Here is a 57,671-nt window from a genome sequence, read left to right on the forward strand (position 1 = left end):
GAACCTACGACACTTCGGGTATGAACCGAATGCTCTAGCCAGCTGAGCTATTCCGCCATGTTGGTTGCGGGGACAGGACTTGAACCTGTGACCTTCGGGTTATGAGCCCGACGAGCTACCAGCTGCTCCACCCCGCGACATTGGTGCTTAAGACTGAAATCAAACCAGTACGGTGTTTAACCACCTTAGAACGTTAAATTCTGTACACTTGCCTGTTCCAACACTCAAACATTTTGTTGCTTTGTTGCATTTTTTGTCATCACTGCCTGACGACAATATTTATTATAGTGTAATATCAAACTATTGTCAACAGTTTTTTTATAACATGCAAATTTCCTTTAGAGCTAGTATTTTCAACGTTTAGTAAACTTTGGTTTTTTGTCAGAATTTTTAAACTTATTTTTTTCTGAATTACTTTATATAATTTTATTCATTTTCACTATGAATCTTATAGGTTTCAAAGCCAAATTTGCATTTTATATTTTTTAACATTCTTATTTTAAACCCTAATACATAATTAGAAATTATATACTTATAATATGCAAAAATTCAAAATTTAAACTATCAGTTAAAAAAAAGAGTGATTAACACTCTTTTATTTTATATTAATAACTTTTTTTATTGTAGCCACGACCTTTATTATCTTGGCTTCTTTTTAAATCTTGAAATCTTTCTTCACTGTCCTTTAGAAATTTAGACATTCTATCCTCAAATGAAGAAGATCCGCTTTTCGATTTTTCCTTATCCCAATCTATTTCCATAGGTTTGCAAGTTTTTTTAGGTACTCCCGCTTGCTTTATAGATAAACTCATCTTTCCATTGTCGTCAACTGAAATTACTTTCACTTTAACAACATCATTTTCTTTTAGATGTTCTCTAACATCCTTTACAAATACATCTGATACTTCCGAAATGTGGACAAGACCTGTTTTTCCTTCCACTTCAACAAAAGCACCAAAATTAGTTATGTTCACTACTTTACCTTCTACTATACTTCCAGCCTTTAAGGTCATATTAAAAAGACTCCTCCTTAAATAATGTTTTAATTTATATATTATGTCATCTACAGTATATTACGCTATAAACAACATAAAGTCTATTTTTCACTTACACTGTTGTCTATTACAGGAGTCTCACCGTCTTTAATAAGTCCTAGTTTTTCTCTAGCCAATTTTTCAATATACTTATCTGTTTTGGATAGCTCAACTTCATCCTGCAATTTTTTATTTTCTTTTTTTAATCTGTCATGTTCCACAGTGTAGTTTGTTAGTTCTTTATTCTGTCTATGCATTATAACCTGTTGTTGAATTAAAACGTAAGATATATATATACCTAAACATCCTAAAATTATATATTTACATTTTTTATTTTTAAACACAATACTCACCACCCATAGACAAATAAAAAATAAGTACTAAGAATATATTTGCAATTATAAAAAATTAAAATATACTTATCATTAACATATAAGTATATTTTAATTTGTATTGTTCATTTGTTCAAGATGTTTTATGTTAATTTTTTATTTTTCCTTTTACTCTATTCAAACAAATTCTTACAGGATAAGACAAAATGTAAAAAATTCTTCTTATAAACGTTGATATTCCACACATCACCTGTCTTAACATGTCTATAAACGTTCTACTAATAAATTTTATATAAACAAATAAACCTAGTGCAATATATATAAAAATATTAAAATCCATATATGCATAATTAGTGTACATCATAAATAAGAACACTATAGATCCTGTAGCTATCCAAAATAACACATCCTGAATAGTCGTTATTATTTTACCAACATCTTCAAATCCACGAATTATTCTATAAATATCGAAAAGTACTCCTATTAGCATACCACTTAAAATGCTAAAAATTAAGAGTGATACTTGTCTCTCCATTGTAAATAACATAAGTGCTACCTAAAAAGCTTTGATAAAGCCCCTTTTCCCTTTCTTGGTTTTTTTTCATCGCTGGTATATACAATATATGTTATTTTGCCACTAATCATAACATCTCCATTTTGCACGTCTAGTTTATTCATTTTTAAATTTTCACCTCTTATGTCCATAGCACCCAAAACAGTGTTTAAAAGTATTTGATCTTCATCAAAACTTATAATTTCTTCAACACCATCTATGGTCATTCTTTTTCGTGAGTCTAAGGTTAAGTAACTTTTTTTATCTTCAATTTTATTATTTTTATTTTCCATATAATCCTCCCTGAATACTTACTCCCTATTAATAAATATTGTATTCATTCAAAATATATGCAAACAAATATAATTTTTTAATATAATTTACTACTCTTTGTCTTCTTCACCAGATATAATTTCATACATATTTTTAGCATCTTCTTTTGTAACATGACTTGCTATGTTTATAATTCTTGCTTTTAACACTTGTGTTGCAAACTGTATTTCGATTATATCTCCTTCTTTAACTACTGTTCCTGGCTTTGCTACTTTTCCATTTATTAAAACTCTTTGATTTTCACAAACTTCTTTTGCAACTGTTCTTCTTTTTATTATTCTAGAAACTTTTAAATATTTATCTAATCTCATTCTTCCCACCTCAAAATTTATTTTATATATAATATTATGATTAAATTCTATATTTATTATAATTGCTTTTATATATAAAAAAAACCTAGAACTAAATCCAGGTTTTTTCTTTTAAATTTATAATAAATTATTTATTTACTATATCTTTAAATTCTTTTCCAGCTTTAAATACTGGTGCTTTTGATGCTGGTATATCTATTTCTTCTTTAGTTCTTGGGTTTCTTCCTTTTCTAGCTGCTCTTTCTCTAGTTTCGAAAGTTCCGAATCCTACTAATTGAACCTTTTCTCCCTTTGATAATGCCTCTTCAACACTCTCTATGAATGCTTTTAAAGCAGTCTCTGCATCCTTCTTTGTTAAACCTGATTTTTCTGCCATATTTGTAACTAATTCTAATTTGTTCACGATTGTACCTCCTTAATATTAAAACGCTTCTTCATTCAAAACTTCATTTATCGTTGAATATAAGATAGCATATTATAAACATGTTTTGCAAATAATTTCTGCTTTTTTATTTATTGTAAAAGTATTTAATATTTACATACGTTTAGCTTCTTCCCACAACTCATCCATTTCTTCAAGAGTCATATCTAAAAGATCTAAACCTTTTTTTATTGCACACTCTTCTATAAACTTAAAGCGATTTATAAATTTATCTATAGTATAATTTAATGCAATTTCTGGGTCTATGTCAAGAAGTCTAGCAACATTTACCGCAGCAAATATTAAATCACCTACTTCTTCTAGTATTCTTGACCTATTTTCGCCATTATATACATCTTTTACTTCATTTAACTCTTCAATTACCTTATCCATAGCCGGTTTTACATCTGCCCAATCAAAACCTACTTTTGCAGCCTTGCATTGAACTTTATCAGCTCTTAAAAGTGCTGGTAAAACCTTAGGTACGCTTATAAGTTCATCAGTGTAGCTTTTATACTTCTTCTCTTCTTTTTTTATTTCATCCCAATTTTTTAAAACTTCTTCACTATTTTTAACATTTACATTACTGAATATATGTGGATGTCTATTTATCATTTTATTACAAATACTTTCAATAACATCATTTATGTTAAAATAACCATCTTCTTTTCCGATTTGGCTATGGAATACTACCTGGAGTAATACATCACCAAGTTCTTCTGTAAGTTTTATATCATCCTCTTCATCTATAGCTTCTATAACTTCATAAGTTTCTTCTATTAAGCATCTTTTTAACGATTTATGATTTTGCTCTAAATCCCATGGACATCCATCTTCGCTTCTTAGGGTATCCATTATGTTTAATAAATCATAAAAATCTTTTACTTCATCTAGTTTTTTAGGTATATAAATTGATGTTAAATAATCTATATCTTCCTGTCTATCAAGCTCATATAACTTTATCTTTCTTATGCTTTCTAAGCCTTTAACTCCAGCTGCTCTTACAAAATATATTTCTGTTTCATCCTTGTAGTATTCTAGCAATGCAAGCTTTGTTTCTGATGCTATAAATTTATTATATACCTGTGTTATTATAAGTCCTACTCTTTTATCTAAAATTTGATTTTTTATATCAAATGCGTCTATTATTTTTATTCCATTTATAGGATCTAATTTTAAACTTTCCATAACAGCATCAACAAAACTAACTGCTGGTAATATCTCATAGTCTATCTTTAATTCTTCACATTTTTCTATTAGTAATGTTACAGAGTTCTCTGCAACTAATGGATGCCCTGGTACTGCATAAACTATATCTTTTAAACTATTATGTTTATTTATTATGTCATCAGCTATAGATTTGTAAACCTCATCAAAACTTTCACTGTTTTCATATGCACTATCATAGCTATTAAAATTTACACCTAATGATTTTAAATATTCTACATTAGGGTGTTTTTCTGTTCTAAAAAATACATTTTCACTATCTTTTAAAAGCTCTAGCGTTCCAATGGTAAGCGCTTCTTTCGCTCCTGGTCCTAATCCTACTATTTTTATCAATTGTTTCACGCTCCTGTCTAAGTCATACTCAAATAAATAATAGACCAAATATGCTTTGAATCTTTAGTTTATTATTTCTTTTCATATACCTAACTTTTTATAAATTTGCCTTTAATATCTTCAATTTCAAACACTTTTAATGTTATAATTGCCACTAAATATATTATTACTCCTGCAAAAATAGAAAATAAACATGCTATTGTATTACTTATTGTATACTTATAGACAGTATTATAGACAAAAACAACTGAAAAAGCCATAAGCAATGTACCAATTGCTGGTTTTAACAAAGTTTCCACTAAATCTATTTTTGTATTAAAAATTTTTCTAATTTGAATCATATTTAATACAACTGTGATTATATAGCCAACCATTGTTCCTATTACTGCACCATATATGTTTAAAACAGTTATAGAAACTAGCATATAGCTAATTGCCACTTTAATTATACATCCTATAGCTAAATTATATACTGGTCTTAAATAGGCTCCTACGCTTTGCAATAGCGCTGTTGTTGTTTGAGTTATTATTACAAAAGGAATCGTTAGTGATACAAATTTAAGAATATTATATCCTGCAACATCCTTTAAAAATATTAAATGCATTATAGGCGCTGCTAGTGTATATAACCCAACAGTACAAGGAAGTGCTATTACAAAGGAAAGTTTAAAGGACATTTCCACTCTACGTTCTAGCTCAAATCTTCTTCCTGTTGAATATGCCTCTGATATTATAGGTACCAAAGTTGCACATAATGCCATTGATAGAGCTAGCGGTACGTTAGATAGTGTTAATGCTTTCCCTGTCATTTGGCCATAAAGGATTGCACTTTCTTCTAAAGTAAAACCTGCTACTAATAAACGCTCAGGAACTATTATTGAATCAATAAGTGACATAACAGTACCTACTGCTGCACCTATAGAAATAGGTAATGCAGCCTTTGCAATTTCACTTATCATACTTTTAGTTTTAAAATTTTTATTTACTCTTTTTATAGGTCTTTGTCTTATATATGCAATAACCAAATATATACTACCTAAAATCCCTCCAATTACCGTTCCTAGTGCTGCACCACCGGCTGCAAAAGCTATTCCTTTAGGTAATAATAAATAGGCAAATAAAACTCCTCCTATAACTCTTCCTAACTGTTCAACTATTTGAGATATACCTGTATATGTCATATTCTGCATTCCTTGAAAAAATCCTCTAAATGTACACATAATACAAACAAATATTGGTGCTATTGATATTGCAAGAAAAGCTATATATGAATTTTGATGCCATTTTAGCCCTGTTATTATTGGTTTTGCAAAGCTAAACATAATAGCTGAAGCAACTATTCCTATTGGAATCATGAACATTAGTGTATCTTTTAAAATTCTTTTAGTTCCTTCATAATCATTTTTCGCATTAATTTCAGCTATAATTTTAGACATAGCTATTGGTATACCTGATGCTAAAGCTACAAATGTCATATATAAAGGATATGACATTTGGTAGTAACCCATACCTTCATCACCTATTAATCCTTGAATAGGTATTCTAAAAAACAGCCCTAAAAACCTTGCAAATATACTTGCAAATCCTAGTATTACAGTACCCTTTACCAATGATTGTTTCTTCATAATATCCCCCCCGAAATTAATATTAACTATTACTCTAAATTAGCCGATTTCAAACTTTAATCTTATTAGAATTTCTTTCAAATTTTCACAGACTAGCATTTTAAGTTTATTCATCAAATTTTTGTTATCAGTTGAGAAAAATAAGTGCAAATATATTTAGTTAAGAATTATGAATTATGAATTAAGAATTTAGGATGAAAGTGACAACCACTTTCTGAAAATGATTTTAAAAAATCTATCAATATAATTTGCTTTGCAAATTTATAAAAAGTACGTTCAGAATTACTAGGAACGAAGTGAGTAGTAATAACTTCAACTGTTCACTATTCACTCTTAACTTTTAACTAAAATAATCTGTTAGTTATTGATAAAATATTAATTTGAATTTTCTCATTTGATAAATGAATAAGTTTAAGATTTGATTTGGAACCCTATATTTCTATACAAGCAATAAGGTTGTCCTTATTTTTAATTTATTTACTATTCAGTGTGTTTATTACTTTAAGTGAAATATTAATGTATTTTTTTTGTTTTATTTAACTTATATGTTTAATACAGTAATTTTTAGTCAATAGTAATAGATGTAGTTGGAAGGCAAAAAAATAATGGCATATAAATGCCATTATTGTTCCATTTGTTTTCCTAAGAAGGCGGATGCTGTTTCAGCTAATTTTAACTCTAAATCTCCAAATTTTACATTTTCCTCTTTAGAAACTATTATTACTGCTCCAATAGCGTCGCCTTCTGCTATTATAGGGCTAATAACTTGAGATTTATATACATTTTCATCTTCGTTTTCATATAGTGGTATAACTTTTTCTGATCCTTCGCCTAAAATTATAGCTCTACGACCTTCCATTAATGTTTCCACTTCATTAGCAACTTTCTTATCCATATAATCTTTTTTAGAACATCCACTTACAGATATTATACTGTCCTTATCTGCAACAATTACTATATTACCTATTGTTTGTTGAAGTGCTTCTGCATATTCTTTTGAGAATTCACTTAATTCTTCTATTGGAGAATATTTTTTTAATATAACTCCACCTTCTCTATCTGTAAATATTTCTAATGGATCTCCTTCTCTTATTCTAAGAGTTCTTCTTATTTCTTTAGGGATAACTACACGACCTAAATCATCTATTCTTCTTACTATTCCTGTTGCCTTCATCAATGATTCCTCCTCTTTTGAAGTTAATTGTTTTATATTATGCTATTATTATCCTTCTAAATTTGAAATTTTATACACATTTATAAAAATTTCATTTTAAATGAAAAAAAGAAGCTATAACTACAGTTATAACCTCTTTTTATTTATACTATTTTAAATTTTTTTCATATGTTTTTATATTAGCTTCTTTTTGCCACTTTTCTGCTGTTTCATTCCAAGTAGTTTCTTGTTTTTGTTTTTGAAGCTCTGTTTTTATTTCTTCTTTTACTTTATCAAATGCTTTTACTGGATATTCTTGCTTGTCATAACATTTAATAATGTGATATCCCCATTGAGTATGAACTGGTGCTGTAGTGTAATTTCCTTTTGTTAATGGTTTTGCAAATTGCATAAACGTAGCATCAAATCCAGAGTTTTCAAACTCAACCCAACCTAAATCTTCAAATCTATTACCAGAAGTTTGTGCGTCTTCTTTTTTACTATCATCTGTTTTTGCTGCATCTTTTTCTGCTTGTTTGGCTTTAATATCTTCTCCTACTGCATCAAAATCTTCACCTTTTTTTAATCTCTCTATTACAGCATTAGCTTCTTCTTCTGTTCCAACTAATATATGTTTAAGATTAGTTTTGTTTGGTTGCTCTGTGTATTTATCCATATTAGAATCATAATGAGCCTTAATTTCTTCATCAGTTACCTTAACATCTTTAACTACCGCATCATGAACTTTATCATATATCAATTTATTTCTTATATTATTTTTTAAACTTTCTTCTGTTTCTCCAGTTTGTTGTAAAGCAGCTTTAAATTTATCTTCACTATCAAAAGAATCAGTTATAGTTTTATATTCTTTATCTATTTCAGTTTTAAATTCTTCTTCTGTTGGCATAACTTTTAGTTCTGTAGCCTTATTTTGTAATATTTTTTCTCCTACAATTTGGTTTAACATCTGAGTTCTGTATTGAGTTAAAAGAGTTTTTCCTTCTTCAGATTTTAGGTAATCTTCACCTTTTTCTGCAGTTATTTGAGATTGTATAGATTTCATTCTAGCATCTACTTCGGACCTTTTTATTTTCTCCCCATTAATTTTTGCAACAGTTGACTTAGCAACACCTTCTGGAGTTCTTTCTATTAAATTACATCCTACTAAAGAAGTTGTCATTGCAGCTATCAAGCATGTAGCTACTATTTTTTTAACACTTTTCACAATTAATCCTCCATTCAAAATCATCTAGTCATTATATAAACATCTATTTAAATAAAATTCCTCTGATTATTTTAATTTATTTTTATTTCATATGTGTGACATTTGATTTTATTTTAGCATAAAACTTTATATTTTAAAACATTTACCATTTATACAATTTTATGTTTTGTAGCTTTACTATTTTTTTTCATTTAAACTTTGCATAAATTTTACAAGTTCTATTAAGTTATCTAGAAGTTTTTCTTTTTTATCTTCTATTATTTTATACGACATACCAGGTGTCTCACCTATTTTGAAGTTAATTTTCTTAATATATTTATCCAAAATACCATTTAATATATTTTGAGTTAAATATTTTTTATTTTCAAAAGTTAGTACAACCTCTTTTTTGATTTCTTTTATCTCAATTATTCCAACTTCTTTAGCTAAAAATTTAAGATATGCTATATTCATTAAGTTATAAACTGTTGGTGGTATGTCAGAGAACCTATCTTCTATTTCCTCTTGCAGTTCCATCATATAGTCATAACTATCAATTGATGCAATTTTTTTGTATACTTCAATCTTTTGTGTTTCATCTACTATATAGTTAGATGGTATAAATGCATCAATTTTTAAATCTACAGTAGTTTCTATCGGTTCGTTTTCTATATCACCTTTTATTAGTTTTATAGAATCCTCAAGCATTCTACAATACAGATCATAACCTACTACTGCCATATGTCCATGTTGTGATGAACCCATTATATTTCCAGCACCTCTTATTTCTAAGTCCCTCATGGCTATTTTAAATCCAGACCCTAACTCTGTAAAATCTTTTATAGCTTTTAGTCTCTTTTCTGCAACTTCTGTTAAGACTTTATCTTTGGTATAAGTAAAGTAAGCATAAGCTATTCTATTACTTCTTCCAACCCTTCCTCTTAACTGATAAAGCTGAGAAAGTCCCATTCTATCTGCATCATATATAATCATAGTGTTGGCATTTTGAATGTCTATTCCTGTTTCTATTATAGTTGTACAAACAAGCATATCATATTTATAATCAGTAAAATCTAATATGACTTTCTCTAGTTCTTTTTCTGTCATCTGACCATGACCTATTCCAATTCTAGCTTCTGGAACTAATTTTTGCAGATAAGCTGCCATATCTTTTATTGTTTCTACTCGATTATAAACAAAAAGTATTTGTCCATCTCTATTTAATTCTCTCATTATAGCATCTCTAATTAACTGCTCATTAAACTCTACTACATATGTTTGTACTGGATATCTATCCTCTGGTGGAGTTTCTATTACGCTTATATCCCTTACTCCTGTTAAGGACATATGGAGAGTTCTTGGTATAGGTGTAGCTGATAGTGTTAATACCTCTACATTCTTTTTAAGATTTTTTATTTTCTCCTTATGAGTAACTCCAAATCTTTGTTCCTCATCAACTACTAAAAGACCTAAATCTTTAAATTGAACATCCTTTTGTAGCAATCTATGTGTACCTACTAAAATATCAACATTACCTTCTTTTAATTTTTTCAATGTTTCCTTTATTTGTCCTGAAGTTCTAAATCTACTTACCATATCTACTTTTAAAGGAAAATCTGAAAATCTTTTAACCATGTTTTTATAGTGTTGCTGTGCAAGAATTGTTGTTGGCACTAAAAATGCAACTTGTTTTCCTTCCATAACACACTTAAATGCAGCTCTTAGCGCAACTTCTGTTTTACCATAACCAACATCACCACATAAAAGTCTATCCATTGGCTTATCGCTTTCCATATCCATTTTAATATCGTCTATTGATGTTAACTGGTCTGGCGTTTCTTGGAATGGAAATTCATCTTCAAATTGTTTTTGCCAAACTGTATCTTTTCCAAATTTATGACCTTTTATTTGTGCTCTTGTAGCATAAAGTTTAACTAAATCTTCAGCTATATCTTCTATAGATTTCTTAACTTTAGTTTTAGCTTTTATCCATTCGCTACCGCCTAATTTATTAACCTTAGGTGGACTACCCTCTGAACCTATATATTTTTGAACTAAATCTAACTGCTCTGCTGGAACATATAAGGTATCTCCATTATTATAGCTAAGCTCTAAAAAGTCCTTTTTATGCCCTTGTACTTCTAATTGCTTTATCCCCTTATATACACCTACACCATGATTTGCATGTACTACATAATCACCTAATTTAAGCTCTGTAAAACTTTTAATTTTACTTGCACCTTTAACATTTTTACGTTTAACAGATGATTTTCTTTTTGATTGTCCAAAAACTTCTTTATCAGATATAACGCAAACTTTTAAATCTGGACATTCAAACCCTTTTAAAAGATTTCCAAAAGTCACTACAACCTGACCAAGTTCTATATTATCTACAATATCTTTGTAAACTGCTTCTATTTCTCTATCTCTAAGAGTTTGAATCAGTCTTTCTCCTCTTGTTCTTGTTCCTGATAATATTAAAATTCTATAACCATTTTTCTTTTTTTCTCTAATATCATCTATAAGCAAATCTAATTGCCCATGATAATCACTTATTGTAATTTGAGAAAAAGAAGATATGGTTCTTGGTTTTAATATTTTATGTGATTTAGCAATAGCATCTAATGTTATAACCTTTTCATTTTCTAATATATCTATTGCTTCTTCTTTAGACATTAAAAGTTGTGCTTGTTTTGGAAGTATATTTCCTCTTTTTAAGAAAGTTTCATAATTTTGCTCAAATTCAAAATAAACACTTTCCAATTTACCATTACATCTTTGAACATCATCAACTAAAATAAAGCAATTACCAATGTAATCTAAAAGTGTTGACATTGTTTTATAAAAATACGGCGTATAACTATCTATAGTTTCAAAAGTCCATGTCTCCTTTAATGCTTCTAAATTGCCAGAAATTATAGCATTTAAACGCTCACTAGCATCAAAATTCTTATTTTTCTCAAAGTTTTTCATGGATTCCGTAAAATCTTTTTCTATTTGCTCATATGCAAATTTTATACTTTCTTCATCTGTTATTATTTCTTTTGCTGGAAATATATTAACAGTTTTAACTTTTTCAATACTTCTTTGGCTATCAACGTTAAATGTTCTTATAGAATCTATTTCATCATCAAACCATTCTATCCTGTAAGGGTATGCCCCTACTGGTGGAAATACGTCTAATATACCACCCCTTATTGAAAATTGACCTTTAGACTCAACCATATCACATCTTTCATATCCACATTGAATAAGTTTTTCAGTAAGTTCAGTCATATCAACTACTTTTCCAACCCTTAGTGAAAAGATATATTTTTTAAACATATCTACTGGAGTGTATAAACCTATTATTGCGTCTATAGGTGCTACAATTACTTGGGATTTATTTTTTATTATATTACTTAATATTTTAAGTCTTTCCCACCTAACATCTCCAGATATAGCATCTGCATTATAAAAAACAACCTCTTTAGATGGAAAATAGAAAACTTTATCTATATATAAATTTAAATCTTCATAGATATTTTTAGCTTCTACATCACTATGAGTTAATATTAATATTTTTTCATTTACATTTTCGTATACAGCGTTTATCAAATAGCTTTTTGAAGATTCAGAAAGTCCATAAACTCCTATTGGAAATCTATTATTTTCTATGCTTTTTGATATTTCTTTAAATTCTTTACTATTCCTTAATGGCGACATAATTCCATTTAATCTCAAAAGTATCACCTCTACTTTAAAAACTTTAGCCTCGCCTTATATATAATTTTAGGCTAAAATTTTAAATTATATTATGTTTACAGTAATCTTTTAAATAACTAAGCTAATATTTTTTCATAAAAACCTTTGTTAATTAAATTACCACTTATTTAAATTTTAAATAAGGCATATAAAAAAATAACAATTCAACTATATATTCTTCAATACAACAAACTTAAAGCCATTTATAGTACACTATATATGACTTTTAACTATTAGGTATTATGTAAAATAAACAATAGTTCAAACTTATTATCTTTTGAATATGCCTAAGTATAGGCCTATAATAATGGCTAGGCCTTAAATCCATTAAATTTATTCATAGCCTCTGCAGTATTTTGAGATATTATTGTTTCTACTGCATCTATTGCTGGTTTAAAGGTTTTTTCTAATAATTCTCTTTCTTCTTTTGAAAACTTACCTAATACATGGTTCACTAAATCCCCTGCTGGTCCTCCAACACCTATTTTTATTCTTGGAAAAATATCTGTACCTAAATGAGCTATTATATTTTTAATTCCGTTGTGTCCACCAGCACTTCCCTTAGGTCTTATTCTAATATTACCAACTTCTAAACTTATATCATCATAAATTACTATTACATTATCATTTGGTATTTTATAAAAATCACAAACCTCTCTAACACTTTCACCACTTAAGTTCATAAATGTCTGAGGTTTTAAAAGAATTACCTTCTCACCATTTATATTTGTCTCTCCATACATACCTTTAAATTTTTGCCTATTAACATCAATATTATACTCATTTGCAAACAAATCTATAATATCAAAACCTACGTTATGTCTTGTTTTATCATACTTATCTCCTGGGTTTCCAAGTCCAACTACTAAATACATTTTTACCTCCAATTTTTCTGCCGTTAATCTATATATTTTATACTAATTCTCATTTATTAAATTCTAAAGTTATTCATTTATCAAGTAAGAAATTTTAAAATTAACATAACTAATAGTTATAGATTTTAACTTTTAACTCTTAACTTGCTATATATATAATTTAACCTATTTTATCATAAGTTATATTATATAACAAAAAAACAACAATACACACTAAAACCTATAAAATAATATTAAAGACCACAAAAATATTGATTTTAATTTAAATACAAAAAACGGCCTATAGCCGCTCTTTATAAATATAATATAATATATTTCAAACCCTGTACTTATTATATCATCCTATAATATCCTAATTTCACATTTATAAGTTCGTACTGACCATTTTTAAATACTTTACAAACTACAATGTCTCCTTCTTTGCAATTTTTTATACTTCTATTCAAATCTTCAATTTCTTTTAACTCAAAATTATTTATGGACATAATAATATCTGTAGGCCTTATACCAACTTTATAGGCATCACTATCTTGTATTACATCTTTAACATATATGCCCATAATTCCATCATCCTTGTCTTTGGCAATAGCTTTTTCTCCGCTAACACCTAATCCTAATTTTAATGGATCTCCTTTTTTCATAAGCACATCAATTATTGCCTTTGATTCTTTTATAGATATAGCTAAACTCTCATTAGTACCTTTTTCTGAGTAATTTAAAAGATTATTATTTATTCCTATAAGTTCTCCTTTTAGATTGCAAAGTGGAGCTCCACTATCCTCTACAGAAATTATAGCACTGCTTTTTATAGCTGTATAACCTATAGGTTTATTTGTTTGTCTATCCATAACAGATACTCTTTGATTAGCATTTTTAATATCACCAAAGGAATAATTACCTTTAAAAGAGGTTGCAATAGGATTTCCTATTGCTATAACCTCATCACCATTATTTACTTTTGAAAAATCTCCAAAGGCTATAGGTGTCAATCCCTCTGCTGATATCTTTATAACAGCTAAATCTAAAACAGCATCTACACCTATAACATCAGCATAATAAATCTTATTATTATATAATTTTACTTTTATATCATCTGCTTTGTTTATTATGTGTTGATTTGTAACAATATACCCATCGGAACTTATAATTGTTCCTGCACCACTATTTATTTCTGCGTTTTCATCATTACTCACTTTACTTATAGAAACCACAGATTTTTCTAGCATATCTGCAAGTTCCTGTAGTGCCTGTTTTTTATCCGATGATATAAGGGCCTCTTCATTTAAAGAGTTTTCATTCATAAAATTTTCAAATTTATAGTCAAATACCATTTTCGAAGTAATCGCTCCTGAAAGTGAAGCTATCAAAACATATATAATTATATTAGTAATTTTTTTATATATATGTTTTTTTCTATTTTTAGCCTTTTGAAATCTAATATCACTACTTGTATATATCTGTGAATCAAATCCCAATTTGTTATTATCCATATAGCTCCACCTCCTTTAAGCCATTTAAACTAATGTTAATGTAAATGTGAACATTACTCCATTTTCTGTATTCTCTACCCAAACATCTTCATCTAACATATTTATTATTTTCTTTACAATAGATAATCCAAGACCAGAACTAACTCTATTAGTTCTTGACTTGTCCCCCTTATAGAATCTTTCCCAGATATTTTTAAGTTCTTCTTCATCTATATGGCTTGCTGAATTTTCTATTGATATATAAGCTTTTCCGCTTTTAGTTGTACAAGATAGATTTATATGAGTACCCTCTTTTGAATGTTTTATTGCATTATCTAATAAATTTAAGATAACTTGAAATATTCTATCTTGATCCCCGTAAACTAAAAGTTCATCCGATTCAAAAATCACATCGACACTTATTTTTTTCTCTTTTATTTTACCTTCATTTTTTAATATACTAAGTCTTATTATTTCATTAATATCTATTTTTCTTAACGCAAGCTTTATTCGTCCTTCTTCTATAGCAGACATATCTAAAAGGTCATTTACAAGCCTTGCCAGTCTTTGAGTTTCTTCATAAGCAATTGTTAAATACTGATTTTCCTTTTCTTTTGGAACCACTCCATCTAGTATGCCCCTTATGAATCCGTTTATAGATGTAATTGGCGACCTAATATCATGTGAAACATTACAAATAAACTCTCTTCTGTTTCTATCAACTTTTTCTAGGGAATCTGCCATAGAATTAAAAGCCTTTGCAAATTGTCCAATTTCATCGTTACTATTTATCTCTACTCTTTTTTCTACATCCCCATTGGCAATTTTCCTTGCAACGGCACTCATATTTTGTAATGGCTTAATTACAATTTTATCAGTGAAAAAATATATTATTACTATCGATAAAACCATAACAATTCCTGTTGATAACCAAATTATTTTATATATGTGACTTAAAGAATCTTTTAGATAATCCATAGATATATCGACAAGTATAAATGATGATATATCATCATTTTTGTCTTTTATATCTTTCATTAAAACATAATCACCTTTTGAAAATAGTTGATTATCCTTTTTTACTTCTTTTAGAGTATTCTTTTCCCCAAAATCATTTAATATAACTTCTGTATCTGAAAATATTTGCTTTCCAACTAAATCTTTACCTTTTTCATCTGTTGAGACGAATATATACCCATTCCTATCTATAAGATATACATTTTCGTAAAAATATTTACCTATAAACTCTAATGATGAATTTAAATCTTCATAGCTTAAATTTCCATTCCCCTCAACATAACTTAATGATAAATCTTCAACTATTTTTATATGTTCTAATACTTCTTGCTGTTTTCTTTGTATATAATAATCATTAAACCAAATCGACAAAACAGTAGCTATTAAAGATAAGCTCAAAAATATTATAACAGTATATATAAATACCATTTTGGAGAATAGGTTTTTTTTTATCATTATTTCACCTCAAATTTATATCCTACACCCCAAACAGTTTCTATTTGCCAGTTAACCCCACCTGATATTTTTTCTCTTAGTCTTTTAATGTGAACATCTACTGTTCTTGAGTCTCCAGGGTAGTCATATCCCCAAACTTCACATAATAATTGTTCTCTTGTAAACACTCTATTTTTATTGCTTGCAAGATAGTAAAGCAATTCAAATTCCTTAGGTGGCATTTTAACTTCTTCATTTTTATATACAACACTATAGGAATTAGCATCTACAATTAAACTATCATATGTTATTGTTTCTTTACTTTCTGATTCCATTGTATACCTTCTTAAAACAGCCTTAACTCTAGCTATTAATTCTTTAGGCTCAAATGGTTTTACTATATAGTCATCTGCTCCAAGTTCTAAGCCTAAAACTTTATCAAAAGTTTCCCCTTTAGCTGTTACCATTATAACTGGTGTTTCACTATCTTTTCTTATCCATTTTAAAACATCCATTCCGTCTACGTACGGTAACATAACATCTAATATTACCAAATCCGGTTTAAAATTTAAAAAACTTTCCTGAGCTTCTTTACCATCATGTGCAGTCTTTATACAGTAACCTGCACTCTCTAAATACATTTTTATTACCTCGCAGATGTTTTTATCATCATCTACTACTAACACTTTTGCAATTGAGCCTTCCATCACACATACCTCCTAAGCTAACATACTTAAATGCGCATTATTTATTCTTATTTTTTCTATTACTTGTATAAAAATCCAATTAAAAATTATATTTTATTTTTAAAATTGAATATAGAAAATCTATCATCTCTGAGTAAAAGTACTTATTTAATATAATATGGTTTATTACATATTTTAAGTCTCTATTCCTATTATACTTGGTACAAGCTATAAAATTAAGATTTGTTACAAAATATTCAAAAATTGTTCGTAAATTAAGCTTATTACTTAAAAAATACATAATTTATTGGTTATAATTTTATCTTTTTTATGATCTAAACTATAATTTTATAATTTCAACTGTTATTTTTAGATTTTTCTGTAAATTGTTTTTATTATTATATACTTTTTGTTGTTTAAAATAGAGGCACAAAATACCAAAAAGATAATTCTATTAGATATTTGTGCCTCTACCTTTGTATCCATTATAATATATACTTACATTTTAATAAATTATAATATTATTTTTTATTATTAATCAAATAATTTACTTACAGATACATCTTCATATATTCTTTTAACTGCTTCTGCAAATATAGGTGCAACTGATATTGTTTTTATCTTATCAATTTGCTTTTCTTCTTTTAATTCAATTGTTCCTAAAACAATAAGTTCTTTTATTGAAGATTTTTCAATTCTTTCTATTGCTGGGCCAGATAAAACACCATGTGAACAGCATGCATAAACTTCTTTAGCACCTCTTTCAACTAGTGCATTTGCTCCATTACATATAGTTCCTGCAGTGTCTATCATATCGTCTATAAGTATAACTCTTTTACCTTTTATTTCCCCTATTATGTTCATTACTTCACATACATTAGCTTTTGGTCTTCTTTTATCAATTATTGCTATTGGTGCATTTAATCTATCTGCAAAGTTTCTTGCACGAGTTACACTTCCTAAGTCTGGAGAAACTACCACAACGTCATCTTGATCTTTAAAACCATTTTCGATGAAGTGTTTAGCTAGTATTGGTGCACCTGTTAAGTTATCAACTGGTATGTCAAAATAACCTTGAATTTGAGCAGCATGTAGGTCCATTGTTAATACTCTATCTGCACCTGCTGCTGTTATTAAATCTGCAACTAACTTAGCTGTGATTGGATCTCTTGCCTTAGCTTTTCTGTCTTGTCTTGCATATCCATAATAAGGCATAACTGCAGTTATTCTTCCTGCTGATGCTCTTTTTAAAGCATCAATCATTATTAAAAGTTCCATTAAATTGTCATTTACTGGTGAGTTTGTTGGTTGAACAACAAAAACATCAAGCCCTCTAACTGTTTCTGCTATATTAACAGATATTTCACCATCACTGAAGTGCCCAACTTTTGACTCCCCAACTTTTAGTCCTAGAATATTGGCTATGTCCTCTGCTAACTTTGGATAAGAATTTCCTGTAAAAATCTTAATGTTTTTACCATGCGATATCATATGTAGTCCTCCCATTTTATTACTTATTATTTTTTTTAACCCAATTTTCTTTATTTATTTGCCTTGCTCTTGCTATTGCTAAAGCGTTTTCAGGCACTTTTTCTGTAATAGTTGATCCTGCTGCAATGTAAGTGTTGCTTTCTACTTCAACTGGAGAAACTAAGTTTGTATTACAACCAATAAATGAATTGTCTCCAACTATAGTTTTATGTTTATTTACTCCATCATAGTTCACTACCACTGTACCACAACCAAAATTACAGTTTTTACCTACTTCTGCATCACCTATATAAGTTAGATGAGATATTTTTGTTCCATCACCTATTTGGGATTTCTTAACTTCAACAAAATCTCCTATTTTAACTTTATTTCCTATAACACTTTGTGGACGTATATATGCAAATGGTCCTACTGTTGTTTCTTTTCCTACTGTACTTTCCATTATTACTGAACTTTGAATTGTTACATTTTCTTCTATGACACTATCTTTTATTCTACATCCTGGATAAATTGTACAATTATCTTCTATTACAGTTTTTCCTTCTATAACGTTATTTGGATAAATAATTGTATCTTTTCCTATTTCAACATCACAATTTATATAAACATTATTAGGATCTATTAATATAACTCCATTTTCCATGTGTTTTTTATTAATTCTTTTTCTCATTATCTCTTCTGCAACTGCAAGTTCTACTTTAGAATTTACTGCTGTAATTTCATCAACTGGAACATCTACAGCTCCTACTTTTTTTCCTTCTTTTTTTAGTATTTCTATTACATCTGTTAAATAGTATTCTCCTTGATTGTTATTATTATTTAATTTTGATAATGTAGATAATAATGATTCTATATCAAAGCAATACATACCAGAATTTATTTCTTTTACCTTAACTTCTTCTTCATTACAGTCTTTAAATTCTACAATTTTTTCAACTTGATTTTCTTCATTTCTAATAATTCTTCCATATTTAGCTGGGTTTTCCATTATTGAAGTTAATATAGTTGCACTATACTGATTTTCTTCATGATAGCTAAATAATTTTTCAACTGTAGTTTTTGTAATTAATGGGCCATCTCCTACAAATATAGCTACTGTTCCTTTTTTACCTTTTAAAAAGTCTTCAGCACACATTACTGCATGGCCTGTTCCTAATTGTTCCTTTTGAACAGAATATTGAACTTTTCTACTTTCAGTACCTGCTTTTACTTTTTCAGCACCGTTTCCTATTACTACATCAATATCCTCTATATCACACTTTCTTAAAGTATCTATAACGTGATTTATCATTTCCTTACCGCAAACTTTATGTAACATTTTTGGAATGTCTGATTTCATTCTCGATCCTTGTCCAGCGGCTAATATAATGGTACATTTATACACTTAAAACACCTCTTTAAATAATCTATTTCTTACTATGAATAAGTTTTTATTAAATATGTATTAAATATTCATTACGTTATATATTTAAAATAAAATTAATGACATATCATTAATAATTATACTTCTCTTTTATTTAATTTTTTTATATATAATTTTCAACTATTTAATTTTCTATTAATTTTGTATAAAATTTTTTTACGCAATAAATTGCTTTTAAATAAATTTATAAAATATTATTTATATCCTTATTAATTATATTTTATATACTAATGTTTTGCAAATAAAAGTGAATATTTTTATACTTTTATGTGAAAAAGTACACCTTTTTTTGCTAATTAATCCTCTTTTTTAACATAATTTGTTACACTTTTTTCTTTTTTTTGAATAAATTATACATTTAAAAGCATAAAAAAATAAAAAGGAGTGTACTCCTTTTTATTTTAAACTTCACTCTATTCTGAATCTGGTTCTACTTTAGGTTCTTCTTGTATAACCCTTTCATACTCAGTAAGAATAGCTGTTTGTATTTTTTCTCTTGTTTCTGTATTAATTGGGTGAGCTATATCCTTAAACTCTCCATCTGGAGTTTTTCTACTAGGCATAGCAATGAAATAACCATTTTGTCCCTCTATAACTTTAATGTCGTGTATAACAAATTCATTATCGAAAGTTATAGAAACTATTGCTTTCATTTTTCCCTCTGTGGCAATTTTTCTTATTCTAACATCTGTAATTTGCATGAATTCCACCTCCAAGCTGTACTATAAGAGTATTATTCTCCATATTTTTCAAATTTCCTTCTTTTTGTTGAATAATTTTTTATTTTCTGTATTTTCTATCTCTTATTCGAATTCTACTTATCTATATGTGAAAATTATCATTCATTCAATTACAATTAATTTATAAATCTACATTTACCACTACAATAAAATTCTTTTAAAAACTTAATTTGATATAGTGTTCCAAGTTAACCTTTAAAACTATTCATTTACCAATGAGAACATCAAAAATAATATTTTATTGATAGTTAACAGATTATTTCATTTAAGAGTTAAAAGTTGCAACGCTTCGCTAGTTAAAAGTTAATAGTGAATAGTTAAGAGTTACGGTTATTATTACTCTCTTCGTTCCTAATAATGCTAAACGTATTTTTTTATATAAATTTGCAATGCAAATTATATTTATAGATTTAAAAGAAAGTGGTTGCCACTTTCATCCTGAACCCTTAACTCTTAATTCTTAACTCTTAACTACCTAAAGCTGTGCTTGTTTTTTTAATACAACAAAAATTTGTATTCCTATAAAGTACGCTTATCAGAAGGGTTAACCATAGCTCTTCCCTCTTGGTTTATTCCATTAAACTCAATTATTGATATGTAATTATCCATTAGCTTTTCTTGTCCTTCTGAATTATTATCTACTAACACTCCACAAGCTAAAAGTTCACTATCAAACTCTGAAAGCAGCTCCTTTATACCTTTTGCAGTTCCGCCACCTCTCATAAAATCATCTATAAACACGCATTTACTATTCTTTTTCATTGCTTTTCTTGAAAGGGACATTGTTTGTATTCTCTTATTTGTTCCTGATATGTAATTTACATAAACACTTGCACCTTCTGTAACTTTATTTCTATTTCTTACTGTTACTAATTGAACCCCTAAATTTTTAGCAACTTCATATGCTAGTGGAATTCCTTTAGTTTCTATTGTTACAACATAATCAACGTCTAAATCTTTAAATATTGATGATAATATTTTTGCTGCTGGAACTATTATATTTGGATTAAATATTAAATCAGTAACATATAAAAAGTCCCCAACCATTACTCTATCTTCTTCACTTGCTATTTCACAAAGTTTTTTTTCAAATTTTTCTTTTTCTTCTTCTGATATATCTACAGTAAACTTTATTCCTCCAGCTGCTCCTGAAACAGTTTCAACTTTACCTACTGATAATTTTTCTAACGTCTCTCTAACAATAACTACGTCTTCACTAACTGTTGACTTTGCAGCATTAAACATTTCTGTAAATGTATTTAAGTTCACCACTTTATTTGGTGTTTCAGTTAAAACTTTAGTTATTCCTACTATTCTTTGGTTTCTACTAAACTTATCACAATCTCTTCCCATATTTAACTACCTTTCTGAATAAGAATTTTAATAAATTTATATAAAAATCTATACTACATCTCGAATAAAACTGATATGATTTCTTTCACCTTATCATTGCATATATAATAATTAACTTCAAGACCATCTCTGTTGCCTTTTATTATACCTGCGGATCTTAATTTTTGTAAATGTTGAGAAACTGTAGATTGTGGCAAATCTAAACAATTTTGCATACACGTTACATTTCTTTCACCTTGCTCTAATAATCCTTTAACTATACATAATCTAACTGGATGTGCTAGTGCTTTTAATATATCTGCATACTCTACATACAATTCTTTTATATCCTTATTCATAACATCAACAACCTTTCTACCTAAATATAAACCTTTAAATAATATCTATATATTATAATCTTTAAATATAACCATCATGCTATATCGATTTATAAATTCTAACCTAATATAGTAAAATATTTTTATATATATTTGTATAATTAATTTACCTTTAAACGTAAATTTTAAGATTAAAATCTTTTATATAATACAATATTATCATATTTCCCTGTGTTTAGTCAGTATTTATATATTTTTATCATCTTTTACTGAAAATAAACCTACTTTAATAAGATAAAATCTTAAACTTAAATATGAATTTGTTTCCCAATCTGTTTATTTAAGCAAGAACTTTTTAGATTAAATAAAAACATGTGAAATATTTTAGGATGTTTATTATTTTTGAATATTTGAGAAAACATTTGGAATAATAAATATAACATTTATTTCTTTAAGAGGTGATAACATGAAAAAAATTTTTACTGAAGAAGATTTGAAAAATGCTTATAATCTTGGAAAACAACAAGGTGCATTAGAATCTAATAATTTAAATAATAGTTCTAGAACAGACGAGTTTTCTTCTCAACTACCAATGGATAACTCAATTGTAAAATCCGTTGAAACAGACTCTCTTATTAGATTAAGATAAATAAAAGGCTTAGAATTATCTAAGCCTTTTATTTATGTATTTATAACGCTTTGCTAGTTAAGAGTTGTAACGCTTTGCTAATTAAGAGTTAAGAGTGAATAGTTAACAGTTGTGGTTATTACTACTCACTTCGTTCCTAGTAATGCTAAACGTATCTTTAAAAATCATTTTCAGAAAGTGGTTACCACTTTCATCCTGAATTCTTAATTCATAATCCTTAATTTTTTTAATTATCCTTTGTCCATTGTCAATTTTCTAAAAATCTCTACCTCAACTAAGTATGCAATCGTTCAAAGTTTTACCTCCATCACAAGAGGGACAGGTTCATTTGTGGCTATTTTCTTCGCTTAATTGTAGATTCCACAATTACTGTATTCCCATAATAAAATAAAAAAAGAACCAGTACCCTTATTTGGGTTTTAGTGAAGCCTTTAAATAAGCAATTACTTCTAGTGTTGCCTCCATCACAAATGGGACTTTATCAGTTAATAGTTAAGAGTTAATAATTAATAGTTGTGGTTATTACTACTCACTTCGTTCCTAGTAATTCTAAACGTACTTTTATATAAATTTGCAAAGCAAATTATATGATTAGATTAAAAAGAAAGTGGCCTCCACTTTCATCCTGAACTATTAACTATTACGTCTTAACTCTTAACTCTTTTAAGGGGGACTGGCTAACTTTTTTACTTATGATAACTAACTTTAAAGAGCTACTCTCTATTTTATGTAATTAAACCATTCGTGCCTGTCCCATTTGTTACGGCTATAAACTCTGAGTATAACTTTTGTTAGTTTAATCTCTCAAATTTAGAATTTATGCCTTTCAATTAAAAAGAAACTGGTAATCCAGTTTCCTCCATCATTGTCAATTGTCCTTTGTCAAATGTCAATTATATAATGTTCTTAATCCTTAATTTTTTTAATTGTTAAATGTAAATTGTCAATTATATAACTTGGAAAATAAAGAATTTTAAGTAGTAAGATTCTTCATCTGCTGTCCATAATATAGGATGGTCTGGGGCTTGTGTTTTAAATTCAACTTGTCTTAATAATCTACCTGCATCCCTTGCAGCTTCATATATAGCTTCTTTGAACGATTGTGGATCCATAAAATGAGAACAAGAAGCTGTTACTAAATATCCACCTTTTTTAACAAGTTTTATACCTCTAAAGTTTATTTTTTTATATCCTTTTTTAGCATTTCTTATAGTTTCTCTTGCCTTTGTAAATGCTGGCGGATCAAGTATAACTACATCATATTCTTTTTTCTCATAGTTAAGTTCTTTTAAAATTTCAAAAGCATCATGACATTCAAATTTAACTGTATCTTCAAGGTTGTTAAGTTCTGCATTTTTTCTGCAAAAATCTACTGCATGCTGAGATATATCTATTCCTAAAACACTTTTAGCTCCTGCAATTCCTGCATTTAATGCAAAAGACCCTGTATGTGTAAATACATCTATTACATCTGCATCTTTACATATTTTATGTATTGCTTTTCTATTTTCCTTTTGGTCTAAGAAAAATCCTGTTTTTTGACCATTTTCTATATCAACATTATATTTAACACCATTTTCTTCTATAGTTATCATAGTTTCAAAAGGCTCAGTTAAAAAACCTTTTTTAAGTTCCATACCCTCTTTTAATCTTACCTGTGCATCACTTCTCTCATAAACACCTCTTGCACCATACTCTTCTACAAGTACATCTACAATAATTTGTTTATATTGATCAATACCTAATGCTAAAGATTGTATAACATATACATCTTCAAATTTATCTATTACTATACCTGGAAGAAAATCAGCCTCTCCGAATATAAATCTACAAGAAGATGTATCAACAACCTTTTTTCTATATTCCCATGCATCTTTTAATCTTTTTCTAAAAAACTCTTTATCAATCTCTTCATTTATATCTCTTGTCATTATTCTTATAGATATTTGAGATGCATCATTTATGTATCCTTTACCTATAAACTTATCTTCCGCTGTATAAACTTCAACTATATCACCGTTTGTATATTCACCATCATAACCGTGTATTTCTGTTGAAAAAACCCATGGATGACCACTTAATGTTCTTTTTCCTCTACCCTTGTCTAAATAAAACTTACAAGCCATTCTATTGATTGTCACCAAAAATTATAAGAATTAAATTCTTTAGTATTTTATAATTTAATCTTTGCAATGTTCTTTGTTTCTGGCAACATCCTCCCTTTTTTAGTTTATTTTTTGAACACTGTCTTTAGTTTCTTACATATTTTATTGTTTATTTTTTTACATTATGATTATATTGTACAGCACAGTTTCATGCAAGAATACTGGTCTATTATTTATTTGATTATGCCTAAATTAAGATAGATTTTAAAATTTATTTTAAAATTTCTTCTATGCTGTACCCTTTATCTTTTAAGTATTTGCTTTTTTTAGGAGTCTCTATTACTTGTGCTCCATAAATACTATTATGTTCGCCTATATAGTAACTTATTAGTACACTTATAATATAGTATGGTATTGCCCTATCACCAAACATTTCAATTCCAAGCATTATTGTTGCTATTGGTGTATTAGTTGCACTACCAAAAACACAGATTAAACCAAGTGCCGCTAATAATGATGGTTCTATATGAGCTATTTGTCCAATTGCACCACCTAAAGATGCCCCTATATCAAATAAAGGAGTTACTTCTCCCCCCTGAAATCCAGATGCTAATGTTAGTACAGTAAGTATAAATTTCTTAACAGAATCACCTATTGAACTGGTACCATTAAAGCCTGCATCTATTAACCAAGTACTTAATCCTCCATATTCATAAAAATTAAATATTACTATTATAATAAGAACAATAAAAGATGATATTAATGCTCTAAGTAAATAATTCTTTATTTTACTAGAGTAAATTTTCTTTAAAAATTTTATACTTCTAGAGAATAGCTTACCTACAATTCCAAAAATGCAAGCTGAAATTATAGTTATAACTAGTGTATATATAGTTATATTGGGAACTGAAATTATAGAGTGTATAGAGTGTTTTATTCCAAAAAAGTTTGTTACATAATCTGCAACATATGCTCCTATAAAACAAGGAAATATAGACTCATAACTTAATTTACCAATAAAACAAACTTCAACTCCAAAGAATGTCCCAGCAAGTGGAGTTCCAAATACAGAACCAAAAGCAGAACTGATTCCTACCATTATTAAGGTTTTTTTATCTTTTCCCTCTAGTTTAAATATATTAGCTAATTTATTAGTTACGGTCCCTCCTATTTGAACTGCTGTTCCCTCTCTTCCTGCAGAACCACCTACAAGATGTGTTAAAACTGTAAATATAAATGTTAAAAATGCCATTCTTAATGGTACTTTAGTTTCCTTATGAGTGCTTTCAATAATAAGGTTGTTTCCTCTTTGAGAACCTTTGCCATAATTATTATATATAAATGCTGTTGCTACACCAATGAGTGGAATTAAATAAAATAATTGATAATGACTCATACGAAAATTAGTAACATACTCTAAAGACTGTAGAAAAATAGCAGACGCACACCCCATAATTACTGCTGTTAAAATTATAAGGGTAAATAGTTTTATATGTCTTTTAAATTCCATGAAAATTTTATCTCCTTTCTATATTTATGTTTTCCAAAGTTATAAATAAACAAACTGCTATTTAACTTTATTCAAAAACTTTAAAGTTTTTGAAAGTAAAAAAGACTAATGAATCTACGACAAAAAAATCATAGAAGTCATTAGTCTGTAAAGACGGTTTAGAATATTCATGGGAGAACTTCATTCCCAGTTAATAAGGCATAATCAAAGGAATACTAGGTTAGTATTCTTGCCTATTTAATTTCTTATTTATTTTTACATTCATAAATATATCATAACAGCACCTATTTTTCAATTATGCATAACCCTATTTTGTTTATATTCCACAAAATTCTTTTGACATAATATAATATAATCATTTAAACTATAAGTCGTATGAAATAAAATAGTAGACTAAAATTATAACATAATTTGAAATTAATTATAAATTATATATACATATTAAAGGAGATTTAGGATGAGTATTCTTACGGTAAAAAATATGAATCACGGATTCGGCGATAGAGCTATATTTGAAGATGTTTCTTTTAGACTTTTAAAAGGTGAACACGTTGGACTTATTGGTGCTAACGGTGAAGGTAAATCTACTTTCATGAACATAATTACAGGTAAATTAATGCCTGATGAAGGAAAAATTGAATGGTCAAACAGAGTGAGAGTTGGTTACATGGATCAACATGCACAACTTCAAAAGGGCGAAAGCATAAGAGACGTTTTAAGAGGCGCTTTTAAATATCTATTTGATTTAGAAACTGAAATGTTAGCAATAACTGATAAAATGGCAGAGGCTACCCCTGAAGAACTTGAAAAATTACTTGAAGATATGGGAACTATTCAAGACCTATTAGATAACAATGGTTTCTATGTTATAGATGCTAAAGTTGAAGAAGTGGCAAGAGGATTAGGTCTTAATGATGTAGGCCTTGATAAAGATGTTACTGATTTAAGTGGTGGTCAAAGAACTAAAGTTTTACTTGCAAAACTGCTTCTTGAAAACCCAGACATATTGCTTCTTGATGAGCCTACTAACTATTTAGATGAAGTACATATAGAATGGCTTAAGCGTTATCTACAAAACTATGAAAATGCATTTATATTAATATCACATGATATTTCATTCTTAAATTCAGTAATAAACCTTGTTTATCATGTTGATAATAGACAGTTAAATAGATATGTTGGAAGTTATGATGATTTCCAAAGAATATATGAAGCTAGAAAGAAACAATTAGAGCAAGCTTATGAAAGACAACAAGCTGAAATTGCTAAACTAGAAGATTTCGTTGCAAGAAATAAAGCTAACGTTGCTACAACTGGTATGGCTAAAGCAAGACAAAAGAAACTTGATAAAATAGATAGAATTGAACTTGCACAAGAAAAACCAAAACCAACATTCAATTTTAAAGAAGCTAGAACTTCTGGAAAAATGATATTTGAAACTAAAGATTTAGTTATAGGTTATGGTTCACCTCTATCTAAACCACTAAATTTATATTTAGAAAGAGGTAAAAAAGTTGCTCTTGTTGGCGCTAATGGACTTGGAAAAACTACACTTTTAAAAAGCCTTATGGGTGAAATAAGAGCATTAAGTGGAGAAGTTGAACTTGGTGACTATCAATATATAGGCTACTTTGAACAAGAAATAAAAGATGCAAATTACAACACTTGTATAGAAGAATTTTGGCAAGACTTCCCTGGATATACTCAGTATGAAGTTCGTTCTGCCCTTGCAAAATGTGGACTTACAACAAAACACATAGAAAGCAAGATAATGGTTCTATCAGGAGGAGAAGCATCAAAAGTTAGACTTTGTAAAATACTAAACAGAGAAACTAACATACTAATCCTTGACGAGCCTACAAACCACTTAGATGTAGATGCTAAAGAAGAATTAAAAAGAGCATTAAAAGCATACAAAGGAACAATCCTAATGGTATGCCACGAACCAGAATTCTACCAAGACATAGTAACAGATATCTGGAATTGTGAAGAATGGACAACTAAAATAGTATAATAAAATTAAGGAGCTATTGCAAAACCAACTAAAGGTTAGATGAGCGATAGCTCTTTTTTTACGTATAAGTTGCTTAATATATGATTAATAGTGAAAAATATTCTTATAAAGAAGTTGAAGAGATAACAAATATATCTAAGAGCACATTAATAAGAGAAATGAGAAAAAGAAAAGAGCAGTAAGAAGTTCTAATAGGGTGAGCATAAGCAAAATGCTTAATTTTAATTTCAAAATATGTGAAACCACAATAATAACTTCCAAAGCTTAATAGACTTGGACAAGCGAAATATGTATAATTAAGGAGAATGGAATTATATATATTTAGTAGGAGGAAATTTTAATGGGTAAAATGATACAATGTAAAACTTGTTCTAAAGAAATAGCATCGAGCGCAAAGTTTTGTCCAAGTTGTGGAGCAAAAAACAAAAAACCATTTTATAAAAAAGTGTGGTTTTGGATATTTGCGGTAATTATTATTGGAGCTATGGGTAATGCAATTTCAAATGATTCAAAATTAGATACTGAAAATAAACAGGAAGTTAGTCAGAATCAAAAAACAGAAGAAAATGCTCCAGTAAAAGAAAAAGCAGAAGATATTCCAACAGAATATAAGTCTGCATTAAAAAAGGCCAAAGTATATAGCGATACTATGAGTATGTCCAAAGCTGGATTGTATGACCAGCTAACATCAGAATATGGAGAAAAATTTACAGCAGAGGCAGCTCAGTATGCTATAGATAATATAAATGCAGATTGGAATAAAAATGCACTAAATAAAGCAAAAACATATCAGAAAGATATGGCAATGTCACCAAGTGCAATTTATGATCAATTAATATCAGAATATGGTGAGAAATTTACACCAGAAGAAGCACAATATGCTATAGACAATTTGGAATAATATATTCCTTATAAATATAAAAAAGCTAACTTAAGCATCTAGTATAAAAACTAGGTGCTTTTTCTTTGTCTTCTACTCTTTATACCGCCTATTATATATTGAGATTGTATTCATTTTCTTATAGAATTTTATTAAGAAAGAATTGAAAAGAGCATTAAAAACCAATCTTAATAGTATTCCATCAACCAAAATTCTACCAAGATGTAGTAACAGATATCTGGAATTGTGAAGAATGACCCTAAAAATAACATAATGCATATATAAAAATGAACGGAGCTATGTAAGTAATTGTGATATGCTCCCCTTGTGGTAGACAGACAAAGTAATAAAACTGTTTATCATGAGAGGAGCACATAAGATTTTTTATCTACTAATGCGATAGCTCCTTTTCTATTGATACTATTTAAAAGTCTCATTTTTGTGTGTTTTATACATAATTTCTATTCCAAATTTAACCCCATCTATCAAAATATAAATTAGTTGTTATTATATTAATCTTCTTCCACTTCTAATTGATAAATTGCAATGTACCATAACCCCTACATATTTATATGGAACAGAATAATATCAATAATCTATCATAATGGTAGAATCTTGCTTACTCTAAAATCTGCTATTTCTTATGTTTCAAACATAGGCATTTTAAGTAATAGCTATTCTTTTTCGCCATCTAAAGAATTAAAAATTATATCCTTTGAAAAAGGGTATAGGAAATCATAAACAATCATATTTTTTTAATTTTTCTTCAAATTTATCACAAAAACCTAAAAAAACATCTGAAGTAATAACTGAAGTAATAAAATGATCATCTTTAGAGAAATAATTTTGAGTAAATTCTTTCATTTTAGAAATAAAAGGCAAAAAAGAAGATGTTTCTTGATCATAATTATCTAAATTAAAATCAGGGACATTTATTCCGCGGTCTTGTATTTCAGAACATATTCGTCCATACGCAATTGTTAAATGTCCAAGTTCTTTTAATGATAGATTCATATCATCACAAGCTTCATTAAATGCTTTAGATGCATTAATCTTATTTATAATATTCTTTCTGTTAGGATCTAATTGGATTGAGTCATTTGTAAAATTTATAGTAGAATTTATTTCCTTTTTAAAATTTTCATTTGCTATTTTATTATTAGAATTAATATTTAAATTAGTAGCATAGTTTAAATGATTATTCATAGGTTTATTATTATTTAATTCGTTCATAAAAACACTCCTTAATAATATAAATTTTTCTATTATATCAATATTGTCGTTTATTGAAAAAAAGCTTTATATGGAATATTATGTAAATAGGTGTATAATTTAGGATAAAAAAAAGAAACAGAGGATTTCTAATGAAAGAGAATCAGCAATAAAGGAAATAATAAATGGACAAGGAAAATTAAGTGATTATCAAATTATAGGAATAACGAGTGTGAAAGATGTAAACTGGTATTTGAAGGAGAAGGTAACAACAAATGAATCTGAAATTAAGAGCAATGTAAGTACTGTAATAACTGCTTTAAATTATGTAAATAGTGGGACAATAACTTTAAAATATTATCAAACATTAGGAATAACAACAGTAACATCAAGTAATGCAATCAATGTAAAAACTGCAATACTAGCAGCAAAAAAAGAAAAAGGATCTAAATTAACAAGAGCAGAGATAATGAAAGTTGTATCTTTAAATATTAAAAAATAGTTAAAAAGGGGCTATTGCTAGCTGATATGCTCCCCTTGTAGTAGACAGATAAAATAATAAAACTGTTTATCATGAGGGGAGTATTTTTATGAGTAAAAAACATAGAATTAGTGCTGATGATAAAGTTAAATATGTTCAAGATTATCTTGATGAGAAAGATAGTATAAGACATATCTCTTCTACTCTTTATACCGTCTATTCATATATTGAGATTGTACTCATTTTCTTGTAGAATTTTAAGCACTTTAGAGCCTAACCAATATTTTATGTATCCAAATTTTTGTAAATAAGCTCGAATAAAGTTGAAAGGAAGATTACATAAAGGTATAATTTTGAATTAGACATATGAAAAAAATAATTAGTCAAAGATTCGAAGGATATTTGTCACGAGACAAGGAGATAAAATCCGGTCATAGTGAAGCTATGTATGTATTTTGTTGACAAAGTATTCGTGGCAAATAGGTTAGAATACTGACTTATTATTTATTTGATTATGCATTCTATGGTTAGGGGTGACAGTGTATGATACAATGCGAATTATGCGAAGACTATTTTCATGAAGAGAATATAAAAGAATGTCCAGAATGTTTAAAGGAAATGTGTGAAAGTTGCTATGAAATGCATGTTCCTATTTGTTTTTATGTTTCTCAGCATGGTGATATAAATACTTATGATGAATAAATTATACTTATGAGTGGTATGAACAAGGGATACTAAAAATATGCAGTAATATTATTGTAGAATAATTTGTGAATAATGAATAACTAAAATAGTTCAATAATATTTGATATTTAGGGCGGTAGGGAAAATACTATCTCTCTTTTTATATGCGTTTGTTCCTAAAGATATAGGGAAACAAGCTCCAGTTTAAATTTATTCAATACCTTTACAATATTTTAATCCAAGATGCAGTGTTGAATTCTAAGTGATTCGCAACTTGTCTAACTGCTCTAGGTATCCAAATTTTGGAATGGATAATTTTGAAAGTTAACTTGGAACCCTATAGTTTGATAAAAATTATCATGTTTTAGGCGCATTATCAATATTATTACATATTATGGAAATGAAATCGATTCTATATTCTACTAAAAATTTATATTGTCTTATTTTTTATAATAATGTAGGGGGGTAATTATTATGAAAATATTTAAAAGTAAACATAAAAAACTTGCGATAGGTACTTCTATTACTTTGGGAAGCTTGCTTATCATATATTTAGGTATATCAATATATTTCACCAACCATTTTTCTTTTGGAACCTCAATTAACTGTATTAATGTTGGGGGCAAAACGGTAGATGAAGTGAATAAAGAAATAACTTCTAACATTAAGAGCTATACCCTGGTATTAGAAGAGAGAGATGACATTAAAGAAAAGCTCATCTGGAAGGATATTGGTTTAAAATATAATGGTGATGATAAGGTTCAAAGCTTAAAAAAGAATGAAAATTCTTTTTACTGGATTATTGGATTATTTAATAAGAAAAAATTCAATATGCCTGAAATAATTTCTTTTGATGAAGAATTATTAAAAAAAGCTGTTAATAATCTTTCTTGCTTTAATGATAGTAATTTAATTGAACCACAAAATGCTAGCCTTAAATATACAGAAAATGGTTATGAAATAGTGGAAAGCATTAGTGGTAATAAAGTAAATAAAGATGTTTTATATAATCATATAAAACAAGCTATTTCCACAGGAGAAACTATAATAAATCTAGAATCAATTGATTGTTATGAAAAACCACAGTATACTTCAAACTCTAAGGAAATTATTGATGCTAAGGATATACTTAATAAGTATATATCTTCAAAAATTACTTACACCTTTGGAGAACATAAAGAAGTGTTAGATGGCTCTAAAATTAATGATTGGCTTAAGGTTGATAAAGATTTTAAAGTTGCAGTTGATGAAGAAGCAGTAAAAAATTATATGAACGCATTATCTCGTACCTATGATACTTATGGAGGCACAAGAAATTTTACTGCCTCATCAGGAACAGCAATAGCAGTTAGTGGTGGAAACTATGGATGGTTAATTGATAGCGATAAAGAATCGGAATATTTAATTGGAGCTATAAAAAAAGGAACTGTCACAACTAAGGAACCAGCATATGCACAAATTGCCTTATATAGAGGAGATAATGATATCGGTAATACTTATGTGGAAATAAATCTTACAAAGCAACATTTATGGTTCTACAAAAATGGTAATCTTATTGTAGACGGAGATATAGTTACAGGCAATGCAAATAGTAAGTATTCAACACCACCAGGTACGTATCAGTTAGTTTATAAAGAAAGGAATGCCACATTGACAGGTCCTAACTATGCAACACCGGTTGCCTTCTGGATGCCTTTTAATGGAGATATTGGAATTCACGATGCAACCTGGAGAGCAACCTTTGGCGGAAATATTTATCAATCAGACGGTTCTCATGGTTGTGTAAACGCACCGTATAATTTAGCAGAATCAATATTTTCTAACATTGACGCTGGAGCACCTGTTATTTGTTATTTTTAATCAGTATAATAAATAAATTCAGAAATATGAATTTTATTTATTGTTATTCTAACTTAAATAAATGCTTTAATTAGCTAATAATATTAATAAGGATTATCATAAAAAAGATGATAAAAATCATTTCACTATACAATATTAAATATGATATAGACTATATGACTTTTTTGTATTATTAAAACTTATGAGCTTGAATTTCAAGCTCTTTTTTTATGGAATAATATCTTAATTATAGAGAATGATATATGTTATAACACATTGAATTAAGAACAAATATAAGAAAAATTTCACTATACATGAAAGGCGTGAAAATGGATGAATAAAGTAGAAAATGAAAAAAGAAGAGCAGAGCATTTATTAAAATCAAAATTACTTTATGAGGCATATTTGGATGAAAGTAATAACATTGATGAATATAATTATCTTGCAGAAGATTTAAAGCTAACGATTGATTACAAGTTAGGTAGTGATGCTAATGCTGCTGATATTGAGATGTTAACTGTATATCAAAAAGATATGTTAAAAGAAAAATTCATATTAGATGATAAATTTTTAAATAATCTTATACCTCCTGATGAATATGCTGAAAAAGTAAACCATTTAATGTCTCAATTCATAAATAAAAGTGCTAATCAATTAGGTGAAAAGAAGTTTAAAATGTTATTCGATTTTAGTCCAATGGATGATATTAAAATAATTGATCCTAATATCCTAAAGAATGGAGTGATGTAATATGAATTTTTTATTTGCCTATGCTCTTACAATGGGTGGTACTGGTTTAGAACACACTTATGTATCCAGCTCCGATGGTAAGGTATGGCGTTGCTTTGGAAGAAATAGTGGCGGAAGAATGATAGCAAACCATATAGGGAGCTCAAAACAAGCAGATATTATGTCAAAACCTAGTGAAACAAATGAGACTGGAATAAGATATGGTATAGATGGTGTATGTCATCAAGCAGCAAATAGAATACTTTATTTTACAAGTGAGGTTGTAGACAAAGCAGGCGGATATTCCGCTTCTAGAGCAATGTATGGAATCTATGGAACAAATTATAAATATTCTAGTGATATATTTGTAACTAATAGGGATATAGCGATAAATATAGTAGATTGGAAAGATTGGGTAAAGCTTGGCGGTAAGTTAACATCTGCACCTGCAGCGTATTTTTATGATTTTGGTAGATTGGATGTTTTCTATAGAGGAGAAGATAATTCTCTTAGATATAGATACTGGAAAGATTCATGGAGTAGTGAGACAAATTTAGGAGGTAAACTAGCCTCAGACCCAGCCGTAGTTTCATGGGGAGTAAACAGACTTGACTTATTTTATAAAGGTGAAGATAACGCTCTAAAACATAGATGGTGGAATGGTTCTTCCTGGAGTAATGAAGAAAATCTTGGTGGAAACTTAACTTCTGCACCTACAGTATCATCATGGGATATTGGCCGATTAGATGTGTTTTATAAAGGCTCTGATAATGGGCTTATGCATAAATTTTGGAATGGTTCTTCTTGGAGTAATGAAGAAAACCTTGGTGGGAATTTAACATCAGATCCTTCAGCAGTTTCTTGGGATAGAAATAGAATAGATGTATTTTATAGAAATCAAAATAATTTACTTATACATAAATTTTGGAATGGTTCTTCTTGGAGTAATGAAGAAAATCTTGGGATAAGAATATCATCTTCACCATCAGCAGCATCATGGAAACAAAAGAATTTATGCGTCTTTTATAAAGGTGATGATAATGCACTTTATTATATGCAATGGGCTGGAATTTGGACCAATAGCATAAAAATAGGAGGAGAACTAAAGTTTAAACCTTCAGCTGTTTGTAGTGAAAAAAATAGAAGTAGAATAGATGTATTTGTTTGTGGCACTGATGATAATCTATATCAAATATCCACTTATTATAAATAAAAAGAACCCTAAAATATTTATTAAATAAAAGTTTAAAGCACTAATTTTTATAAGATTAGTGCTTTTTCTTTGCCTTAAAATTTTATATCCAAATCAAAAATATACTCTCGATAGATATGATTTTATATAAATTAGTTAAGTTCTTCAGATAAATTTTTAAGAGCTTCCCCTTGTACTCTATATACTGTCCATTCATCCATTGGTATTGCACCCATTTTCTTATAGAATTTTATTGATGATTCATTCCAATCAAGACACCACCAATCTAATCTTCCACAGTTACGTTCTACAGCAATTCTACCTAATGCTGAAAGTAGGCATTTTCCTAATCCTAATCCCCTCATTTCTGGTCTTATGTATAAGTCTTCTAGATATAAATTAGCTCTGCCTAAGAAAGTAGAAAAATTGTGGAAAAATAGCGCAAATCCAACTGGCTCATTATTATATTCCCCGATAATAACTTCAGCCTGTTTTCTTACAAACAAAGATTCATGTAAAATCTCTTCTGTTGCAACTACTTCATGTAGTAATTTTTCATAATCTGCTAATTCTTTTATAAAATCAAGAATTAACTTATTATCCTTTTCTGTTGCAAACCTTATTTTAAAATTAGGTATTTTAGTTTCTAAATACTTGTCCATAACGTACCCCCATTTTTTTAGTCTATATAATAAACATTAGTTTGTTTTATATAATTTTACAAGTACTTCCTACTAATTATTGATGTTAAAACATTAATTTTATATTATTGAACTGAAAATGATAATATAATTATATAAATTATTCATATTAGGAGGTTTTTATGGCACAATGTCCAAATTGCAAAAATAAAATACCCTTTAAAAGAATATTGTTTTTGACATCTTTTACTAGGATTCAATGTAAATCTTGTGGAAAATATCTTGTTTGCAACCAATTACGTGGTAGTTTAATTGGAGGAATTGGTGGTGGAGTTGGAGCTTTAATACTTTTATATGCACTTAAAAGTTTCCTAAGTAAAACATTTGGAATTAAAAATATTGTTTTAATAATACTTTGGATAGTTTCATTAATTATTGTATCTTATTATTTTACAAAACTTGAATTAGATGAATATAATTTTCTCTAATTTATATATCTATCACAAAAGGGAGTTTACTAGTTAAGAGTTAAGAGTGAATAGTTGTGGATATTATTAAATCTGAAAAAATAAAACTTCTAAGTAATTGATTATCCAAAGTTCTAGTCCCATAACAAGAGGGACAGACGCGTTTTGAGCTATTTTATTATACTTTAGTTTTGATACTTTTATTGATTTTTGTTTTTCTACAATAGTACTCAAAGTCGGTCCCAACACCTTAGTTTTAGCAAAACACCTAAACAATCAAGACCTTACAGTATTAGCTCCATCACAAGAGGGACAGGCTCACTTATGGCTATTTTCTTCGCTTAAACTGTAGATTCCACAATTGCTCTATTTCCACAATAAAATAAGCAAAGAACCAGTACCACTATTTTAGTTTTAGTAAAACTTTTAAACACGTAATTTACTAAAGTTCCACTTCCATCACAAATGGGACTTTATCAATTAAGAGTTAAGAGTTAATAATTAATAGTTATGGTTATTACTAATCACTTTGTTCCTAGTAATACTAAACGTATTTTTTAAATCTAACTAAGTAATAAATTATGGTCTTGGCTCCATAACAAATGGGACAGGCACGGTAAGTTTATTTTCTTCGTTAACACTTGATACTCTTCTAACTTTATACTTATATCTAAAAATTCAAAGCCAGTCCCGAACAACTACGCTACATAGTAGCTACCTGGGGACTGGCTAACTTTTTTTATTTATAGCAATTAAATTTAAAGAGCTACTATCTATTTTATAGAACTACATTAGTCGTGCCTGTCCCATTTGTTACGGCTGTACATTTTGAATATAGTTTTAGTTTGTTTTGTCTCTAAACCTCAATTTTTACTCCCTTAAGTTGAAAGAAACTGGACTAATCCAGTTTCCTCATTAACTTTTAACTATTAATTTTTAACTATTTAAATCGTATTCACGTAACAAGACAAGTAAAGAACCAGTACCTACTACATTAACTTTAGCAAAGTACCTAAACAATCAAGTCCTTACAGTATTAGCTCCATCATAAGAGGGACAGGTTCACTTACGGCTATTTTCTTCGCTTAAACTGTAGATTCCACAATTGCTCTATTTCCACAATAAAATAAGTAAAGAACCAGTACCTGATAGAAACGCCGCTTTGCAGCTCAAGTACTGGTTCTTTGCTCGGTAATTTATTTTATCTAACCTTTTTATTGAGTACTAAAGATTTTTATGGTGGTACAACTAAATGAACCTGTCCTTTTTGTTACGGCTGCACATTTTGAGTTTAGCTTTAGTTATATTTATATCAACTCAAAATTTATTATATCTGATTCATATTATTCTTAAATATATCACCTAATTTTACACATGGTAAGTGGAAATTTAAATTAGTCTTTTATTAAAAATTGAATTAGAAAGTCTTATGAAGTTATATTTTATTTTCATGACCTGACCCCAAGGACGGGGTCAGCGACTGCCTAGACAGGACGTCGATTCAGCCGTTTAGTCTTGAAAATTAAATAATAAATTCATTAGAATTTCTTTTCCATTTTTCTAAATAGCGCTTTAAATTTTCACTTACCCTAAACCAATATTTTTAAATTACAAATAAACTTATCAACAATTTAAATTAAAATTTCAATAAATTGTTGATAAGTTTGTGTTTTTATATTTTATTTGTGTATAACTTTTATTTTTTCCACAGAAAAAACAGAGCAATTTTGCTCTGTTTTAATTTACGCATATAAATATTTATTAATTTATTTGATTATGCTTTATATGGATATATATTATTTTCAACTACTTGTAAGGTTTTTATATCTTTTTCTTTTATAAACCCTTTAGTATTCTTATTTTCTCCTGGGATTATAACTTTTACTTCATACCATATTATATTATAAACTTCACAGCAATCTAATATCTCTAAATTAGTATCTTTTTCTAAATCTCTTAATTTAGGCATATTTATAATTGGAGCAATGTATAGCTCTGTTTTGTTTATAGTTTTTCCATGATATGAGCTTATAGGAATATATGATATTTCAACACTACCACTTTCCTTTTCAAACGCCTTTAGTTTACCTTTAAGTTCGTTATTTATTTTAGCTAAAACCCTTAATCTAGTACTTTCTTTATTTAGCTTTAACGTAAGATTATATGAATAAATTATTAGTCCCCCAAATAAAATTAAAGCTAACAATAAAATAAATCTCAATATTACTGCCCCCTAATAAATATTACTATAATATGTAATTTATTATATGTATACTTATTAAGGTTTATGCTTTTGCTATTTTATTTTTTCTATAAGCTCGTTATATTCAGCTATAAATATATCAACTAGCTTTTTCATTTCTTCATGATCTTTTAAAGAATGTTCATCATGAACACCTACAACTTTCATATTAGCAGCTTTTGCACCTTTTACTGCTGGAAGTATATCTTCAAATACTAAACATTCCTCAGGTTTTACTCCTAATCTTTCTGCAGTTAAAAGATATACGTCCGGGAAGTCTTTTCCTCTACTAACCTCATTTGTTGTAGTTATAACATCAAAATATTCATAAATACCATTGGCTTTTAAGCAAGCTTCTAGAAGGCTTGTACTATTGCTAGTGGCCAATGCTATCTTTATATTATTTTTCTTTAATATCTTAAAAAATTCCTCTACTCCACACTTAAGCTTTACGTTTGTTTCATACTCTGTATAAGCCATATCATTCCAGTGTTTTTTTATTTCTTCTACTGTATAAGGAAGTTCAAATTTATCTTTAAAGTATATAGCTACTTCATTATAGCTTAAATGTGCTATATCATCTTTTAAGTTTTCTGGTTTCTCTAATTTATGGTCTCCTAAGTAATCTATATCAATTTTATCCCATACCCACATAGAATCTACAATAGTTCCATCCATATCAAATATTGCCGCTTTTATATTAGTTAACATAACGCTCACCTCTTTAGTTTATAAATTATTTTTATCTATTAATGATTAATTTATTAATATACATATATTCAGTATATCAGAAAAGAAGAGAGTCTTGAAATAGTTTTTATCCTTAAGACTCTCTTTACTCTTTAAAGGGCAATATGATTATTTATTAAAACTTCTATGAAATATATTGGTTTTATCATGATTTAAAAAGTCTTTTAGAACCTTTATATCTAAATCCTTTAATATCTCTTGCATTTTTTCACTTTGAGTTGCTACTTTAAACTCTGCATCTTCCGCACATTCGTTTACCATTTTTGTTCCTTCTTCCATTTTTAAAATGGCTTTTGGTCCACCTACACATCCCCCAACGCAACCCATACCTTCTATAAAGTTACCATGTATTTCTCCACTGATTACCTTATTTAATAGAGCTTTACATTCCTTGACCCCATTACCCTGTACTTCTGTAAGATTTTCATATTTGTTAGGGAATAATAGCTCTACTGCCTCTTTTATAGCAATAGATACACCACCAGTTCTTGCATAAAGCCTTCCACCTCTTGAAGCATATTCTATCGTTGGAGTTTCAGAAAGTTTAGATGGGTCCACATCTAAAGCATCAAAAATTTCTTGTACTTCTTGGAATGTTAACACAAAATCGATATCTCCCAATAAATCTGGTTCTTTTGCTTCAGATTTTTTTGCTATACATGGCCCTACAAAAACTACTTTAACATCTGGATTCAATTTTTTCATTACTCTTCCTGCTGCTATCATTGGAGACACCGATGGAGAAACATGTTTTATCAAATCTCCATATACTTTTTTAATCATTGCTACCCACATAGGACAACAACAAGATGTTATCATAAAGTCATCTTCATTTTTTACCATTGCATCAAACTCTACTGCTTCTTTTAAGGTCAGCATATCTGCAAAAAATGCTACTTCTACCATGTCTGTAAATCCTATATTTTTAAAAGCAGTTCTCATCTTATTTAAATTAGCACCATTAAATTGATTTGCTATAGCTGGTGCAACTGCTGCTATAACAGGTTTATCACTATTTATAAGTTCAAATAATGGTAAGAACTGAACTTTATCAACTATATTACCACTTTTACAAGCATCAACACACTTACCACAATCAGTACAACGCTCTACATCAATATATCTTCCTGTGTTTTCTTCATTCATCAAAATTGCATCAAATGGACAAGAAGCTTCACAAGCACCTTCCCCCTGCGCACAACTTTCACAGGTACTGTTTATCTTAGTTACTATCTTTTCTTTACCTGTATATTTTTTTATTTCATCCTTTAATTTTGCTGCAAAGTCCTCACTATATCCTAAATCAACACTACATAAACTTGATAATTGTCTACATAATTTTTCTTTATCTTCATTTTCATTTTCTAATAGTTCGTTTATTTTTGTCTCAAAAACACCATTTTTATAAGCTAATATTAAATCCTTAAAATATTCACTATAATTCCTATTCATAACAGTTCTCAACCCCTTTTATTTCTTATTTATCTTTAAATATAACATAAATTATTTTTTATTTAATCACTATTTAGTTTTTACATTTACTGACCTTTTATACCTAGATGTATATAACACATATTTATATATTTAATTATATAGGGAAATAAGTTCCAATTTAACTTTATTTAATAACTTTAAAATATTTTTATATAAAATGTAGTGCTAAATTTTAAGTGATTTAGGGTATGTCTCACTATTTTGAGTATCCAAATTTTGAAATGAATAAGTTTAAAAATCAATTTTGAACCCTATAAATAAAAAAAACCTTAACAAAAAGTGACCAAAATTGTGATCACTTCCTGTTAAGGTTAATTATTCATTTATTATTTATTTTATAAATAAAAAGAGAGTTGCCTATGCAACTCTCTTGGTCGGGGTGACAGGGATTGAACCTGCGACCTCATGGTCCCAAACCACGCGCGCTCCCATCTGCGCCACACCCCGGCGACAAGATTTATTATAGTACAAACCTTTTTTTGTGTCAACATCTTTTTTAAATTTTTTTCATTTTTTTAATGTTATTTTGAAAATCTTATAAAAAACTAGCTTTATCCATTATTACTAAAGCCCCACCCCATAAAACTAAAACTAAAGATAATATATTAATAGTTAAATAAACTTTGCTTTTAATGGTTTTAATTTCCTCATTAATATATTTAGTTATACTTTCAATTAATTCAATAACTCCAATTGTCATAAGAATAGCTAACACTATGCAATATATATAAATTAATAATCTATTGCTATTATAAGCATCAATTCTACCACCTACAATATTAATAATTAAAATCAAAATCATTGTTGCCATTGGTTTTATATTACTATTTTTATTACATATCTTCTCCATAATAACTCCCCCAGTATTTTCTTATATATTATCAATTGCTAAGCAAAGAACTATCCCAAAGTTCTAGCACCATCACAAATGGAACTTTGCTAGTTAAAAGTTAAGAGTGAATGGTTAACAGTTGAGGATATTACTACTCACTTCGTTCCTAGTAATTCTCAACGTATCTTTTTTAGGACCGGCTTTGATTACTTTAAATTTTATTGATAACCTTATGATTTTACTTTGAAAATAACTTATGGAAAATATATTTTGCTACGCCTGTCCTTCTTGTTATGGCTGCACATTTTGAATTTAGCTTTTATTAGATTTATATCTTTAACCAAAATTTATTCTTTTCAATTAAAAAGGAACTGTTAGTCTAATTTCTACATCAATTCATAATGTCTTAACTATTATTTTTTTAATTGTCCTTTGTTCATTGTCAATTTTTCAAAACTTTCTACCTTAACTGAACAAGCCACTATCCCGCGTTATGCCTCCATCACAAGAGGGACAGACGCGTTTTGGGCTATTTTATTATACTTTAGTTTTGATGCTTTTATTGATTTTTGTTTTTCTACAATAGTACTCAAAGTCGGTCCCAACACCTTAGTTTTAGCAAAATACCTAAACAATCAAGTCCTTACAGTATTAGCTCCATCACAAGAGGAACTTTATCAATTAAGAGTTAAAAGTTAATAATTAATAGTTATGGTTATTACTAATCACTTCGTTCCTAGTAATTCTCAACGTATTTTTTTAAATCATTTTTAGAAAGTGGTTACCACTTTCATCCTGAATTCTTAATTCATAATTCTTAACCCTTAATTTTTTTTAATTGTCCATTGTCAAATGTCAATTTTTCAAACTATTAATTTTCTAATGCTCTTAATTAAATTTCTATTTTATATCAATTCGCCTTACCCCTTTTTAAATCCTTTTTTAAATCAAATATGTAACTAAAAGTAAATTTTCATCATCTAAGTTTATTGGTTATGTTACTATATTATTCATGTTTTACCGTTTTTAACATATTTGCTGTAAACTTAGTAATCCCAACTAGTTTACTAGGATTATTCAAATTTCTGTTTTTTCTGTTTATTTGTAAAGTTATCCATCATTGCCTTTTCATACGTTTACGTGAAATAGTTCCCTGTGTACAGGCTTTCCTTTTTATTCTATACTTTACTCATTAAATAGGACTCACAACATAATGTGAATAAAATCCAAAAATAAATATCATATTGTCCTATTAGTCACAGGGGGAGTGAACAACATGAAATTTAAAATAATAAGTATTTTATTATCGGCATCATTATGCACGGGACTAGGAATTAAATATGCCCATACAGATAATGATGTAATAAACGATGCGAAAACCGCTATTAAAGAAACTATTTCTAAAGATACAGAAAAGAAAACACCTGAAATACAAGGTTCAAATAGTAACAACTCAGAAGCTACTACTGAACCTACTAAAGTAGATACTAACAATTCTACTGCTTTAAATAACAATTCTTCAAATAGCAATTCAACTGAAACTGCTACAGTACCAGTTGATAATAGTAAGCCTGATGTTAAACCACCTACAAATAATGAATCAGGTAATAAAGAAGAATCCGTTCCAACACCGGAACCTACACCTACTCCAGAAGAAACACCATCAGAAGATAATTCTAACTATGAAAGCGCATCAAATAGTAATCCTAGTGGATTGCCTAGCATACCTAAAAACTATTCAGTTGAATACTTAACAGCTGTTGAAAATAGAGTTTTAGAACTTTGTAATGTAGAGCGTCAAAAGGCAGGATTATCTCCATTATCGATGGACGAAACTATGAGAAGTGCTGCTAGATATAAAGCTGAAGAAATGCTTCAATACGGCTATTTTGATCATACTTCACCTTATACCGGAGGCCCCTTCGATTTATTAAATAAATTTGGAGTTAGCTACGGTACTGCTGGTGAAAACATTCAAACTAGTACAGGCTATGATAAAGCATCAGTTACTGCTGAATATCTTGTAAACAACTGGATGAATTCTGCAGGTCATAGAGCAAACATATTAAATGGAAGTTTTAATAGAATGGGTGTAGGTGTTGTATTTTCGCCTAACGGAAACATTGCTTATGAATCACAATTATTTGCAGATTAAAGTATATTAAAAAAGGATGTCTAAACTTTAGACATCCTTTTTTCTTTAGGCCTATACTGCCTTTTCTTCAACCACTACTTTACTATCCTTTTTATTATCCTTTACTCCCAAAATAAAGATTATCGTAAATACACCCATTACCACAGGATAATATGTATATTTCAATATAGCAAACGGTGATAGCGCTGATAATGCTGCTGCTGACAATAACTGTGCTCCATAAGGTATTAAACTTTGTATAACACAAGAAAATACATCTAAAAGCGTTGCCACCCTGCTAGAATCTAAATCGTATGTTTCTGATATTTCTTTTGCCATAGGTCCAACAGTAACTATAGATATAGTATTGTTTGCTGTAAATAAATTTACTATACTTACTAAAATAGCAATACCTAGTTCTGCACCTCTTTTTGACTTTATCTTAGATGCTATAAAAGAAATTATAAATTCAATTCCACCGTTATCTTTTATGATTTCAACTATACCGCCAATAAGTATAGACACTATTATAAGTTCTCCCATATTTAAAGCTCCAGTTGCTATAGAATCAACTAACAACTTTAAAGTCATATCTTTAGTTATAAATCCTATTACTGCTGATATCACAACTCCACCAGTTAATACAGTTATTACGTTTACTCCCATAAGTGCTGATGCTAATACAAATATATATGGAATTACTTTAATAATTTGATATTCATATACTCCGCCTATATTGGCAGTTTTACCAAGAGTAAGTATAACTAATATAGCCATAGTTACAATTGCTGATGGAAGTGTTATTTTAAAATTCACCTTAAATTTGTCCTTTAAATCTGCATTTTGAGTCTTAGCTGCGGCTATTGTAGTATCTGATATCATAGATAAGTTATCGCCTAATATAGATGCTCCTACAACTGCACCAACAATTAATCCAAGTGATATTCCAGTTTTCTCACTTATTCCCAAAGCTATTGGAACAAAAGCTGCTATAGTTCCCATTGAAGTACCTATTGAAGTAGATATGAATCCTGCCATTAAGAAAATTCCTGGAACTAATAAAAATGATGGTAAAAAATTTATACCTAAGTTAACAGTAGATTCTACAGCACCCATTGATTTTGCTGTTTCCCCAAAAGCTCCTGCTAATATAAATATTAAACACATCATTATTATGTCTGGATTGCCTCCACCTTTGCAAAAACTAATTACCTTATCATCAAAGGTTCGTTCTCTGTTTTGTATTAATGCAACTATTGAAGCTATTAAAAATGGTACAACTACCGAAATAGCATAAAAATCTTTTAGTATTATAGCTACTCCAAAGTATATAACTATAAAAACTAAAAGTGGCATTAATGCAATTATTGATTTTTTCTTCATAATAATCCCCTCTCCCAATTCCACTTTTTTACCTTTATTTACCGTAAAATAATTATTTTTTTACAATAAATTAAGAGGGCATAACATCCCCTCCTAATTTATTGTAAACATAATAATACCTTTTTCTACAATTATTGTAAAAACCTATAGATAATTAAATATCTATAGGTTTTATATTAATGAAATTACTGAATTAAAATTTAAAAGTGAACAACTAATTATAATCTTTATATATTTTTTCAGTTTTTGATGTTTTATATGCTGACATTGTAAAAAATGCTAAAGCAAATAATATCATTATAAATAAGTTTATTATTATATCATTAAAAGGTACACCTTGCTGTAAATCTAATATTGAATCCATTGCCCATCTTGTAGGTGTAAAATAGGATATTTTATTTATAAAATTAGGGAATAAACTTACAGGAACAAAGCATCCACCTATCATTAGAAAAGTTATAATTACTATATTAGAAAGCATACTTGCTTCCTGTCTAGTTTCTGTTATTGATATGCAGAATGTTCCCATTGACACAGCTATTAATGTTACTAATAATAAGATTATTCCTAGCTGATAATAGTACATGCCTATTTCCAATTTCATAATGTATTTTAATCCCATCAATGATAATATAACCTGTATTAATATACTAAAAAAACTAGATAATATATTAGCTAAATAATATTGTGAACTTTTAATATCTGCTACAAATATTCTTGTATACATATTTTTTTGCTTATCTGAATTTATCAATTCTGCTCCAGACATAGCTCTAAAAAGCATGAACATTATTAAAAATCCCAAAAATACTTGTGTTTTTACATAATTACCTTTTAAATCATTTAAATTAAGCTTCTCTATTTTGATAGTTCCATTACTGTAATTTTCTAAAGCTTTAATATAACCATCATAATTTTTATCACTAGCTACTGCTAAATCTTTAAGATTTTTAATTTCTAAGTTTAAGGAGGTCTTAATACCTTTATTTAAATTTCCCATTTCATTTTCTTTAATATCTATATATGGTTTTTCTCCACTTAATAAATTATTTTCAAAACCTTTAGGTATAGTTATAGCAATATCTATGTCCCCTTGTGCAAAGGAGCTCTCTATATTAATATCACTATCTTCTTCAACATTTAACCCTTCATTATTTTTTATAGTGGATAGTATAGCCAAGGAACTTTTCGTATTATCTTCGTCTTTAACTACTGCATTCATATAACCAGATCCAGTACTAATATATTTTGATATGATTAGTAAAATAATAATTGGAGCTATTGTAGTTATGATAAAAGTCCCTTTATTTTTTAAAATTAAAATCCTTAAGTTATTTTTAAATAGAGCCCAAACTTTTTTCATTACTCCACACTCTCCTTTTTAACAAAAACAGTTAATAAAATTAATGCTATTACTGTTATACCTAAATTTAAAGCAACTGATATTGTTATTATAGAATTATCATGCAGGTATATCATTCTGAAAAATCCTCTATTTATCCATCTTAATGGTGATATATTTGTAGCTATTTGCATTACCGTTGGTAATTTATCTGGGAAAGCCAGATAGCTTCCGCCTAAAAAGCTCATTACAGGAAATATTACACGGTCTATAAAGGCAGCAGCATTACCATTCTCTTTAAATATTACGCCTAAAAAAGCTCCCATTGTAACTACCATTAAGTTTAAAGAAAGTAATATTAAAAATGATATTATTAAATTATTTCCCCAATTAGTTTTTAACACAAATATTGAAAATAAATATCCCGGTAACGTTATTATTATTGAAAGCATAAAATTTCCTATAATATTTGCAAGATAATACTTTTCTATTGAAAATTTTGTTAAAAGTATTCTATCTTTAACAGCTAACCTATCATCCCTTTGTATACCATACAATGAGAAGAATAATATATACATGCTCATTAACGTCAGTTCTGCTATTCCATAATAATCAAAGGATGTTGGACTTTGTGTTTTTTCTATCTTTTCAACATTTATATAATCCTCTTCTAAATTGTCATCTATAATATTTATAGCATTTTTATCATCTATTTTATAAACTTCTGTTATTGCATTAAATCTATTACTAGCTGTCTTAAATAATCCACTTACAATTCCTGATTCTATTTTATTTTTCTCATTTGAATATAGTTTTATGGTATTTCCATCTAAATAAATAAAGCTTCCTCTTGATTTCCTAACTATATCTTTTCCTTTATTTATACTATCTATTTTTTCAAAATAAATTATTTCAGTTCCCTTATTCTTTATTATTTCATCTAAAAGCTGATTACTTTCTTTACTTCCACTATCATCATTGTAATAAACAGTAAAATTTTCTATTTGTTTGCTAGTGTCAAATTCATTTATTAAAACAACTCCTATTAGTGTCATTAAAAATATAGAAAACAACATATTAAATAATAAATTTTTCGGGTATCTAATATGTCCTAAAAAAATCCTTTTTATAATTTTAAACATATAAATCACCTACTCTCTCAAACGTCTTCCAGTTAAACTTAAAAACACTGTTTCTAGATTTATATCTTCATAGCCAATATCCCTTATTTCAATTTTATTTGTTGTAAAATAGTTTATTATTTTATCTAAATTATTTATTTCTTTTTCAGTATTTATAGTTATTTCATTTTCATCTATAATTACATCAGTAACACCTTTTATATTTTTAATTTCTTTTTCATCTATGGTTTCAAAATTATCAATTCTAAGAATTAAACTTTTCTTATCTGAAACTATACTTTTTAATTCTTCCTTACTACCTTCAACAATAACCTTACCATTATCCATAATAGCTATCTTACTACATATCTCTTCTACCTCTTCCATATAGTGAGTGGTATATATTACTGTGGTTCCTTTTTCATTTAACTTTTTAACTGATTGCAATATATGATTTCTTGATTGTGGATCTATTCCTACAGTAGGTTCATCCATAATAACTATCTTAGGATTATGAACAATTCCACAGGCTATATTTAACCTTCTTAACATACCACCTGAAAAATCTGATGCCCTTTTGTCTTTCATATCTAAAAGTCCTGTAAACTCTAAAGCTTTTTTTACACATTCTTCTAGTTCATTTCCTTTTAATCCATAAAGACTACCAAAAAATTTTACATTTTCATAAGCACTATATTCATTGTAAAGAGCTACTTGTTGTGGCACTAAACCTAAATATTTTCTTGCAGATTTATCTTTAATACTTAACGTTTCTCCTAAAATTTTAATTTCTCCATAAGATGAATTTAAAATCCCGCATATTATATTTATAGTTGTACTTTTTCCTGCCCCATTTGGACCTAAAAGCCCATATATTTCTCCTTCTTCAATAGATAGTGAAATATTATCTACTGCTAAAAAATCTTTATATCTTTTAGTTAGGTTTTGTATTTCTATAGCTTTCATATATAAACACTCCTTATATCTCCTCAATCATTATCTTCTTAATTCTATTGTATAGAAAAACCTTCTCCAAATAACGTGGAGAAGGTCATAATCTTTATGTGACTTTAGTCATATCGTTAAAGTATTTACGCTTTGCTCATAATAATATTAAACATATTTTTAAACCTAGTTCTGCTAAAAAACCTAAGAAAGCAATCACCCAAAGTTCTACCTCCATAACAAGAGGAACTTTTCTAGTTAAGAGTTAATAGTTATGGTTATTACTACTTACTTCGTTCCTAGTAATACTAAACGTATTTTTAAACCTAGTTTTGCTAAAAAATCTAAGAAAGCAATCACCCAAAGTTCTATATCCATCACAAGAGGGACAGACGCGTAATTGGCTACTTTGCTATACTTTAGTATAGATGCTTTTGTTGATTTTAATTTCTCTCCAATGGTACTCGAAGTCGGTCCCAAACACGTAAACAAGCAATTACCCCTAGCGTTGGCTCCATCACAAATGGGACAGGCACGATAAGTTTATTTTCTTCGCTAACACTTGATGCTCTCCTAAATTTATATTACTAACACAATAAATCGAAGCCATTCCCAAACAATTTCAAAGAAAGTGGTGTCCACTTTCCTCCTAAACTATTAACTATTACTTCTTAACTCTTAACTATTTTAAGGGGGACTGGCTAACTTTTTTATTTATGGCAATTAAATTTAAAGAGCTATTCTCTGTTTTATGGGTATACATCTTTCGTGCCTGTCCCATTTGTTACGGCTGTACATTTTGAATATAGTTTTAGTTTGTTTTGTCTCTAAAACTCAATTTTTACTCCCTTAAGTTGAAAGAAACTGGATTAATACAGTTTCATCCACAACTCTTAACTCTTACCTTTTAACTCTTAACTAACTACAATTATATTTTTTTAAAACTAATAACAAAGGTTTAATTAATAAATTTGAATTAAAACTTATATATTTATAAGTTTCCTTTTAAATAATATATAGCTATTTGAGTTCTATGTTGCAATCCTGTTTTATTGAGTATTGATGATATATAATTTTTTACTGTTCCTTCTGTTATATATAAATTTGATGATATTTCTTTATTACTAAGTCCTTGTGATATTAATTTTATTATTTCTATTTCTCTTTGAGTAAATAGTTCTTTATCTAATTTTATTTCACTTTTATTTTGAAAATTACACTTTAATCGTTCTAGTACATTATCTTGTATTACAGAATTGCCTTTATGAACCATTTTTATAGTGTTTATAATTTCATTTGGTGCATTATTTTTTAATATATACCCCTTTGCCCCAAACTTTAATGCATTATCTATATATTCATCCTCATCAAAAGTTGTAAGTATAACCACCTTTGTGTTAGTTCTTTCTGTTATCTCCTTTGTAGCTTCAACTCCATTTAATACTGGCATCCTTACATCTAAAAGCGCTATATCAACATTATTTGTCAAAATATAATTAACTGCTTCTTTGCCATTTTCAAAAGCCTCTAATACATCTAATTCTTTATCTGCACTTAATATTATTTTTAAACTTTCTCTTATAAGTAAATCATCATCTGCAATAATTAATTTAATCATAACTTCCCCCTCTAGCTTACTTTAGTTAAGAGTTACTACTATTAACTAACTATAGTTTCTATTGGCATTAATAATATTATTTCAAAACCTTTATAACTATTTATTATACATTTCCCATTTAACTCCATCGCTTCTTGTTCTATACTATTTAATCCTATTCCTTTTTTAAACTTTAAATTTCCTATGCCATCATCAGCTATTTGAAGTTTAATTAGCTTATTAAACACTTCTATTTTTACAGTTATATGATTACCTTCAGAGTATTTTAATGAATTTGTAGAACTTTCCATTATAACATCCAAAAAGAGCATCCATTGTTTTTTACTTATCTTTTCCATATCCCCTTTATGAATTACATTAAATGTGAAGTTAGTATTCTGTGTTTTTTCATTTAAAATTAATTTAATCCTATTTATACCTATTTGCTCATCAGTAGGATTTATTTCTCTTAAAATTTTTCTTATATCGTCCATACCTCGCCTTAATACACCAATAGTTCCATCTATCATTTCCTTACCTTTATCCATATCACTGTTTAATACAATTTTACACGCCTCTAACTGCAAAAGACTTCCAGCTATAGTATGGCCTACTTTATCATGAACTTTTTTAGATAACTCATTTCTTTCTTTTAGTTTATAAGTATATATTGCCTGTTTTCTATACTTACTTTGTTTCTTTAATTTTAGATTCAACTCGTCGATAGTCTTTCGTTGCATCTCTATCTTTAATGGTAAATCATAATTAATAAAATTTAATTCCCAATATACTCTATAATAAATAAAATATATAGCTATAAAAATAAACAAAGAAAAAAAATCAATATCTATTTTTAAAAATACTACTATACTCCAAATTAAAATTAGCAAGAAAGCATTAGGCAACTTAATTAAATATAAAAATTCAATTAAATTTATAAAGAAAAATATTATTGCTAATGGCATTACTGTAATTGAAATTATAAAAGATATTATAATCCCTGATACTAATAATAATTTTTCTATATTGTCTTTAAATAAATGCACACTAAAATTAATTATTAAACATAGTAAAAAATATGCAACTACATATAACGCTGGGATTTTTCCTTGTATAGACTTAGTAACTATAAATATTAACGCTAAAATTTTAATATAAATATTATAATCATTTATCTTTTTCATACTACACCTTTTCCTATTTTTAATAGTAACTTTATTATTAATTCTTTATTTATTGTTCCCTTTCCTCTATAGGGAAACAAGCTCCAATTTAAATTTATTCAATAACTTTAAAATATTTTCATACAAAATGTAGTGTTGAATTCTAAGCGATTCAGAGCATGTCTCACTATTTTGGGTATCCAAGTTTTGGAATGGATAATTTTAAAAGTCAACTTGGAACTCTATATAACTTTTTAATCTTAAACTTATTATTTATCAACTTACTTTTTGCTTAAATTGTTTTATTTTCTTGAATATACATAAGTTCAATGATATTATTTATTTAATTCTAAGGTATATTATATATTTTATATTAATAATATACTTTATTAGGTATATTATTAATATAAAGTACAAATATAGTTAGTTAAGAACTATTAACTCTTAACTAAAATAATCTGTTAGTTATTGAAAAAATATTAATTTGTGTTTTCTCATTTGATAAATGAATAAGTTTAAGATTTAATTTGCAATCCTATATTATAGGGAAACAAGCTCCAATTTAAATTTATTCAACACTCTTAAAATATTTTCATACAAGATGAAGTGTTGAATTCTAAGTAATTCAGAGCATGTCTCACTATTTTAGGTATTCAAGTTTTGGAATAAGTAGTTTTAAAAGTCAACTTGAAACTCTATAAATAGACTATTTTAAAATTAAATTATTTGAGAGAATACAAATACTTTGATGGCAAAATTTATGTTTTTATAGAATTGTAATTTAGAAATGGAGGTTTTGTTTATGGATATAAAAGAACTTGTTGATATTCAACGTAATTATTTTCTTAACGGTAGTACTCTTACTACTCAATTTAGATTAACTCAATTAAATAAATTAAAAGTTATTTTGCAAAATAATGAGCAGTTGATATTAGACGCTCTTTATAAAGATTTAAAGAAATCTAATTTTGAAGGGTACGCAACAGAGCTTGGCATTGTTTTTGAAGAACTTAATCACACTATAAAAAACTTAAAAAACTGGATGCAAGCTACAAAGGTAAAATCACAACTAGCTCATTTTCCTGCTAAATGTTTTACTTATCCAGAGCCATATGGCGTCACACTTATAATATCGCCTTGGAACTATCCATTTCAACTTTCACTAGCTCCACTAATAGGTGCTATTGCTGCAGGCAACACAGTTATTTTAAAGCCATCTCAAAAAAGTCTTAACACATCTAAAGTTCTTACAAAACTTTTATGTGAAAATTTCCCTAGAGAACTTATTTCTGTTGTTAATGGTGGTAGAGATGCTAATTCAGAACTACTAAACCAAAAATTTGATTATATTTTCTTCACAGGTAGTGTTCCTGTTGGAAAAGTGGTTATGGAAGCAGCCTCCAAAAACCTTACTCCTGTAACACTTGAGTTAGGCGGAAAAAGTCCTTGTATTGTAGATAAGACAGCTGATTTAAAATTAACAGCTAAAAGACTTGTTTGGGGCAAATTTTTAAATGCTGGTCAAACTTGTGTAGCTCCAGATTATCTATATGTCCATAGTTCTGTAAAAGAAGATTTAATAAAATATATGAAACATTATATTAATAAATTTTATGGACCAGATTTTAAAAATTCAAAAGACTATCCTAGAATAATTGATGAAAAAGCTTTTGATAGATTAGTAAAATATTTAAACTGCGGTAAAATTGAATTTGGTGGTGAAATTGACCGTGATGAGCTTTATATATCACCAACAATTTTAAATGATATAACCTTTAATAATACTGTAATGAACGATGAAATATTTGGACCTATTTTACCAGTAATTGAATTTGATACTTTAGATGAAGTTATTGCTGTTGTAAACTATAGACCAAAACCACTTGCATTATATTTTTTCTCTAAAGATGAAAAAAATATATCTAAAATACTACAAAGAACAACCTCTGGAGGAGTTTGTATAAATGAAACTATAGTTCATGTAGCCTCTTTATATTTACCTTTTGGAGGTGTTGGTGAAAGCGGAATGGGAAAATATCATGGAATGAATAGTTTTGAAACTTTTTCTCATATAAAATCTATTGTGAAAAAAGATTTTGCTATGGATGTTCCACTAAGATATCCTCCTTTTACTTCAACAAAGTTTGCTAAATTAAAAAAGATATTTAAATAAATATTGATACAAAAAAACTATTAGTATATTCAAATTATATTAATAGTTTTTTTATTTATCAGTTGTGGTGTTTTTTAATCTCTTTAATTAAAAATAAACTGGATTCCAGTTTCACCCTAAACTATAAGCTTGTTTTCTATAATTTAAATAAATTTCTAATTTTATAGTATATAATAAAATTATTAAAGTTTTTCTATTCTTTTTTGAAGATGCTTTTAAAAACTCCTATTATGAATGTTTAAGTGTAGCAAAGGAGATTTTTTAATAAAATAATAATTTTAAAATGAGGTTTATATATATGTATGAATTTAAACAGTACAATTTAAATTTAGTAAGTGATTTTGAAATAAAAGTTTTTAAAGATAGGGAATGTGATATTGATTTAATTATTCCTTTAAATAATAGAACGTTAAATCTTATTCTAGATTCTGATAATATTGCCTCTAGAATTCAGTTTAATGAGGTAGAAAGTATCTTAATAAGACTACGTAAAGATGATAATAACATAGGAACTATCCACTTTTTAAAAGATAAAGGGATACATTCTACAATTTGTAACTTTGAAATTGATTATTTTTCTAAAAAGTTGTCTATACTAATTAATGAGTACACAGTTGAAATGAACTTTTTCAAAATCTAACCCCCCAAAAGCTAGGTAATTTAGAATTACCTAGCTTTCCCTTTTTATCACATTAAATTTCTAATGGTTTTAACTCTATCTCTTCTTCACCTTCTATATAAGATTTACCACCAACTTTTATAGCTATCTTTCCATTGGATATACTTCCTTTTGCTATAATTTCACTTGTATTCCCCATATACATACCTTGACGACAAATTATAGTTTTTTCTTCATGGCCCTTTAATTCATAAAAATTATTTTTAATTAAATAAGCAAGTAATGCCCCATTAGATGTTCCTGTTGCACTTTCTTCTGGTATTCCTACTGCTGGTGCAAAGTTTCTTACAATAAATCTTTCATTATTGTTACTATCTACTGCAAATGCATGAATTCCCACTACTTTTAGCTCTCTACTATAATTTATTAATAAATCATTATCTATTTTTATATTTTTTAAATCCTCTTCATTTTTAATAGGAATTAATATATCTCTAAGACCAGTAGAAACAATTTGTGGTTTTAAATTTTTAAATCCAATTTCATCTTCACATAAATTTAAGATTTTAGACAATATCTCTTTGTTTAAAGCCTCATCTGAAAATTGTGGTTCAGCTTGTGACATAACAACCTCTATTTCATCCTTTGAAATTACATCTACATCTAAAATTCCAGCCTTTGTCTTTTGTTTTAAAGAAACATTATTTTGTGGTAATAATCCCATTTTAGCCAATGTGAAAAATGTAGCTATTGTGGCATGCCCACATAACTCAACTTCTTCTGTAGGTGTAAAAAATTTAACCTCATAATCATAAACTTCTTTATTATTTTTTCTTTTTCTTTTATCCTTTGCTATTACAAATGCTGTTTCAGAAAAATTTAATTTTTTAGCTATAATTTGCATCTCTAATTCATTTATTTTCTCCCCATCTAAAACAACTCCAGCACAATTACCACCTTTACTATCCTTAGTAAAAGCATTTACCTTATAAACTTTTATCCCCATGTTTTTCACTCCCTATTTTAGTTTTGTATCCCATAAAATTTAGGATTATATTTTCTAGATTTATTATACTATAGACACATATTATAAAACTGTAAATTTTCAGTTGCCTACACTCTGGATTTATGTTACTATATTTCAAAATAATATCTATTGAATATAAAGTACATTTATTATTACTAAATAACAAGGGGTATATGCATATGAATAAGAACAATAAAAGTTTATTTAGGGCTATCTGTCAAATTACATGTTTTATATTAATGCTTATTACCTCAATATAGGGATTTTATCAAATATTATATTTAACCTCTATCATATCCGGTGCATTGAAAATACCAAATAGTATAAAATCTTATAAAAAGCTATAATTTAAAACATAAAAAAGGTCCATGATAAAACTAACAATGGTTTTATCATAGACCTTTTTTATTTTATTTTTTATAAATTGTTTTCAAGAAACATTTCTCCTATTTTGTAAACATCTCCTGCACCTACTGTTAGGATTAAATCTTCTTCTTTTGCATTTTCTTCTAAATAATCTACTATTTCTTCGAAACTATGAAAATTCTTAGCATCTATTCCTGTTTCTCTTATAGCATCACCTAGTTTATCTGAACTAACTATTCCTGTGTCTTTTTCACGGGCAGCATATATATCTGCAAGAATTAGATTTTTAGTTCCTTTAAAGCAATTTACAAAATCATCAAATAAAGTTATTGTTCTTGTATAAGTGTGTGGTTGGAAGATTACAAAAACATCTTTATGGGGATAGTTTTTTACAGCCTCTAATGTTGCTCTTATTTCTGTAGGATGATGTGCATAATCATCTACAACATTTATTCCATCTTTACATCCCTTAAATTCAAACCTTCTATGAGTCCCCCTAAAGTTAAATAATCCTTCAACTATTGACTCTTCACTAATATTTAATGCTAAAGAACTACAAATAACAGACATAGCATTTAACACATTGTGTTTTCCTGGAACGTTTAATTCTATAGAAAATAATTTTTCTTCATTTTTATAAACATCAAAAATTCCACAACCTAAATCATTATATTTAATATTTTTAGCTCTGTATTCACCATTTTCTATACCGAAACTCATTACATTACATTTAGCATATTTTATAACGTCTATAGCATTTTTATCATCAGCGTTTACAACTACATATCCATCATTAGGTATTATAGCAACAAATTTTTTGAAAGCTTCCTTTACGTGTTCTAGATCTCTATAGTAATCTAAATGGTCGGCTTCAACATTTAATATAACACCTATATATGGATAAAAATTCAAAAATGATTCTTTATATTCACAAGCTTCTGTTATAAAATATTCACTTTCTCCAACTCTTACATTTCCCTCTATAGCATCTAATTTTCCACCAACTAAAACAGTAGGGTCTATATTTTCTTTTAATCCAATATGGGCCATCATAGATGTAGTTGTAGTTTTTCCATGAGTTCCTGATATAGCAACGCCATATTTATGACCTTTCATAAGCAAACCTAAAAATTCGGCTCTGTTTAACATTTTAATTCCGTCATTTTTAGCTCTTATAAGTTCTGGATTATCTTCTGCTATAGCAGCTGTATAAACAACTAAATCTACTCCATCTAAATTTGAACTATTATGTCCAATAAATATTTTAGCACCTAGTTTTTCTAGTTTTTCTGTAATATAACTTTGTGATCTATCTGAACCGGATACCTTGTATTCATTTTTTATAAGTATTTCTGCAAGTCCGCTCATGCTCACTCCACCTATACCTATAAAATGTATTGTCATATTTTTATTATCTAAAAAATCAAAAGACATTAAAAACAACTCCTAACTATAAATATAAAAAATTTCCTAATATTAATTTAGTCTTACTCTTCTATCTTCGACACTATAAATTTTAAAATTTAAAATCTACATTATAATTATATACAAAAACCGTAAAAAAACACATCAAATTCGTTTTATATTAACAATACATCAAATTAGTATGGGGAGACAAGCTCTCATTTAAATTTATTCATCAAATTTTTATTATCACAAGATGAAAGTAAGTGCAAATATAGTTAGTTAATAATTAAGAGTTTAAAAAATTGACAATGGACATTTGACAATGGACAATTTTGGTTGAAACTGGACTGCCAGTTTCTTTGGAATTTAAGGGAGTAAAATCTGAGTTTGGGAGATTAAACTAACTGAAGACATATTCAAGGTTCGCAGCCGTAACAAGAAGGACAGGTTCATTTAGTTGTACCACCATAAAAAACTCTAGTACTCAATAAAAAGAATAGATAAAAAAATTACTGAGCAAAGAACCAGTACTTGAGCTGCAAAGCAGCATATCAGTTAGGTACTGGTTCTTTGCTTATTTTGTTATGGGAATACAGC

Annotated in this window: 49 protein-coding genes, 2 tRNA genes and 1 riboswitch; of the genes, 12 read left to right on the forward strand and 39 right to left on the reverse strand. The window is 28.0% G+C overall.

Features of this window, described 5'->3' with window-relative positions; all coding sequences use genetic code 11:
- Positions 1–61: 61 nt before the first annotated feature.
- The 21 genes from ACYUE0_RS11100 to ACYUE0_RS11200 all read right to left on the reverse strand — a co-directional run bounded on the left by ACYUE0_RS11100 (position 62) and on the right by ACYUE0_RS11200 (position 22,097).
- Positions 62–137 (reverse strand) — tRNA-Met (locus tag ACYUE0_RS11100).
- A 468-nt stretch (positions 138–605) separates the two neighbouring features.
- On the reverse strand, positions 606–1,013 hold the full coding sequence (locus ACYUE0_RS11105; RefSeq protein ID WP_061996340.1) for a S1 domain-containing RNA-binding protein: 408 nt from the start codon (positions 1,011–1,013) through the stop codon (positions 606–608).
- A gap of 83 nt (positions 1,014–1,096) precedes the next feature.
- On the reverse strand, positions 1,097–1,378 hold the full coding sequence (locus ACYUE0_RS11110) for an FtsB family cell division protein (protein ID WP_010297705.1): 282 nt from the start codon (positions 1,376–1,378) through the stop codon (positions 1,097–1,099).
- Between the two features lie 136 nt (positions 1,379–1,514).
- Entirely contained in the window at positions 1,515–1,913 is a 399-nt protein-coding gene (yabQ, locus tag ACYUE0_RS11115) for a spore cortex biosynthesis protein YabQ (RefSeq protein ID WP_199870391.1), read from the reverse strand.
- Between the two features lie 5 nt (positions 1,914–1,918).
- Positions 1,919–2,212 carry a sporulation protein YabP gene (gene yabP / locus ACYUE0_RS11120; RefSeq protein WP_061996338.1) on the reverse strand — a complete coding sequence of 98 codons (294 nt, stop codon included), beginning with the start codon at positions 2,210–2,212 and terminating at the stop codon, positions 1,919–1,921.
- A 90-nt stretch (positions 2,213–2,302) separates the two neighbouring features.
- The gene (locus tag ACYUE0_RS11125; protein ID WP_010297715.1) at positions 2,303–2,563 is read right to left on the reverse strand and encodes an RNA-binding S4 domain-containing protein; all 261 of its coding nucleotides are present in this window, start codon (positions 2,561–2,563) and stop codon (positions 2,303–2,305) included.
- A 127-nt stretch (positions 2,564–2,690) separates the two neighbouring features.
- Entirely contained in the window at positions 2,691–2,966 is a 276-nt protein-coding gene (locus ACYUE0_RS11130) for an HU family DNA-binding protein (protein WP_010297719.1), read from the reverse strand.
- Between the two features lie 132 nt (positions 2,967–3,098).
- Positions 3,099–4,544 carry a bifunctional methyltransferase/pyrophosphohydrolase YabN gene (gene yabN / locus ACYUE0_RS11135; RefSeq protein ID WP_199870392.1) on the reverse strand — a complete coding sequence of 482 codons (1,446 nt, stop codon included), beginning with the start codon at positions 4,542–4,544 and terminating at the stop codon, positions 3,099–3,101.
- Positions 4,545–4,633: 89 nt separating this feature from the next.
- Positions 4,634–6,169, reverse strand: a complete 1,536-nt coding sequence (locus tag ACYUE0_RS11140; RefSeq protein WP_460270581.1) for a putative polysaccharide biosynthesis protein — start codon at positions 6,167–6,169, stop codon at positions 4,634–4,636.
- Positions 6,170–6,791: 622 nt separating this feature from the next.
- Entirely contained in the window at positions 6,792–7,343 is a 552-nt protein-coding gene (gene spoVT, locus ACYUE0_RS11145) for a stage V sporulation protein T (protein ID WP_061996335.1), read from the reverse strand.
- A 148-nt stretch (positions 7,344–7,491) separates the two neighbouring features.
- A complete protein-coding gene (locus tag ACYUE0_RS11150; RefSeq protein WP_199870393.1) occupies positions 7,492–8,547 on the reverse strand; it encodes a peptidylprolyl isomerase in 1,056 nt (351 codons plus the stop codon).
- Between the two features lie 177 nt (positions 8,548–8,724).
- Positions 8,725–12,249, reverse strand: a complete 3,525-nt coding sequence (gene mfd / locus ACYUE0_RS11155; protein ID WP_061996333.1) for a transcription-repair coupling factor — start codon at positions 12,247–12,249, stop codon at positions 8,725–8,727.
- Positions 12,250–12,581: 332 nt separating this feature from the next.
- Positions 12,582–13,145 (reverse strand): aminoacyl-tRNA hydrolase, encoded by a 564-nt coding sequence (gene pth / locus ACYUE0_RS11160; protein WP_199870395.1) that lies wholly within the window; start codon positions 13,143–13,145, stop codon positions 12,582–12,584.
- Positions 13,146–13,477: 332 nt separating this feature from the next.
- Positions 13,478–14,635, reverse strand: a complete 1,158-nt coding sequence (locus ACYUE0_RS11165; protein WP_460270582.1) for a S1C family serine protease — start codon at positions 14,633–14,635, stop codon at positions 13,478–13,480.
- Positions 14,636–14,659: 24 nt separating this feature from the next.
- Positions 14,660–16,087, reverse strand: a complete 1,428-nt coding sequence (locus ACYUE0_RS11170; protein ID WP_061996330.1) for a sensor histidine kinase — start codon at positions 16,085–16,087, stop codon at positions 14,660–14,662.
- A complete protein-coding gene (locus ACYUE0_RS11175) occupies positions 16,087–16,773 on the reverse strand; it encodes a response regulator transcription factor (protein WP_199870397.1) in 687 nt (228 codons plus the stop codon). Before ACYUE0_RS11175 ends, ACYUE0_RS11170 begins: the two co-directional genes overlap by 1 nt.
- A 513-nt stretch (positions 16,774–17,286) precedes the next feature.
- Positions 17,287–18,243, reverse strand: a complete 957-nt coding sequence (locus tag ACYUE0_RS11180) for a ribose-phosphate diphosphokinase (protein WP_460270584.1) — start codon at positions 18,241–18,243, stop codon at positions 17,287–17,289.
- A gap of 19 nt (positions 18,244–18,262) precedes the next feature.
- Positions 18,263–19,627: a bifunctional UDP-N-acetylglucosamine diphosphorylase/glucosamine-1-phosphate N-acetyltransferase GlmU gene (gene glmU, locus ACYUE0_RS11185; protein ID WP_460270585.1), complete on the reverse strand. Its 1,365-nt coding sequence runs from the start codon at positions 19,625–19,627 to the stop codon at positions 18,263–18,265.
- A gap of 452 nt (positions 19,628–20,079) precedes the next feature.
- On the reverse strand, positions 20,080–20,367 hold the full coding sequence (gene spoVG / locus ACYUE0_RS11190; protein ID WP_061996327.1) for a septation regulator SpoVG: 288 nt from the start codon (positions 20,365–20,367) through the stop codon (positions 20,080–20,082).
- Between the two features lie 558 nt (positions 20,368–20,925).
- Positions 20,926–21,759 carry a pur operon repressor gene (gene purR / locus ACYUE0_RS11195; RefSeq protein ID WP_061996326.1) on the reverse strand — a complete coding sequence of 278 codons (834 nt, stop codon included), beginning with the start codon at positions 21,757–21,759 and terminating at the stop codon, positions 20,926–20,928.
- Between the two features lie 53 nt (positions 21,760–21,812).
- A complete protein-coding gene (locus ACYUE0_RS11200) occupies positions 21,813–22,097 on the reverse strand; it encodes an ArsR/SmtB family transcription factor (protein ID WP_061996325.1) in 285 nt (94 codons plus the stop codon).
- Between the two features lie 445 nt (positions 22,098–22,542).
- Between ACYUE0_RS11200 and ACYUE0_RS11205 the strand changes: the two genes are divergently transcribed.
- Positions 22,543–22,725, forward strand: a complete 183-nt coding sequence (locus tag ACYUE0_RS11205; protein WP_010297770.1) for a hypothetical protein — start codon at positions 22,543–22,545, stop codon at positions 22,723–22,725.
- Positions 22,726–23,672: 947 nt separating this feature from the next.
- Here ACYUE0_RS11205 and ACYUE0_RS11210 read toward each other — a convergent pair.
- On the reverse strand, positions 23,673–24,851 hold the full coding sequence (locus ACYUE0_RS11210) for a class I SAM-dependent rRNA methyltransferase (RefSeq protein WP_460270587.1): 1,179 nt from the start codon (positions 24,849–24,851) through the stop codon (positions 23,673–23,675).
- 250 nt (positions 24,852–25,101) lie between these two features.
- Complete coding sequence (locus ACYUE0_RS11215) at positions 25,102–26,340, reverse strand: chloride channel protein (protein ID WP_460270588.1); 1,239 nt, start codon at positions 26,338–26,340, stop codon at positions 25,102–25,104.
- A 124-nt stretch (positions 26,341–26,464) separates the two neighbouring features.
- Positions 26,465–26,537, reverse strand: a riboswitch (Fluoride riboswitch).
- Between the two features lie 260 nt (positions 26,538–26,797).
- Here ACYUE0_RS11215 and ACYUE0_RS11220 point away from each other — a divergent pair.
- Together ACYUE0_RS11220 and ACYUE0_RS11225 are read left to right on the forward strand one after the other, a co-directional pair.
- On the forward strand, positions 26,798–28,354 hold the full coding sequence (locus ACYUE0_RS11220; RefSeq protein ID WP_061996322.1) for an ABC-F family ATP-binding cassette domain-containing protein: 1,557 nt from the start codon (positions 26,798–26,800) through the stop codon (positions 28,352–28,354).
- 340 nt (positions 28,355–28,694) lie between these two features.
- On the forward strand, positions 28,695–29,255 hold the full coding sequence (locus tag ACYUE0_RS11225) for an Ltp family lipoprotein (RefSeq protein ID WP_460270590.1): 561 nt from the start codon (positions 28,695–28,697) through the stop codon (positions 29,253–29,255).
- A 714-nt stretch (positions 29,256–29,969) separates the two neighbouring features.
- Here the strand turns inward: ACYUE0_RS11225 and ACYUE0_RS11230 are convergent.
- Positions 29,970–30,467, reverse strand: a complete 498-nt coding sequence (locus ACYUE0_RS11230) for a DNA-binding protein (RefSeq protein WP_460270591.1) — start codon at positions 30,465–30,467, stop codon at positions 29,970–29,972.
- A gap of 211 nt (positions 30,468–30,678) precedes the next feature.
- Here ACYUE0_RS11230 and ACYUE0_RS11235 point away from each other — a divergent pair, with 211 nt between their 5' ends.
- The 5 genes from ACYUE0_RS11235 (at position 30,679) to ACYUE0_RS11255 (ending at position 35,392) form a co-directional block, all read left to right on the forward strand.
- Positions 30,679–30,948: a hypothetical protein gene (locus ACYUE0_RS11235; RefSeq protein ID WP_460270592.1), complete on the forward strand. Its 270-nt coding sequence runs from the start codon at positions 30,679–30,681 to the stop codon at positions 30,946–30,948.
- A gap of 522 nt (positions 30,949–31,470) precedes the next feature.
- Positions 31,471–31,629: a hypothetical protein gene (locus tag ACYUE0_RS11240; RefSeq protein WP_155844783.1), complete on the forward strand. Its 159-nt coding sequence runs from the start codon at positions 31,471–31,473 to the stop codon at positions 31,627–31,629.
- A gap of 456 nt (positions 31,630–32,085) precedes the next feature.
- Positions 32,086–33,471: a L,D-transpeptidase family protein gene (locus ACYUE0_RS11245; protein ID WP_460270593.1), complete on the forward strand. Its 1,386-nt coding sequence runs from the start codon at positions 32,086–32,088 to the stop codon at positions 33,469–33,471.
- A gap of 312 nt (positions 33,472–33,783) precedes the next feature.
- Positions 33,784–34,200 (forward strand): hypothetical protein, encoded by a 417-nt coding sequence (locus tag ACYUE0_RS11250; protein WP_460270595.1) that lies wholly within the window; start codon positions 33,784–33,786, stop codon positions 34,198–34,200.
- A gap of 1 nt (position 34,201) precedes the next feature.
- Positions 34,202–35,392, forward strand: a complete 1,191-nt coding sequence (locus ACYUE0_RS11255) for a PLL family lectin (protein ID WP_460270596.1) — start codon at positions 34,202–34,204, stop codon at positions 35,390–35,392.
- A gap of 131 nt (positions 35,393–35,523) precedes the next feature.
- Here the strand turns inward: ACYUE0_RS11255 and ACYUE0_RS11260 are convergent, their stop codons facing one another.
- Positions 35,524–36,033: a GNAT family N-acetyltransferase gene (locus tag ACYUE0_RS11260; RefSeq protein WP_010297793.1), complete on the reverse strand. Its 510-nt coding sequence runs from the start codon at positions 36,031–36,033 to the stop codon at positions 35,524–35,526.
- Between the two features lie 161 nt (positions 36,034–36,194).
- On the opposite strand from ACYUE0_RS11260, the gene ACYUE0_RS11265 reads away from it, so the two are divergent.
- A complete protein-coding gene (locus ACYUE0_RS11265; RefSeq protein WP_460270598.1) occupies positions 36,195–36,500 on the forward strand; it encodes a hypothetical protein in 306 nt (101 codons plus the stop codon).
- A 66-nt stretch (positions 36,501–36,566) separates the two neighbouring features.
- On the opposite strand, the gene ACYUE0_RS11270 is transcribed toward ACYUE0_RS11265, so the two are convergent.
- The 6 genes from ACYUE0_RS11270 to ACYUE0_RS11295 all read right to left on the reverse strand — a co-directional run bounded on the left by ACYUE0_RS11270 (position 36,567) and on the right by ACYUE0_RS11295 (position 41,815).
- Positions 36,567–36,713, reverse strand: a complete 147-nt coding sequence (locus ACYUE0_RS11270) for a hypothetical protein (RefSeq protein WP_460270599.1) — start codon at positions 36,711–36,713, stop codon at positions 36,567–36,569.
- A 1,540-nt stretch (positions 36,714–38,253) separates the two neighbouring features.
- Complete coding sequence (locus tag ACYUE0_RS11275) at positions 38,254–38,700, reverse strand: hypothetical protein (protein WP_460270601.1); 447 nt, start codon at positions 38,698–38,700, stop codon at positions 38,254–38,256.
- Positions 38,701–38,775: 75 nt separating this feature from the next.
- Positions 38,776–39,432, reverse strand: a complete 657-nt coding sequence (locus tag ACYUE0_RS11280) for an HAD family hydrolase (RefSeq protein WP_010297804.1) — start codon at positions 39,430–39,432, stop codon at positions 38,776–38,778.
- A 147-nt stretch (positions 39,433–39,579) separates the two neighbouring features.
- Positions 39,580–40,923, reverse strand: coding sequence for a [Fe-Fe] hydrogenase large subunit C-terminal domain-containing protein (locus tag ACYUE0_RS11285; RefSeq protein ID WP_460270603.1), 1,344 nt, complete (start codon positions 40,921–40,923; stop codon positions 39,580–39,582).
- Between the two features lie 413 nt (positions 40,924–41,336).
- A tRNA-Pro gene (locus tag ACYUE0_RS11290) sits at positions 41,337–41,412 on the reverse strand.
- An 88-nt stretch (positions 41,413–41,500) separates the two neighbouring features.
- Complete coding sequence (locus tag ACYUE0_RS11295; RefSeq protein WP_061996850.1) at positions 41,501–41,815, reverse strand: hypothetical protein; 315 nt, start codon at positions 41,813–41,815, stop codon at positions 41,501–41,503.
- Positions 41,816–43,073: 1,258 nt separating this feature from the next.
- Between ACYUE0_RS11295 and ACYUE0_RS11300 the strand changes: the two genes are divergently transcribed.
- Positions 43,074–43,952 carry a CAP domain-containing protein gene (locus ACYUE0_RS11300; protein ID WP_460270604.1) on the forward strand — a complete coding sequence of 293 codons (879 nt, stop codon included), beginning with the start codon at positions 43,074–43,076 and terminating at the stop codon, positions 43,950–43,952.
- Between the two features lie 51 nt (positions 43,953–44,003).
- On the opposite strand, the gene ACYUE0_RS11305 is transcribed toward ACYUE0_RS11300, so the two are convergent.
- From ACYUE0_RS11305 to ACYUE0_RS11330, 6 genes are all read right to left on the reverse strand, one after another.
- Positions 44,004–45,314 carry a Na+/H+ antiporter NhaC family protein gene (locus ACYUE0_RS11305; RefSeq protein ID WP_460270605.1) on the reverse strand — a complete coding sequence of 437 codons (1,311 nt, stop codon included), beginning with the start codon at positions 45,312–45,314 and terminating at the stop codon, positions 44,004–44,006.
- 214 nt (positions 45,315–45,528) lie between these two features.
- Complete coding sequence (locus tag ACYUE0_RS11310) at positions 45,529–46,677, reverse strand: ABC transporter permease (RefSeq protein ID WP_460270606.1); 1,149 nt, start codon at positions 46,675–46,677, stop codon at positions 45,529–45,531.
- Positions 46,677–47,798: an ABC transporter permease gene (locus ACYUE0_RS11315; RefSeq protein WP_460270607.1), complete on the reverse strand. Its 1,122-nt coding sequence runs from the start codon at positions 47,796–47,798 to the stop codon at positions 46,677–46,679. The genes ACYUE0_RS11310 and ACYUE0_RS11315 overlap by 1 nt, the downstream gene beginning before the upstream one ends.
- Before the next feature lie 9 nt (positions 47,799–47,807).
- Positions 47,808–48,743: an ABC transporter ATP-binding protein gene (locus ACYUE0_RS11320; RefSeq protein ID WP_199870925.1), complete on the reverse strand. Its 936-nt coding sequence runs from the start codon at positions 48,741–48,743 to the stop codon at positions 47,808–47,810.
- A 970-nt stretch (positions 48,744–49,713) separates the two neighbouring features.
- The gene (locus ACYUE0_RS11325; protein WP_460270608.1) at positions 49,714–50,340 is read right to left on the reverse strand and encodes a response regulator transcription factor; all 627 of its coding nucleotides are present in this window, start codon (positions 50,338–50,340) and stop codon (positions 49,714–49,716) included.
- Positions 50,341–50,381: 41 nt separating this feature from the next.
- Positions 50,382–51,503, reverse strand: coding sequence for a sensor histidine kinase (locus ACYUE0_RS11330; protein ID WP_460270609.1), 1,122 nt, complete (start codon positions 51,501–51,503; stop codon positions 50,382–50,384).
- Between the two features lie 781 nt (positions 51,504–52,284).
- Between ACYUE0_RS11330 and ACYUE0_RS11335 the strand changes: the two genes are divergently transcribed.
- On the forward strand, positions 52,285–53,655 hold the full coding sequence (locus tag ACYUE0_RS11335; protein ID WP_460270610.1) for an aldehyde dehydrogenase: 1,371 nt from the start codon (positions 52,285–52,287) through the stop codon (positions 53,653–53,655).
- A 298-nt stretch (positions 53,656–53,953) separates the two neighbouring features.
- Positions 53,954–54,295, forward strand: coding sequence for a hypothetical protein (locus ACYUE0_RS11340; protein WP_061996921.1), 342 nt, complete (start codon positions 53,954–53,956; stop codon positions 54,293–54,295).
- 52 nt (positions 54,296–54,347) lie between these two features.
- Here the strand turns inward: ACYUE0_RS11340 and ACYUE0_RS11345 are convergent, their stop codons facing one another.
- Together ACYUE0_RS11345 and murC are read right to left on the reverse strand one after the other, a co-directional pair.
- A complete protein-coding gene (locus ACYUE0_RS11345) occupies positions 54,348–55,280 on the reverse strand; it encodes a PhzF family phenazine biosynthesis protein (RefSeq protein WP_460270611.1) in 933 nt (310 codons plus the stop codon).
- A gap of 438 nt (positions 55,281–55,718) precedes the next feature.
- Positions 55,719–57,101, reverse strand: coding sequence for a UDP-N-acetylmuramate--L-alanine ligase (murC, locus tag ACYUE0_RS11350; RefSeq protein ID WP_061996928.1), 1,383 nt, complete (start codon positions 57,099–57,101; stop codon positions 55,719–55,721).
- Positions 57,102–57,671: the final 570 nt, after the last annotated feature.

Source organism: Clostridium sp. CTA-19, assembly GCF_054767855.1.

Bases quoted from the DNA above. Each gene is read 5' to 3' on its own strand.
- ACYUE0_RS11105 (WP_061996340.1), bottom strand. From the start codon at position 1,013: ATGACCTTAAAGGCTGGAAGTATAGTAGAAGGTAAAGTAGTGAACATA.
- yabQ (WP_199870391.1), bottom strand. From the start codon at position 1,913: ATGTTATTTACAATGGAGAGACAAGTATCACTCTTAATTTTTAGCATT.
- yabP (WP_061996338.1), bottom strand. From the start codon at position 2,212: ATGGAAAATAAAAATAATAAAATTGAAGATAAAAAAAGTTACTTAACC.
- ACYUE0_RS11125 (WP_010297715.1), bottom strand. From the start codon at position 2,563: ATGAGATTAGATAAATATTTAAAAGTTTCTAGAATAATAAAAAGAAGA.
- ACYUE0_RS11140 (WP_460270581.1), bottom strand. From the start codon at position 6,169: ATGAAGAAACAATCATTGGTAAAGGGTACTGTAATACTAGGATTTGCA.
- spoVT (WP_061996335.1), bottom strand. From the start codon at position 7,343: ATGAAGGCAACAGGAATAGTAAGAAGAATAGATGATTTAGGTCGTGTA.
- pth (WP_199870395.1), bottom strand. From the start codon at position 13,145: ATGTATTTAGTAGTTGGACTTGGAAACCCAGGAGATAAGTATGATAAA.
- ACYUE0_RS11165 (WP_460270582.1), bottom strand. From the start codon at position 14,635: ATGGATAATAACAAATTGGGATTTGATTCACAGATATATACAAGTAGT.
- ACYUE0_RS11170 (WP_061996330.1), bottom strand. From the start codon at position 16,087: ATGATAAAAAAAAACCTATTCTCCAAAATGGTATTTATATATACTGTT.
- ACYUE0_RS11175 (WP_199870397.1), bottom strand. From the start codon at position 16,773: ATGGAAGGCTCAATTGCAAAAGTGTTAGTAGTAGATGATGATAAAAAC.
- ACYUE0_RS11180 (WP_460270584.1), bottom strand. From the start codon at position 18,243: ATGATATCGCATGGTAAAAACATTAAGATTTTTACAGGAAATTCTTAT.
- spoVG (WP_061996327.1), bottom strand. From the start codon at position 20,367: ATGCAAATTACAGATGTTAGAATAAGAAAAATTGCCACAGAGGGAAAA.
- purR (WP_061996326.1), bottom strand. From the start codon at position 21,759: ATGGGAAGAGATTGTGATAAGTTTAGTAGAAACCAAAGAATAGTAGGA.
- ACYUE0_RS11200 (WP_061996325.1), bottom strand. From the start codon at position 22,097: ATGAATAAGGATATAAAAGAATTGTATGTAGAGTATGCAGATATATTA.
- ACYUE0_RS11205 (WP_010297770.1), top strand. From the start codon at position 22,543: ATGAAAAAAATTTTTACTGAAGAAGATTTGAAAAATGCTTATAATCTT.
- ACYUE0_RS11210 (WP_460270587.1), bottom strand. From the start codon at position 24,851: ATGGCTTGTAAGTTTTATTTAGACAAGGGTAGAGGAAAAAGAACATTA.
- ACYUE0_RS11215 (WP_460270588.1), bottom strand. From the start codon at position 26,340: ATGGAATTTAAAAGACATATAAAACTATTTACCCTTATAATTTTAACA.
- ACYUE0_RS11220 (WP_061996322.1), top strand. From the start codon at position 26,798: ATGAGTATTCTTACGGTAAAAAATATGAATCACGGATTCGGCGATAGA.
- ACYUE0_RS11225 (WP_460270590.1), top strand. From the start codon at position 28,695: ATGGGTAAAATGATACAATGTAAAACTTGTTCTAAAGAAATAGCATCG.
- ACYUE0_RS11230 (WP_460270591.1), bottom strand. From the start codon at position 30,467: ATGAACGAATTAAATAATAATAAACCTATGAATAATCATTTAAACTAT.
- ACYUE0_RS11240 (WP_155844783.1), top strand. From the start codon at position 31,471: ATGATACAATGCGAATTATGCGAAGACTATTTTCATGAAGAGAATATA.
- ACYUE0_RS11245 (WP_460270593.1), top strand. From the start codon at position 32,086: ATGAAAATATTTAAAAGTAAACATAAAAAACTTGCGATAGGTACTTCT.
- ACYUE0_RS11250 (WP_460270595.1), top strand. From the start codon at position 33,784: ATGAATAAAGTAGAAAATGAAAAAAGAAGAGCAGAGCATTTATTAAAA.
- ACYUE0_RS11255 (WP_460270596.1), top strand. From the start codon at position 34,202: ATGAATTTTTTATTTGCCTATGCTCTTACAATGGGTGGTACTGGTTTA.
- ACYUE0_RS11260 (WP_010297793.1), bottom strand. From the start codon at position 36,033: ATGGACAAGTATTTAGAAACTAAAATACCTAATTTTAAAATAAGGTTT.
- ACYUE0_RS11265 (WP_460270598.1), top strand. From the start codon at position 36,195: ATGGCACAATGTCCAAATTGCAAAAATAAAATACCCTTTAAAAGAATA.
- ACYUE0_RS11280 (WP_010297804.1), bottom strand. From the start codon at position 39,432: ATGTTAACTAATATAAAAGCGGCAATATTTGATATGGATGGAACTATT.
- ACYUE0_RS11285 (WP_460270603.1), bottom strand. From the start codon at position 40,923: ATGAATAGGAATTATAGTGAATATTTTAAGGATTTAATATTAGCTTAT.
- ACYUE0_RS11295 (WP_061996850.1), bottom strand. From the start codon at position 41,815: ATGGAGAAGATATGTAATAAAAATAGTAATATAAAACCAATGGCAACA.
- ACYUE0_RS11300 (WP_460270604.1), top strand. From the start codon at position 43,074: ATGAAATTTAAAATAATAAGTATTTTATTATCGGCATCATTATGCACG.
- ACYUE0_RS11305 (WP_460270605.1), bottom strand. From the start codon at position 45,314: ATGAAGAAAAAATCAATAATTGCATTAATGCCACTTTTAGTTTTTATA.
- ACYUE0_RS11310 (WP_460270606.1), bottom strand. From the start codon at position 46,677: ATGAAAAAAGTTTGGGCTCTATTTAAAAATAACTTAAGGATTTTAATT.
- ACYUE0_RS11315 (WP_460270607.1), bottom strand. From the start codon at position 47,798: ATGTTTAAAATTATAAAAAGGATTTTTTTAGGACATATTAGATACCCG.
- ACYUE0_RS11320 (WP_199870925.1), bottom strand. From the start codon at position 48,743: ATGAAAGCTATAGAAATACAAAACCTAACTAAAAGATATAAAGATTTT.
- ACYUE0_RS11325 (WP_460270608.1), bottom strand. From the start codon at position 50,340: ATGATTAAATTAATTATTGCAGATGATGATTTACTTATAAGAGAAAGT.
- ACYUE0_RS11330 (WP_460270609.1), bottom strand. From the start codon at position 51,503: ATGAAAAAGATAAATGATTATAATATTTATATTAAAATTTTAGCGTTA.
- ACYUE0_RS11335 (WP_460270610.1), top strand. From the start codon at position 52,285: ATGGATATAAAAGAACTTGTTGATATTCAACGTAATTATTTTCTTAAC.
- ACYUE0_RS11340 (WP_061996921.1), top strand. From the start codon at position 53,954: ATGTATGAATTTAAACAGTACAATTTAAATTTAGTAAGTGATTTTGAA.
- ACYUE0_RS11345 (WP_460270611.1), bottom strand. From the start codon at position 55,280: ATGGGGATAAAAGTTTATAAGGTAAATGCTTTTACTAAGGATAGTAAA.
- murC (WP_061996928.1), bottom strand. From the start codon at position 57,101: ATGTCTTTTGATTTTTTAGATAATAAAAATATGACAATACATTTTATA.